General features: G+C 70.4%; 54 protein-coding genes and 2 riboswitches (2 of these 56 only partly in view). Of the genes, 25 read left to right on the forward strand and 29 right to left on the reverse strand.

All coding sequences use genetic code 11. From position 1 onward, the window contains the following. On the forward strand, positions 1–959 hold the 3' portion of the coding sequence (locus EBE87_RS11935) for an Nramp family divalent metal transporter (protein ID WP_120640283.1). It extends 400 nt beyond the left edge of the window; 959 of the gene's 1359 nt are visible here — the last part of the coding sequence; its start codon lies off the left edge, out of view; the stop codon is at positions 957–959. 71 nt (positions 960–1030) lie between these two features. Here EBE87_RS11935 and EBE87_RS11940 read toward each other — a convergent pair whose 3' ends face one another. Further along, a complete protein-coding gene (locus tag EBE87_RS11940) occupies positions 1031–1270 on the reverse strand; it encodes a DUF2171 domain-containing protein (protein WP_120640275.1) in 240 nt (79 codons plus the stop codon). Between the two features lie 137 nt (positions 1271–1407). Between EBE87_RS11940 and EBE87_RS11945 the strand changes: the two genes are divergently transcribed. From EBE87_RS11945 to EBE87_RS12000, 11 genes are all read left to right on the forward strand, one after another. After that, positions 1408–3063 carry a peptide ABC transporter substrate-binding protein gene (locus EBE87_RS11945; protein WP_120640276.1) on the forward strand — a complete coding sequence of 552 codons (1656 nt, stop codon included), beginning with the start codon at positions 1408–1410 and terminating at the stop codon, positions 3061–3063. Beyond that, positions 3060–3992 (forward strand): ABC transporter permease, encoded by a 933-nt coding sequence (locus EBE87_RS11950; RefSeq protein ID WP_120640277.1) that lies wholly within the window; start codon positions 3060–3062, stop codon positions 3990–3992. Before EBE87_RS11945 ends, EBE87_RS11950 begins: the two co-directional genes overlap by 4 nt. Then, the gene (locus EBE87_RS11955) at positions 3989–4816 is read left to right on the forward strand and encodes an ABC transporter permease (RefSeq protein ID WP_120640278.1); all 828 of its coding nucleotides are present in this window, start codon (positions 3989–3991) and stop codon (positions 4814–4816) included. The genes EBE87_RS11950 and EBE87_RS11955 overlap by 4 nt, the downstream gene beginning before the upstream one ends. A 43-nt stretch (positions 4817–4859) precedes the next feature. Next, entirely contained in the window at positions 4860–5333 is a 474-nt protein-coding gene (gene ybaK / locus EBE87_RS11960; RefSeq protein ID WP_120640279.1) for a Cys-tRNA(Pro) deacylase, read from the forward strand. Positions 5334–5382: 49 nt separating this feature from the next. Next, on the forward strand, positions 5383–5748 hold the full coding sequence (locus tag EBE87_RS11965) for a hypothetical protein (RefSeq protein WP_120640280.1): 366 nt from the start codon (positions 5383–5385) through the stop codon (positions 5746–5748). 136 nt (positions 5749–5884) lie between these two features. Then, a complete protein-coding gene (locus tag EBE87_RS11970; RefSeq protein WP_233553390.1) occupies positions 5885–6661 on the forward strand; it encodes an EAL domain-containing protein in 777 nt (258 codons plus the stop codon). 77 nt (positions 6662–6738) lie between these two features. Next, on the forward strand, positions 6739–8268 hold the full coding sequence (gene gpmI / locus EBE87_RS11975; protein ID WP_120640282.1) for a 2,3-bisphosphoglycerate-independent phosphoglycerate mutase: 1530 nt from the start codon (positions 6739–6741) through the stop codon (positions 8266–8268). Further along, a complete protein-coding gene (locus tag EBE87_RS30305; RefSeq protein WP_158611646.1) occupies positions 8268–9608 on the forward strand; it encodes a murein hydrolase activator EnvC family protein in 1341 nt (446 codons plus the stop codon). The genes gpmI and EBE87_RS30305 overlap by 1 nt, the downstream gene beginning before the upstream one ends. Positions 9609–9746: 138 nt before the next feature. After that, positions 9747–11132, forward strand: a complete 1386-nt coding sequence (locus EBE87_RS11990) for a S41 family peptidase (protein ID WP_233553553.1) — start codon at positions 9747–9749, stop codon at positions 11130–11132. A gap of 8 nt (positions 11133–11140) precedes the next feature. Beyond that, positions 11141–12154 carry a divergent polysaccharide deacetylase family protein gene (locus tag EBE87_RS11995; protein ID WP_147465030.1) on the forward strand — a complete coding sequence of 338 codons (1014 nt, stop codon included), beginning with the start codon at positions 11141–11143 and terminating at the stop codon, positions 12152–12154. A gap of 9 nt (positions 12155–12163) precedes the next feature. Next, positions 12164–12649 (forward strand): RNA pyrophosphohydrolase, encoded by a 486-nt coding sequence (locus tag EBE87_RS12000; RefSeq protein ID WP_120641105.1) that lies wholly within the window; start codon positions 12164–12166, stop codon positions 12647–12649. Here the strand turns inward: EBE87_RS12000 and EBE87_RS12005 are convergent. The 3 genes from EBE87_RS12005 to EBE87_RS12015 form a co-directional block, all read right to left on the reverse strand. Further along, positions 12646–14040 (reverse strand): malonyl-CoA decarboxylase, encoded by a 1395-nt coding sequence (locus EBE87_RS12005; protein WP_120641106.1) that lies wholly within the window; start codon positions 14038–14040, stop codon positions 12646–12648. The two genes, EBE87_RS12000 and EBE87_RS12005, sit on opposite strands and share 4 nt — an antisense overlap. A 165-nt stretch (positions 14041–14205) precedes the next feature. Further along, positions 14206–14583, reverse strand: coding sequence for a hypothetical protein (locus tag EBE87_RS12010; RefSeq protein ID WP_120641107.1), 378 nt, complete (start codon positions 14581–14583; stop codon positions 14206–14208). A gap of 70 nt (positions 14584–14653) precedes the next feature. Next, the gene (locus tag EBE87_RS12015; RefSeq protein WP_122140009.1) at positions 14654–16105 is read right to left on the reverse strand and encodes an NAD(P)H-hydrate dehydratase; all 1452 of its coding nucleotides are present in this window, start codon (positions 16103–16105) and stop codon (positions 14654–14656) included. 224 nt (positions 16106–16329) lie between these two features. Here EBE87_RS12015 and EBE87_RS12020 point away from each other — a divergent pair, with 224 nt between their 5' ends. From EBE87_RS12020 to EBE87_RS12035, 4 genes are all read left to right on the forward strand, one after another. After that, complete coding sequence (locus EBE87_RS12020) at positions 16330–17145, forward strand: ABC transporter ATP-binding protein (protein ID WP_120639923.1); 816 nt, start codon at positions 16330–16332, stop codon at positions 17143–17145. After that, positions 17135–18016, forward strand: a complete 882-nt coding sequence (locus tag EBE87_RS12025) for an ABC transporter permease (RefSeq protein ID WP_120639924.1) — start codon at positions 17135–17137, stop codon at positions 18014–18016. Before EBE87_RS12020 ends, EBE87_RS12025 begins: the two co-directional genes overlap by 11 nt. A 274-nt stretch (positions 18017–18290) precedes the next feature. Continuing rightward, positions 18291–19997, forward strand: coding sequence for a DUF4214 domain-containing protein (locus tag EBE87_RS12030; protein WP_147426150.1), 1707 nt, complete (start codon positions 18291–18293; stop codon positions 19995–19997). Positions 19998–20594: 597 nt separating this feature from the next. After that, positions 20595–21374 (forward strand): alpha/beta fold hydrolase, encoded by a 780-nt coding sequence (locus EBE87_RS12035; RefSeq protein ID WP_158600982.1) that lies wholly within the window; start codon positions 20595–20597, stop codon positions 21372–21374. A gap of 62 nt (positions 21375–21436) precedes the next feature. Here the strand turns inward: EBE87_RS12035 and EBE87_RS12040 are convergent, their stop codons facing one another. From EBE87_RS12040 to EBE87_RS12060, 5 genes are all read right to left on the reverse strand, one after another. Continuing rightward, positions 21437–21943 carry a F0F1 ATP synthase subunit B family protein gene (locus tag EBE87_RS12040; RefSeq protein ID WP_120639927.1) on the reverse strand — a complete coding sequence of 169 codons (507 nt, stop codon included), beginning with the start codon at positions 21941–21943 and terminating at the stop codon, positions 21437–21439. 12 nt (positions 21944–21955) lie between these two features. After that, on the reverse strand, positions 21956–22585 hold the full coding sequence (locus EBE87_RS12045; protein WP_233553359.1) for a F0F1 ATP synthase subunit B family protein: 630 nt from the start codon (positions 22583–22585) through the stop codon (positions 21956–21958). Between the two features lie 65 nt (positions 22586–22650). Further along, entirely contained in the window at positions 22651–22878 is a 228-nt protein-coding gene (locus EBE87_RS12050) for an ATP synthase subunit C family protein (RefSeq protein ID WP_076959667.1), read from the reverse strand. 93 nt (positions 22879–22971) lie between these two features. Further along, complete coding sequence (locus tag EBE87_RS12055; protein WP_120639929.1) at positions 22972–23727, reverse strand: F0F1 ATP synthase subunit A; 756 nt, start codon at positions 23725–23727, stop codon at positions 22972–22974. A 39-nt stretch (positions 23728–23766) separates the two neighbouring features. Next, positions 23767–24063 (reverse strand): AtpZ/AtpI family protein, encoded by a 297-nt coding sequence (locus EBE87_RS12060; RefSeq protein ID WP_120639930.1) that lies wholly within the window; start codon positions 24061–24063, stop codon positions 23767–23769. 279 nt (positions 24064–24342) lie between these two features. Between EBE87_RS12060 and EBE87_RS29675 the strand changes: the two genes are divergently transcribed. Further along, entirely contained in the window at positions 24343–24972 is a 630-nt protein-coding gene (locus EBE87_RS29675; protein ID WP_158600983.1) for a PEP-CTERM sorting domain-containing protein, read from the forward strand. Between the two features lie 111 nt (positions 24973–25083). Here the strand turns inward: EBE87_RS29675 and EBE87_RS12070 are convergent, their stop codons facing one another. The 4 genes from EBE87_RS12070 to EBE87_RS12090 form a co-directional block, all read right to left on the reverse strand. Next, positions 25084–27501, reverse strand: a complete 2418-nt coding sequence (locus EBE87_RS12070) for a putative bifunctional diguanylate cyclase/phosphodiesterase (protein ID WP_158600984.1) — start codon at positions 27499–27501, stop codon at positions 25084–25086. Between the two features lie 294 nt (positions 27502–27795). Continuing rightward, entirely contained in the window at positions 27796–31953 is a 4158-nt protein-coding gene (locus tag EBE87_RS12080; protein WP_233560089.1) for a chromosome segregation SMC family protein, read from the reverse strand. After that, on the reverse strand, positions 31950–32588 hold the full coding sequence (locus EBE87_RS12085) for a DsbA family protein (RefSeq protein WP_120640639.1): 639 nt from the start codon (positions 32586–32588) through the stop codon (positions 31950–31952). Before EBE87_RS12085 ends, EBE87_RS12080 begins: the two co-directional genes overlap by 4 nt. A 92-nt stretch (positions 32589–32680) precedes the next feature. Next, positions 32681–33142 carry a DUF721 domain-containing protein gene (locus tag EBE87_RS12090; protein ID WP_233553441.1) on the reverse strand — a complete coding sequence of 154 codons (462 nt, stop codon included), beginning with the start codon at positions 33140–33142 and terminating at the stop codon, positions 32681–32683. Between the two features lie 71 nt (positions 33143–33213). Between EBE87_RS12090 and EBE87_RS12095 the strand changes: the two genes are divergently transcribed. Next, entirely contained in the window at positions 33214–34272 is a 1059-nt protein-coding gene (locus EBE87_RS12095; RefSeq protein ID WP_120640641.1) for an A/G-specific adenine glycosylase, read from the forward strand. On the opposite strand, the gene EBE87_RS12100 is transcribed toward EBE87_RS12095, so the two are convergent. Further along, positions 34273–34806: a hypothetical protein gene (locus EBE87_RS12100; protein WP_120640642.1), complete on the reverse strand. Its 534-nt coding sequence runs from the start codon at positions 34804–34806 to the stop codon at positions 34273–34275. It lies immediately after the preceding gene. A gap of 9 nt (positions 34807–34815) precedes the next feature. Further along, positions 34816–35991: a zinc-dependent alcohol dehydrogenase gene (locus EBE87_RS12105; RefSeq protein WP_120640643.1), complete on the reverse strand. Its 1176-nt coding sequence runs from the start codon at positions 35989–35991 to the stop codon at positions 34816–34818. Positions 35992–36310: 319 nt separating this feature from the next. Here EBE87_RS12105 and EBE87_RS12110 point away from each other — a divergent pair, with 319 nt between their 5' ends. Continuing rightward, positions 36311–36562 (forward strand): DUF3072 domain-containing protein, encoded by a 252-nt coding sequence (locus EBE87_RS12110; RefSeq protein WP_120640644.1) that lies wholly within the window; start codon positions 36311–36313, stop codon positions 36560–36562. A gap of 38 nt (positions 36563–36600) precedes the next feature. Here the strand turns inward: EBE87_RS12110 and EBE87_RS12115 are convergent, their stop codons facing one another. The 5 genes from EBE87_RS12115 to EBE87_RS12130 form a co-directional block, all read right to left on the reverse strand. Then, positions 36601–37611, reverse strand: a complete 1011-nt coding sequence (locus tag EBE87_RS12115; protein ID WP_120640645.1) for a Bug family tripartite tricarboxylate transporter substrate binding protein — start codon at positions 37609–37611, stop codon at positions 36601–36603. A gap of 106 nt (positions 37612–37717) precedes the next feature. Beyond that, positions 37718–38806, reverse strand: a complete 1089-nt coding sequence (locus EBE87_RS29375) for a site-specific DNA-methyltransferase (protein WP_302466817.1) — start codon at positions 38804–38806, stop codon at positions 37718–37720. Between the two features lie 57 nt (positions 38807–38863). Next, entirely contained in the window at positions 38864–39490 is a 627-nt protein-coding gene (locus EBE87_RS29380; protein ID WP_199726497.1) for a ribonuclease HII, read from the reverse strand. Next, the gene (locus EBE87_RS12125; protein ID WP_233553232.1) at positions 39490–40443 is read right to left on the reverse strand and encodes an alpha/beta hydrolase family protein; all 954 of its coding nucleotides are present in this window, start codon (positions 40441–40443) and stop codon (positions 39490–39492) included. Before EBE87_RS12125 ends, EBE87_RS29380 begins: the two co-directional genes overlap by 1 nt. Positions 40444–40478: 35 nt before the next feature. Next, entirely contained in the window at positions 40479–40931 is a 453-nt protein-coding gene (locus EBE87_RS12130; protein WP_120638575.1) for a GNAT family N-acetyltransferase, read from the reverse strand. An 87-nt stretch (positions 40932–41018) separates the two neighbouring features. Here EBE87_RS12130 and EBE87_RS12135 point away from each other — a divergent pair, with 87 nt between their 5' ends. The 5 genes from EBE87_RS12135 (at position 41019) to EBE87_RS12155 (ending at position 46542) form a co-directional block, all read left to right on the forward strand. Beyond that, on the forward strand, positions 41019–42137 hold the full coding sequence (locus EBE87_RS12135) for a DNA topoisomerase IB (RefSeq protein WP_120638576.1): 1119 nt from the start codon (positions 41019–41021) through the stop codon (positions 42135–42137). A 250-nt stretch (positions 42138–42387) separates the two neighbouring features. Then, positions 42388–43830 (forward strand): NAD(P)-binding domain-containing protein, encoded by a 1443-nt coding sequence (locus tag EBE87_RS12140; protein WP_120638577.1) that lies wholly within the window; start codon positions 42388–42390, stop codon positions 43828–43830. A gap of 29 nt (positions 43831–43859) precedes the next feature. Continuing rightward, positions 43860–45458, forward strand: a complete 1599-nt coding sequence (locus EBE87_RS12145; RefSeq protein ID WP_120638578.1) for an ABC transporter substrate-binding protein — start codon at positions 43860–43862, stop codon at positions 45456–45458. 5 nt (positions 45459–45463) lie between these two features. Continuing rightward, on the forward strand, positions 45464–45973 hold the full coding sequence (locus EBE87_RS12150; protein WP_120638579.1) for a CMD domain-containing protein: 510 nt from the start codon (positions 45464–45466) through the stop codon (positions 45971–45973). Then, positions 45970–46542: a peroxidase-related enzyme gene (locus EBE87_RS12155; protein WP_120638580.1), complete on the forward strand. Its 573-nt coding sequence runs from the start codon at positions 45970–45972 to the stop codon at positions 46540–46542. The genes EBE87_RS12150 and EBE87_RS12155 overlap by 4 nt, the downstream gene beginning before the upstream one ends. Here the strand turns inward: EBE87_RS12155 and EBE87_RS12160 are convergent. From EBE87_RS12160 to EBE87_RS12200, 9 genes are all read right to left on the reverse strand, one after another. Then, positions 46539–47303, reverse strand: a complete 765-nt coding sequence (locus EBE87_RS12160) for a meso-2,3-butanediol dehydrogenase (RefSeq protein ID WP_120638581.1) — start codon at positions 47301–47303, stop codon at positions 46539–46541. The two genes, EBE87_RS12155 and EBE87_RS12160, sit on opposite strands and share 4 nt — an antisense overlap. A gap of 170 nt (positions 47304–47473) precedes the next feature. Further along, the gene (locus tag EBE87_RS12165) at positions 47474–47701 is read right to left on the reverse strand and encodes a hypothetical protein (RefSeq protein WP_120638582.1); all 228 of its coding nucleotides are present in this window, start codon (positions 47699–47701) and stop codon (positions 47474–47476) included. A 165-nt stretch (positions 47702–47866) separates the two neighbouring features. Further along, positions 47867–49195, reverse strand: coding sequence for a hypothetical protein (locus tag EBE87_RS12170; RefSeq protein ID WP_147426066.1), 1329 nt, complete (start codon positions 49193–49195; stop codon positions 47867–47869). A 70-nt stretch (positions 49196–49265) separates the two neighbouring features. Beyond that, a complete protein-coding gene (locus tag EBE87_RS29680; protein ID WP_233553233.1) occupies positions 49266–49598 on the reverse strand; it encodes an NUDIX hydrolase in 333 nt (110 codons plus the stop codon). A 326-nt stretch (positions 49599–49924) separates the two neighbouring features. After that, positions 49925–52813 (reverse strand): aminomethyl-transferring glycine dehydrogenase, encoded by a 2889-nt coding sequence (gene gcvP / locus EBE87_RS12180; protein ID WP_120638584.1) that lies wholly within the window; start codon positions 52811–52813, stop codon positions 49925–49927. Then, entirely contained in the window at positions 52813–53187 is a 375-nt protein-coding gene (gene gcvH / locus EBE87_RS12185) for a glycine cleavage system protein GcvH (protein ID WP_120638585.1), read from the reverse strand. Before gcvH ends, gcvP begins: the two co-directional genes overlap by 1 nt. 12 nt (positions 53188–53199) lie before the next feature. After that, entirely contained in the window at positions 53200–54306 is a 1107-nt protein-coding gene (gene gcvT, locus EBE87_RS12190; protein ID WP_120638586.1) for a glycine cleavage system aminomethyltransferase GcvT, read from the reverse strand. Between the two features lie 50 nt (positions 54307–54356). Next, positions 54357–54437, reverse strand: a riboswitch (glycine riboswitch). A 4-nt stretch (positions 54438–54441) separates the two neighbouring features. Beyond that, positions 54442–54543, reverse strand: a riboswitch (glycine riboswitch). Between the two features lie 56 nt (positions 54544–54599). After that, on the reverse strand, positions 54600–55160 hold the full coding sequence (locus EBE87_RS12195) for a histidine phosphatase family protein (RefSeq protein WP_233553234.1): 561 nt from the start codon (positions 55158–55160) through the stop codon (positions 54600–54602). A gap of 4 nt (positions 55161–55164) precedes the next feature. Then, positions 55165–55722: a hypothetical protein gene (locus EBE87_RS12200; RefSeq protein ID WP_120638587.1), complete on the reverse strand. Its 558-nt coding sequence runs from the start codon at positions 55720–55722 to the stop codon at positions 55165–55167. Between the two features lie 111 nt (positions 55723–55833). Here EBE87_RS12200 and ispH point away from each other — a divergent pair, with 111 nt between their 5' ends. Continuing rightward, positions 55834–56123: the 5' portion of a 4-hydroxy-3-methylbut-2-enyl diphosphate reductase gene (gene ispH, locus EBE87_RS12205; RefSeq protein ID WP_120638588.1), read on the forward strand. The gene runs 685 nt beyond the window's last position; only the first 290 of its 975 coding nucleotides appear in the window; its start codon is at positions 55834–55836; the stop codon falls past the right edge of the window.

Genomic DNA, 56123 nt, shown 5'->3' on the forward strand with positions numbered 1-56123 from the left:
CCATCTGCGCCACCGACCTCGCGGAGGTCATCGGCACCGCCATCGCGCTGCAACTGCTGTTCGGCCTGCCGCTGCTGGAAGGTGTGCTGCTGACGGTGCTGGATACGCTGCTGATCCTCTGGCTGCAGCACAAGGGCGTCCGCTGGCTGGAGTCCTTCGTCATCGGGCTGATTGCGCTGATCGCCTTCTGCTTCATCGCCCAGCTTGCCATGGCGGACCCGGTCTGGGGCGATGTGCTGCGCGGCTACCTGCCCTCGGCCTCCATCGTCACCAACAGCTCGCAGCTCTACCTGGCGCTGGGCATCCTGGGCGCCACGGTGATGCCGCATAACCTCTACCTGCACACCGCCATCGTGCAGTCCCGCGACACCGGGCGGGACGAATCAGGCAAGCGGGAGGCCATCCGCTTCGCCAGCATCGACAGCACGGTGGCGCTGGTCATCGCCCTGCTGATCAATTCCGCCATCCTGATCCTGGCGGCCGCTGCCTTCCATACGCGGGGCCATACCGAGGTGGCCGAGATCGGCGATGCCCATACCCTGCTGGCGCCGCTGCTGGGCACGGCGGCGCCGTTTCTCTTCGCCATCGCGCTGCTGGCCTGCGGGCTGAATTCCACCGTCACCGCCACCATCGCCGGGCAGGTGGTGATGGAAGGCTTCCTGCGCATCCGCCTGCGCCCGGCGCTGCGGCGGCTGGTGACGCGCATCATCGCCATTGTGCCGGCGGTGGTGGTCACCTGGATCTATGGCGAAAGCGGCACGGCGCAGCTTTTGGTGCTGTCTCAGGTCGTGCTCTCGCTGCAGCTGCCCTTCGCGGTGATCCCGCTGATGCTCTTCGCTGGCGACCGCAGGCGGCTCGGCACGCTGGTCACGCCCATGTGGCAGATGGCATTGGGCTGGGGCTCGGCGGCGCTGATCGTGGTGCTGAACGTGGTGCTGCTGAAGAACGCCTTCTTCTGACCGGCGGACGCGAAAAGGCCCCGGGGGCACACTCCCCGGGGCCTTCGCGCATCTGCCGCGATGCTGGTGCGTCAGCCGACGCTTTTCACGCCCCATTCGTCCTTCGCCTGGGCGGCGGTGCGGTTCAGCACGATCTTGCCGTCGCGCACGGCCTGGACGAGATCGAGATGCAGGTAGTGATGCTCACCACCGGCAGCCCGATCGGTCCGGGTCAGCTTGATGCGCTGGCCGTCAACATGATCGACCGTGCCGACATGCCCGCCGTCGGAACCAACGACTTCCATATGCGCGGCAATGGCGGAAGGATCCATGCCGTACTCCTTATCTGGTCTCCGGCGAAGGAAACCAGCCAGCCGGGGCGAGGTTGCGGTGCCCCATGCGAAGGAGAGTTCATCCCTGGCGTCTTTCGGCTCTACCGCGCCGCGGCATCAGCCTCCATCATCGGCCCATGCGCCATGCCCTTCTCGCCGCCCTCGCCCTTGCCGCCACCCCGGCGGCCGCCCAGCAGGCCCGCGACAGCCTGACCATCGGCATCACGCAGTACCCGGCCAACTTCCACCCGAATATCGAGGCCATGGCCGCCAAGGCCTATATCCTCGGCTTCGCGCTGCGGCCGGTGACGGCCTATGGCGAGGACTGGAAACTCGCCTGCATGAGCTGCGACACCCTGCCCTCGATCGAGAACGGGCAGGCGAAGCTGGAGCAGACGCCGGATGGCAAGCCCGGCATCCGCATCACCTGGCGGCTGAAGGAGGGCGAGAAGTGGGGCGACGGCACGCCCGTGACAGCCGAGGACATGCGCTTCGCCTGGGAAGCCGGCCGCGCCTTCGAGACCGGCTTCGGCCCGGCCGAGACCTATCGCTCGGCCTATGAATTCATTGTCGAGGATGCGCGCTCCTTCACCGTGCGCTTCGACAAGGTGACCTTCGACTTCGCCGGGCTGGGCCAGTTCCAGCCCCTGCCCGCCCGCATCGAGCGGCCGATCTGGGAGGCCGACAAGGCGGGCTACCGCACCCGCAGCGCCTATGAGACGGCCACCACCAACCCGGCGCTCTACGACGGCCCCTACCGCATCGCCGCCGTGCAGCCCGGCGCCGGCGTGACGCTGGAGCGCAATGCCCATTGGGCCGGTCCCGCCCCCGCCTTCAACCGCATCAACATCCGCACGGTGGAGAACACCGCCGCCATGGAGGCGCAGTTGCTGGCCGGGCAGGTGGACATGGTGGCCGGCGAGCTGGGCCTGCCGCTGGAACAGGCCGCGGCGCTGGAGAAGCGCAGCGGCGACCGCTTCCGGTTCTTCTATCGCCCCGGCCTGACCTACGAGCATATCGACCTGCGGCTGGACAACCCGGTGCTGGCCGACCGCCGGGTGCGGCAGGCGCTGCTGCTGGCCGCCGACCGGGCACAGATCGTCGCGCGGCTCTACGACGGAAGGCAGCCCGTGGCGCTGGGCAGCGTCCACCCCGACGACGTGATGTACGACAAGGACGCTCCCGCCTGGCCCTACGACCCCGCCCGTGCCAAGGCGCTGTTGGAGGAAGCCGGATGGCGCCCCGGCCCCGGCGGCATCCGGCGCAACGCGGCGGGCGAGACGCTCTCCTTCGACCTGATGACCACCGCCGGCAACCGGGCGCGGGAGCAGGTGCAGCAGATCCTGGCGGGCCAGTGGCGCGCGGTGGGCGTGGAGGCGCGTATCCGCAACGAACCGCCCCGCGTCTTCTTTGGTGAGACGGTGAGCCAGCGGAAGTTCACCGGCATGGCCATGTTCGCCTGGGTCAGCAGCCCGGAGAACGTGCCCCGCACCATCTTCCATTCGGATGAGATCCCCACCGCCGCCCGCAACTGGTCCGGCCAGAACTATGCGGGCTTCTCCAACCCCGAGGCCGACCGGCTGATCGAGGCCCTGCCGCTGGAACTGGACCCGGCCAGGCGCCGCCCGCTCTGGTCGCAGTTGCAGCGGCTGATCGCGACGGAACTGCCTTCCTTGCCGCTCTGGCACCGGGCCGATGCTCATGTCTGGCCGCGCTGGCTGGACGGCGTGCGCCCCACCGGCCATCAGAACTACTCCTCCCTCTGGGTCACGGAGTGGCGGGTGAAGCCTTGAGGCTGGCGCTGCTCCGCCTGCCGCAGATCGCGCTGACCCTGGCGCTGCTGTCGCTGGCAGCCTGGCTGGCGATCGGACTGATGCCGGGCGACCCGGCCTCCCTGGCGCTGATGTCCGACCCGCGCCTGACGCCAGAGGATGTCGCCCGCCTGCGCGCTCTGCACGGGCTCGACCGCCCCTTGATGGAGCGTTACCTCGCCTGGGCAATGGGCCTGCTGCGGGGGGAATTCGGCTATTCCCGCCTCTTCGCGCAGCCGGTGGTGGCGGTGCTCTGGCCGGCGCTGCGCTCCACCCTGGTGCTGGTGGGGCTGGCGGTGGCGGTGGCCGCTGTAGCAGGGGTAGCGCTGGGCGCGCTGGCGGCGCTGCGGCCGCGCGCGGGGGGCTTCGTGGATGCGCTGGCGCTGCTGGCGCAGGCCGTGCCCTCCTTCTGGCTCGGCATCCTGCTGATCATCCTCTTTGCCGTCACACTGGGCTGGCTGCCGGCGGGCGGCTTGCCCGGCGAGGGCCAGCCGGCCTGGGCCTTTCTGGTGCTGCCGGTGGCCACCATCGGCTTCGGCCAGATGGCTGCCTATGCCCGCCATTCCGCCGCCGCGCTGGGCGAGGCGCTGCGCCAGCCCTGGGCGCGGTCCGCCCGCGCGCGCGGCGCTTCCGACCAGCGGGTGCTGTGGCGCCACGCCCTGCCCAATGCCGGCGTGCCGCTGCTGACCCTGCTGGCGCTGGATGCCGGCAGCCTCGTCTCCGGCGCGCTGGTGACGGAAACGGTGTTTGCCCGCCCCGGCATGGGCAAGCTGCTCTACGACGCCGTGATGGGCAATGACTACAACCTCGCCCTGCTGGCGCTGCTGCTGGTGGCGCTGGTGACCATGCTGGCGACGCTCGCCGCCGATATCGCCCAGCGCTGGCTGGACCCGCGGCTGGAGGAGGCATGACCCGCCTGCGCCTCGGCCTGCTGATCCTGGCCCTGCTGGCCCTGGCCGCCCTGGGCGCGCCGCTGCTGCAAGGCTGGCTGGGGGCCGACCCGTTCCAGCCCGACCTCTTCGCCCGCTACGAGCCCGCCTCCGCCGCCCACCCCCTGGGCGCGGATGAACTGGGGCGCGACATCCTGCTGCGGCTGTTCTACGGCACCCGCGTTTCGCTGGCGGTGGGGCTGGCGGCGGCGCTGGCGGCCAGCGCGCTGGGCACCGCGCTGGGCCTGCTGGCCGCCTGGCGCGGCGGCTGGGTGGATGCACTGCTGATGCGCCTGGCCGATGGGCTGCTGGCCCTGCCCGCCCTGCCCCTGCTGGTGTTGCTGGCGGCGGTGGATCCGGCCCGCCTCGGCCTACCGCGCGGGGAAGCCTGGACGGATATGCTGCGCATCACCGTGATCCTGGTGATCTTCGGCTGGGTGGGCGTGGCGCGGCTGGCGCGGGCGGCGGCGCTCTCCGTGCTGGCCACCGACTATGTGCGCGCGGCGCGGGCCCTGGGCGTGACCGAGGCGCGGCTGCTGCGGCGCCATGTGCTGCCGGGCATCGCGGCGCCGGTGGCGGTTGCCACCTCGCTTGCCGTGGCAGGCGCCATCCTGGCGGAAAGCGTGCTGAGCTTCCTCGGCCTCGGCATCCAGCCGCCGGCGCCCTCCTGGGGCAATATGCTGGCCAATGCGCAGGAAGCGGTCTTCGCCGCGCCCATGGCGGCGGTCTGGCCGGGGCTGGCCATCCTGCTGGCCGTGGCGGGCTGCGGGCTGGTGGCCGATGGGGTGGCCAGGCGCGGCAGTTGACGCCGCCGCGCTGCCGTCCTCTGCTGCGCGCCGGAGTTTCGCCATGTCCAAGACCACCCGCGCCACGCAGGCGCTGCAGAAGGCGGGCATCGCCTTCACGCTGCACCCCTACGACTATGACCCGGCGGCCGAGAGCATCGGCCTGGCCGCCGCCACCGCGCTGGGCATCGAGCCGCGCGTGATGCTGAAGACCCTGATGGCCGAGGCCGATGGCAAGCCGGTCTGCGTCGTGCTGCCGGCGGACCGCGAGGTCAGCATGAAGCGGCTCGCCGCCCTCTTCGGCGCCAAGTCGGCGCAGATGATGAAGCCCGAGGCCGCCGAGCGCCTGACCGGCTACCATGTCGGCGGCATCAGCCCCTTCGGCCAGAAGCGCGCCGTGCCCACCGCCATCGAGGAAGCGGCGATGGCGGAGGAGAAGGTCTTCATCAATGCCGGCCAGCGCGGCCTGCTGCTGGCAGTGCGCCCACAGGATGCGCGGGATCTGCTACGCGCACGCATCGGGCCAGTGGTAGCATGAACGGCCGAGTCTCCGATTCGGCCACCACAGTGAGCAAGAGACCGCCTGCATGAAGGGCCTGCTGCAAGTCCTGGCCGTGATGATCGGCTTCCTGGTGGCCAGCGGAGAGATCGCGCGCCGCTGGGGGGATGCACATTTCATCCCGCTGGCGCTGGATGACCTTTGCGTCTCCGCCGCGCTGTTCTGGGCCGCCTGGCGCGCCCGCGATCATGGCCCGGCGCCGCTGGTGGCTGGCTGGGGGCTCTACAGCGGCCTGATGCTGATGCTGCTGATGGTGAATGCCAACTACCTGATCAACGACATGCCCAAGGCGGGCCGGGTCTTCTACAGCATCATCCTGGCCGCCATGCTGGGGCTGGGGCTCTGGGCCACCTGGCGCGCCCTCCGACTGACGGAGGAAGAAACGCGGCGCTAGGCCCAGGCTTCGAGCTTAAGCGTGTCGTTTTGGTAACAGTGAGGCAAAGTTCACGCAAAGAATATGCAAGAGGCGCAGCCTTTCTACTCCAGGTGCATTGGGTTTGTATAAGATGCGCCTGATCAGGAGAGCCGTTATGCCTCACGCTGAGACGATGCAGCCCTCCTGCGCCCGCTGCCGCAATACGGACGATTTCGACATTCCGATCTCGATGGCCTTTCAGCCCATCCTGCGTGCGCCGGTTCCAGGAACCCCCAGCCTCTTCGCCTATGAGGCTCTGGTGCGGGGGAAGGACGGCGCTGGCGCCGCCAGCGTGCTGGCGCGGGTAAACAGCAGCAACCGCTATGCCTTCGACCAGGCCTGCCGCGTGAAGGCCATCGAAATGGCGACCAAGCTGGACCTGCCCGCCACCGGCGCGCTGCTGTCCATCAATTTCCTGCCCAATGCGGTCTATGAGCCGCGCAATTGCATCCGCGCCACCCTGGCCGCCGCCCAGCGCACCGGCTTTCCGCTCTCCGCGCTGATGTTCGAGGTGACGGAACAGGAGCAGGTGGAGGACCCGGAGCACCTGCTGCATATCTTGAACACCTACCGGCAGATCGGCTTCCGCACCGCCATCGACGATTTCGGCGCCGGCTATTCCGGCCTCAGCCTGCTGGCGCGGTTCCAGCCGGATGTGGTGAAGCTGGACATGGGGCTGGTGCGCGGCGCGGACGCGGACCCCGCGCGTGTCATCATCCTGCGCCACACCGCCGCCATGTGCCGCGAGCTGGGCGTCACCCTGGTGGCCGAGGGCGTGGAAACCGCCGCCGAACTGGCCATGCTGCGCCGGCTCGGGATCGACATCTTCCAGGGCTACTACTTCGCGCGGCCGGGCTTCGAACACCTGCCGATGCCGCATCTGCCCTGCTGAACATCGTCGCTCCCCTGGCAAACCCGCCCTTCACGGTTTAATCCCTGGGCCGGACGCAGAACCCAGGAGAGACCCCGATGCCGCATCCCAGGCCTGTCATGCTCGTCGTCCTCGATGGCTGGGGCTGGCGGGAGGAAGCGGCCGACAATGCCGTGCGGCAGGCCAGAACCCCCTGCTTCGACGCGCTCTGGGCCGCCGGGCCACGCGCCTTCCTGCATACCAGCGGCCCGGATGTCGGCCTGCCGGAAGGCCAGATGGGCAATTCCGAGGTCGGGCACCTCAACCTCGGTGCCGGCCGCATCGTGATGCAGGACCTGCCGCGCATCGACCGCGCGGTGGCCGATGGCTCCCTGGCCCAGAACCCGGCCATCCAGGACCTGATCAGCAAGCTGAAGGCCAGCGGCGGCACGCTGCACCTGATGGGCCTGCTCTCCCCCGGCGGCGTCCACAGCCACCAGGACCACGCTCTGGCCCTGGCGAGGATCTTTGCCGGTGCCGGCATCCCCGTCGCCATCCATGCCTGGACCGACGGGCGCGACACGCCGCCCAAGGCCAGCCCCGACTTCCTGGCCCGCTTCGAGCCGCAACTGCCCGCCGGCGCCCGCATCGCCACGGTCTGCGGCCGCTACTTCGCCATGGACCGTGACAACCGCTGGGAACGCGTGAAGCAGGCCTGGGACGCCATGGTGCTCGGCCAGGGCGAGAAGGCCCCCACCGCCGCGGCCGCCATCGCCGCCGCCCATGCCGCAGGCAAGACCGACGAGTTCATCCCCGCCGCCAGCATCGGCGGCTATGCCGGCATGAAGGACGGCGACGCGCTGCTCTGCTTCAACTTCCGCGCCGACCGCGTGCGGCAGACCATGGCGGCGCTGCTCGACCCGGCCTTCACCGGCTTCCCGCGCCCCTTCATGCCGAAGCTGGTGGGCGCCGCCATGATGACCCACTATTCGGACCCGTTGACCGCGCTGATGGCCACGATCTTCCCGCCGCAGTCGATGCAGGAGATCCTGGGCGCCGTGGTCTCGGCCGCCGGCAAGACGCAGATGCGCATGGCGGAGACCGAGAAGTACCCGCACGTCACCTATTTCTTCAACGGCGGCGAGGAAACGCCCTTCCCGGGCGAGGAACGCACCATGGTCGCCTCCCCCAAGGTGGCCACCTACGACCTGCAGCCGGAGATGTCGGCACCCGAGCTGGCGGACAAGGCGGTGCAGGCCATCAACTCGGCCAAGTACGACCTGATCATCCTGAACTTCGCCAATGCCGACATGGTGGGCCATACCGGCAGCCTGGAAGCCGCCATCAAGGCCTGCGAGGCGGTGGATGCCGGCCTTTCCCGCATCGTCCAGGCGGTGCGCGCCCAGGGCGGCGCCCTGCTGGTGACGGCCGACCACGGCAATGCCGAGCTGATGCGCGACCCCAATACCGGCGGCCCCCACACCGCCCATACCACCAACCTGGTGCCGGTGGTGCTGGTGGGCGGCCCGGCGGGCGCGGTGCTGCATGAAGGCCGGCTGGCCGATGTGGCGCCGACCCTGCTGGCGCTGATGGGCCTGGCCCAGCCGGCCGCCATGACCGGGCGCAGCCTGATCGGAACCGGCGGATAGTGCGGCACCGGGGAAGCCTCTCGCGCCTGCTGCCAGCCGCCCTGCTGGGTGGGTTGGTCCTGGGCGCCGGCATTCCCCCGCTGGCCGCCCAGCAGCCCACCCAGCGCAGCCTGCGCGACGCCGAGCGCGTGGCGCGGGAAGCGCGTGAGGCCGCCGAGGCCGCGCGCAAGGCGGCCGAAGCCGCCCAGGCAGCCGAATTGGTGCTGGCCGAGCAGCGCGCCGCCGCCGGCCGCCGCGCCGTGGCCGCCGACGCGGCGCTGGATGCCGCCAGCGCCCGCGCCCGCGCCGCCGCCGCCGACCGGGACGCCGCCATCGAGGAGCTGAACCGCCAGACCGCCGCCATCGCGCCGCTGCTGCCGCTGATGACGCGCCTGGGCCTCTGGCCCGCCGAGACGCTGCTGGCCGTGCCCACCGACCCGGAAACCGCCCTGCGCGGCACGCTGGTGCTGCGCGGGCTGGCGCGGCAGGTGGCCGCGGAGGCCGCCGCCCTGCGCGCCGCGCAGCAGAAGGCCGCGACCGCCAGCGGCAAGGCCGAGCAGGAAGGCCGCGCTCTGGCCGAGGCGCGCGACGAGGCGCGTGCCGCCGCCGCCGAGGTGGAGGCCGCCCTGGCCGTGGCCCGCACCCACCGCACCGCCGCCCAGGCCGAGGCCGCAGCAGCCGCCAAGGAAGCCGCCGCCGCCGCCGCCCGCACCGCCGATATCCGCGGCGTACTGGAAAAGCTGGAGGAGGAGCGGAAGCGCGCCGAGGCCGAGGCCCGCGCCAGGGCCGCGCGGGAGCAGGCCGCCGCCGAGCGTGCCGCGCAGCGGGAAGCCGAGGCCCTGGCCGCCCGCCAGCGCGCCGCCCGCGACGCCGAGGCCCGCGCCGCCATCGAACGGGAGCGCGAGGCCCTGGCGACGCGCGAGACCGCCCGGCAGGAGGCCGCCGCCCGCGCCCCCACGCCGCCGCCGGAAACCCGGGGTGGCCGCGCCGTGCCGGTGGCCGGGCGCCTGACGCGCGATTTCGGCGATGCCGCCGCCGGCGGCCCGGCGCGTGGCCTGACCTATGCCGCCCCGCCCGGCGCCCGCGTGGTCAGCCCCTGCGGCGGCCGCGCCGTGTTCTCCGGCCCCTTCCGCTCCTATGGCCTGCTGCTGATCGTCGATTGCGGCAATGGCTACCACTTCGTGCTGGCCGGATTGGAGCGGCTCGATGCCGAAGCGGGGTCACGCCTTCTGGCGGGAGAGCCTGTGGGGGTTCTCGGCGGCGGTGATTCAGGCGAAGGTGGCAGGGCGTCGCTTTATGTGGAATTGCGGCGGAATGGCCAGGCGGTGGACCCCAAGGGTTGGTTCCGTGCCAGGAGCTGAGCCGGGAGGTGGCCGGATGCGGCCAGGCCTCACGTCTCGTATTGTAAAATCACGCGGCGCGGAGCCGGGAGTTGCTCTAAGCTTTTGTGTCTCCCGGTGGTGACGATAAGGATCGCGGACCGAATGAAGGGTCAGAGCATGAAGCCTGGTTTGCGTATGGCAGGTGTGGTGGTGGCGGCCTTCGCCGCAGGGGCCACGCTGGGGCCATGGGTGGCATCGCCCATCATGTCCGCCGTCGCGCAGGAGCGTGGCAGCAGCCGGGACGAAACCTACCGCCTGCTGAACCTCTTCGGTGAGGTCTTCGAGCGTGTGAAGGCCGATTACGTCACCCCCGTGGACGACCGCGAGGTGATCGAATCCGCCATCAACGGCATGCTGCAGGGCCTGGACCCGCATAGCAGCTACATGAATGCCCGCGCCTGGCGCGACATGCAGGTCTCGACGCGCGGCGAGTTCGGCGGCCTCGGCATCGAGGTCAGCCAGGAAGGCGGCTACGTCAAGGTCATCTCGCCCATCGACGACACCCCCGCCGCCCGCGCCGGCGTGAAGCCGGGCGACCTGATCACGCATCTCAACGGTGAATCCGTGCAGGGCCTGACGCTGCAGGAAGCCGTGGACAAGATGCGTGGCGAGCGTGGCAGCGCCATCAAGATCACCATCCGCCGCCCCGGCGCCGAAAGCCCGCTCGAGCTGTCCCTGACCCGCGAGGTGATCCGCCCGCAGGTGGCGCGCTTCCGGCTGGAGGGCAGCGACATCGGCTATGTCCGCCTCTCCTCCTTCAACGAGCAGACGGATGTGGCGCTGCGCAACGCCATCTCCACCATGCGCAAGCAGACCGGGGACAAGCTGCGCGGCATCATCCTCGACCTGCGCAGCAATCCGGGCGGCCTGCTGGACCAGGCGGTGCAGGTTTCCGACGACTTCCTGGAAAGGGGCGAGATCGTCTCCACCCGCGCACGCCGGCAGCAGGATTCGCAGCGCTGGAACGCCAAGCCGGGCGACATCACCGACAACCTGCATGTGGTGGTGCTGATCAACGGCGGCTCCGCCTCCGCCAGCGAGATCGTGGCCGGCGCGCTGCAGGACCATCGCCGCGCGGTGGTGATGGGCGCCAAGTCCTTCGGCAAGGGCAGCGTGCAGACCGTGATGCCCATCCCCGGCAACGGCGCCATCCGGCTGACCACGGCGCGCTACTACACGCCCTCCGGCCGCTCCATCCAGGGCCTGGGCATCACGCCGGATATCGAGGTTCTGGCTTCCAAGGAGGAATCCAACGCCCCGCTGCGTGACCGCGAGGCCGACCTCCGTAAGTCGCTCCGCAATGACAACGACACGCATGTGGTGCCGCCCCTGCCGCCGCTGAACCTGCCGGCCGGGCTGGTGGATCGGGTGCAGAAGCTGCCGCCCGAAGGCGCGCCGGCCTTCGACCCCACCAAGCCCGAAACCGACTTCCAGCTGCAGCAGGCCACCAGCTTCCTGCGCGCCTGGACGGCGGCCGAGCCACAGCGCCGCGCCGCGCGCTGACAAAAGGCATGATGCGGCCAGCGGTCCGCCCAGGCCGGAACCTGTGGCGAGCCCTGGCGGCCTTCTGGATCCTGGTGGCGCTGGGGGCCGGAACCACGGTGGCGGTTCTGGCCTGGCTCGGCGCCCCGCCGGTTCTGGCACCGCGCGCGCTGGTGTTACCCTCCGAGCCGGTCACGCAGCCCGCCCCGCCTGCCCCTGCCGCCACCGAAGCGGCGCCAGCCACCCCGGACCAGGCGGAGGCCCAGCCGCCCGCCGTGGCGGCAGCCCCCGCCTCGCCCCCCGCGCCGCTGGCGCTGCCTGAGGCACCGGAACCGCCGCCCCTGCCCAGTGACGAGGCCGAGGCGGCCAGCCTGCTCCCCATTCCGCCGCCGGACCCGGCGCTGCTGGAACCCGGTCCCCATGGCCTCCTGCCGCGCATCGGTGCCGATGGCCGGCAACCACGCCTGGCCTATGCCCGGCATTTCGATCGCACCGACACCCGCCCCCGCGTGGCCCTGGTGATCCCCGGCGCCTCCGAGGCCGCGCTGCCCCGCCTACCCGCTGCCGTGGCCCTGGCGCTGCCGCAGGCCTCCGCGGCCTTGCTCGATGCCGCCCGTGCGCGCGGGGTGGAGACCGTGTTGCTGCTGCCTCCCAACCTGGAGGCGCCCGAGGCCGTGCTGGGCCGCTTCGCCGGCTATGTCGGCGTGATGGGCGCGGTGGAACCCGATCTGCAAAGCGCCTTCGCCGAGCGCGGCCTGCTGGTGCTGGACCCGCGCCCCGGTGCCCCGGCGCCCAGTCGTGCCTGGGGCCGCGCCGCCGACCTGCTGCTGGAGAATGCGCCCACGCGGGGTGAGATCGACCGCCAACTGGCGCAGCTGGAACGGCTGGCGCGGGACCGGGGCTCCGCCCTGGGCCTGCTGCCGGACGCGCAGCCGCTGATGGTGGCGCGCATCGCCGCCTGGGCGGCAGACCTGCCGCAACGGGGGCTTGTGCTGGCGCCCGTCAGCGCCATGATCCGCCGTCCCAGCAGCGCCGAAAGGTAAGCCCGCCCCATGTCCGACCTGCCGTACCGCCGCAATGTCGGCGCCGCGCTGTTCAACCGCGCCGGGAAGGTATTGATCGCCCGCCGCGCGGATCTCGGAAAGGGTGCCACCGCCGCCTGGCAGCTCCCGCAGGGCGGGCTGGACGAGGGCGAGGACCCCCGCGCCGCCGTGCTGCGCGAATTGTTCGAGGAGATCGGCACCGCCAAGGCCGAGATCATGGGCGAGGTGGCGGACTGGCTGCACTACGACCTGCCGGCCGAACTGATCGGCCATGCCCTGGGCGGCCGCTATCGCGGCCAGACCCAGAAGTGGTTCGCCCTGCGCTTCACGGGCGAGGACAGCGAGATCCGCCTGGACCTGGACCCGCACCCGGAATTCGACGCCTGGCGCTGGGCGGACCTGTCCGAGCTGCCCGCCATCGCCGTCTCCTTCCGCCGGGAGATCTACAACCGGCTGACGCGGGAATTCGCCCGCTTCGCGGTGCCGGCGGCCTAGCGGCTGCCGCGCGCCAGCCGCCGCAAGGCCGTGGTGGCGGGGCGGCTGCCCTCGCCCACATAGCCCTCGTGGTATTCCTCGATCTTCGCCGGGTCGTAGAGATAGTTCACCATGAAGCCGAGGCTTTCCTTCAGCCCCTTCTCCGACGTGTCGCCGCGCCAGTTCACCCGCTCGACCCGCGCGCCGTTGGAGAGGTGGAAATGCCCCACCGGGTCGCGCGCCCGGCGGCCATCCTTGCCGGTCTCCAGCACCAGGTAGCGGGCGCAGAGGCGGGTCAGCACCGGCTCCGCCTTGCCGATCCAGGGCAGCGCCAGCGGGCGGCGCGCCGCCAGCACCAGCGCGATGGCGGCATTGCCGTCCGGCGTGCCGGCGGCCTCGGTCAGGGACTTGGCTTCCTCCTCCGTCAACAGGTCCGGCGCGTCCTTCTGCTCCTCCAGCCAGCGGCGGAAGCCGGGGATGGGCGAGAGGGTGGAGAAGGTCTTGAGGCCGCGCAGTTCCTCCGCCAGCAACGTCACCACGCGCTTGATCAGCGAATTGCCGAAGGAGATGCCATCCAGCCCGCGCTGGCAGTTGTTGATGGAATAGAAGATGGCGGTATCCGCCATGCGCGGGTCCAGCACCGGCGCCTTTTCGTCCAGCAGCTTCTGCACGGAGCCTGAAAGCCCCTGCACCAGCGCCACTTCCACGAAGATCAGCGGCTCCTCCGGCATGCGGGGATGGAAGAAGGCGTAGCAGCGGCGGTCGGAATCCAGCCGGTTCTTCAGGTCGCGCCAGGTGCGGATCTTATGGACGGCCTCATAGCCCACCAGCTTCTCCAGCAGCGCGGCGGGGGAGGACCAGTCGATCCGCCGCAGTTCCAGGAAGCCGAGGTCGAACCAGTTGGCCAGCAGCCCCCGCATGTCGCGTTCCAGCGCCTGCAGCATGGGGTCATGGCCCATCAGCAGCATCAGGTCGGCGCGCATGTCCACCAGGAACTTCATGCCGTCCGGGATGGTGGTGAACTGGGTCAGCAGCTTCAGGCGCGGCGGCTCCAGCGCCTGCCGCAGCTTCGCCTTGGCGGCGGCGCGGCTGGCGGTGTCCTGCGCCGCGCTGACGGCACCCATCGCGGCTTCCACCGCCTTGAAGTCGGAGTCGAAGCCGGCCAGGGCCTGGAAGAAGGCCAGCTTGTCCACGGCTTCCGGCGCGGTCTGGTAGGACTGCGCCAGCCCGGCGGCGCGGGCGCGGGCCGAGACCTCGCCGCCGCGCGCTTCCAGGCAGGCGCGCATCCGCCCCTCCCAGGAGGCATCGGCGGTGGGCGACCCGACCGAGGCCGCCATGTCCCGCCACAGCAGGGATACGCGCTTCCAGGCCCGATCGAATAACCCGACTTCAGCGACAGCGACGTCTGACATCTGAACCCCCTTCGGCACCGGGCGTCCCGCCACGGCGCTGAAACCTGGAGAAACATCTAGTGAGCATCCTGCCGGAAGCCAGGTTCTTCCGGAAGGGGTCACGTGCTCCAGCGTGACAAATCTCCCGGTGCAGGAACCGTCCTGCCGCCGAAGATGTCCGCCGCGTTACTTCTGCGCGACGTGTTGCAGGCCAGGGCCGGGCTTTCGCGCGGCGGAATTCAGGGCCGTGGGCGGCAGGCGCAGCGTGACGAACTGGCCGAAGCCTGGCATGGCATACCAACTCTCGATGCCGAGGCCGGCGGTCGGCAGTTGGTCCACCACCCCTTCCCGCAGCAATGTCTCAGCGATCTGCTCGTGTGTCGCCGCCTCTCCCGCCGGCAGGAAGAGGCTGACCAGCACACTGCCGTCGCTCCGCGCGAGGGCAGGCGCCTCGGCCCGTGCCGGCAGGGTCAGCACCAGCAAGAGGGCCAGCACCAGGTGCCGCAGTTCCGGCAGCCGTCGGGGCGGCTGGCGGAAGATCGGCCGGGTTCGACGCCGCAGCATGGGTCTCCTCCTCCGCCATCCACGATGATCGTGAAACGACAGCAGGCGGGCGGCCGTTGCGCGCGATTGTTCAGCGCGTGGCGGCGATCCAGGCGGCGCGCAGCTGCGGCAGCAGATCCTCGGCCACCAGCGGCGTGCCGGGGGCGGCACCGGCCAGGGCCAGGGTGGCGGCCTGCCCGTGCAGCCAGGCGGCGGCGCAGGCGGCCTCGAAAGGCGGCAGGCGCTGCGCCAGCAGGCCGCCGGCCAGCCCGGCCAGCACGTCGCCGCTGCCGGCGGTGGCCAGGGCGGGCGGGGCATTGTGGTTGATGGCGGCCCGCCCGTCCGGCGCGGCGATGATGCTGTCCGAGCCCTTCAGCACCACCACCGCCCCGGTCACGGCGGCGGCCATGCGCGCGGCGGCCAGCCGGTCCCGCCGCAGGGCACCGAAGACCTTGGCGAACTCGCCGGCATGCGGGGTCAGGATCGCGGCACCCTGCAGGGTATGCGGTTGGCCGGCGGCGGCGGTCAGCGCGCCGCCATCGGCCACCACGCCGCGCCCGGCCTCCACCGCGCGGCGCAGCAATGCCAGGGTTTCCGGCCGGGGCGGCAGGCCGGGGCCGAGCACCCAGACATTGCGGCGCTCATCGGCCAGCAGGTCCTCGGGCGGTGGGGCGGCCACCAGCAGGCCGGGCTCGCCCTGGCGGAACAGGGTGGCGGTGGCCGCGTCCTCGGCCGCCAGGGTGACAAGGCCGGCGCCGATGCGGCGCGCCGCCATGGCCGCCAGCCGCGCCGCGCCCGGCATGGCGGCGCCCCCGGGAATGGTGACATGGCCATGGCTGAACTTGTGGTCCTGCGCGCCACGTTCCGGCAGGCGCCACAGGCCCGGCGCGTTGCGGAAGGCGCGGGCTTCGATGCTGTTCAGGGCGGCTTCCGGCAGGCCGATATCCGCCAGCACCACCTCCCCGCACAATGCGCGCCCGGGCAGCAGCAGGTGGCCGGGCTTCAGCCGGCCGAAGGTGACCGTCAGCGCCGCCTGGGGGGCGAAGCCGCGCGGCTGGCCGGTGGCGCCATCCAGGCCGGACGGCACGTCCACCGCCACCAGCGGCACCCGCACCGCCTGCAATGCCGCGGCGGCGGACCCATCCAGGTCCCGCGACAGGCCGGCGCCGAAGAGCGCATCTACCACCAGTTGCGCCCGTGCCAGGGTTTCCGGCGTGAAGGGCAGCACCGGCCCGCGCCATTCGGCGGCGGCCAGGGCGGCATCGCTGCCGGGGCGCGGCGGCGCCAGCGCGGCGACGGACACCGGCCAGCCTTCCCGCTCCAGCAGCCGCGCCACCACGTAGCCGTCGCCGCCATTGTTGCCGGGGCCGGCCAGCACCAGCAGGCGGCAGGGCCGGAAGCGCCGGCGCAGCACCCGCGCCACGGCGGCGCCGGCCGCGTGCATCAGCGCCAGGCCGGAAGCGCCGCCGGCGATGGCGGCACGGTCCACCCGAGCCATCTCATCCGGCGTGAGGAGGGAGAGCGTCGGAGGCGGCGGCGTCATGCCGCAAGGCTAGCGTATCGGCGCCGTTTGGCCAGCAAACAGCTTGGCGAGACAAGGCAATGCCGAAGGAGAAGGCATCCCGCCCTCCCGGCAGGCAAAGGCGCGGCTCACGTGGCGCAACAAGCGCCATTTCCTGGTTCCAGGGCCTGCCTTGCCGCTTGCCTGCCGGCCGCCGCAGCCGCCAGTTTGCCGCATCGGCACCCAGGGCGGGCAGAGGGGTTGGCATGGCGGCGGAGCGGCCTTTCGTCGAGATCGACGAAGTCTCGATGCGTTACGGCGGCGCGGACGGGACACTGGCGTTGCAGGACGCCACCCTCTCCGTCGCGCGGGGCGAGTTCGTCGCGGTGGTGGGCCCTTCTGGCTGCGGCAAATCAACGCTGATGCGGCTGGTGACGGGTCTCTGGCCTTCCTCCGCCGGCAGCGTGATCGTGGCGGGGCGGGAGGTGGACAGGCCGCTCTCCATCGCCGGCATGGCCTTCCAGAACCCCACGCTGCTGCCCTGGCGCACCATCCTGGACAACGTGATGCTGCCGCTGGAGGTGGTGGAGCCGCACCGCCGCCAGCTTCGCGCCCAGCGCGCCATGTATGAGGAAAAGGCGCGCAAGCTGCTGGCCATGGTCGGGCTGGCGGGTTTCGAGAAGAAGTTCGCCTACCAGCTTTCCGGCGGCATGCAGCAGCGCGCCAGCCTTTGCCGCGCGCTGATCCATGACCCGCAATTGCTGATGCTGGACGAGCCCTTCGGCGCCTTGGACATCTTCACGCGCGAGGACCTGTGGGAACAGTTGCAGAATGTCTGCGAGACCTTGAAGCCCACCGTCATCCTGGTCACGCATGACCTGAAGGAAGCCGTTTATCTGGCGGACCGGGTGCTGGTCATGTCCTCCCGTCCCGGGCGCATCCTGGCGGAGCGGCGCATCCCCTTCCCGCGCCCCCGCCTGTTGAACGACACCTACAGGCCCGAGTTCCAGGCCATGGTGCATGAGCTGCGCGACCATATCAGCGCCGCCCGCCGGGGTGAGGAGATCCTCGATGCCGTCTGACACCGCCCTGCCCGCGCCCGCCACGCTGCGCAAGGGCGAGGCCAATGCCCGCCGGGTGGAGGCGCTGGTTCTCGCCGCCCGCCGCCGGCGCCGGCTGCAGAAGCTGCTGCCCTGGCTGATCATCCTGGCCAGCTTCCTGGTCTGGGAAGTCCTTGTGCGCGCGATGCAGGTGCCTGCCTTCGTGCTGCCCGCGCCCTCCGCCATCGGCGCGAGCATGGTGAAGTGGTGGTGGCCGCTGCTGGACAATGCCTGGCAGACGCTGCTGACCACGCTGGTGGGCTTCGCCCTGGCCATTGTCTTCGGGCTGGCGCTGGGGGTGGCGATCGGCTCCTCCACCCTGCTCTACCACGGGCTCTATCCGCTGCTGATCGGCTTCAACTCGGTGCCCAAGGTGGCGGTGGTGCCGATCCTGGTCATCTGGTTTGGCATCGGCACGGTGCCCGCCATCATCACCGCCTTCCTGATCTCCTTCTTCCCCATCGTGGTGAATGTCGCGACCGGCATCGCCACGGTGGAGCCGGAACTGCGGGACGTGCTGCGCGCCCTCGGCGCCCGGCCCAGCGACATCATCCGCAAGGTCGGGCTGCCGCGCGCCATGCCCTATTTCTTCGCCTCGCTGAAGATCGCCATCACGGTAGCCTTCGTCGGCTCCATCATGGCGGAAACGGTGGCCGCCAATAAGGGCATCGGCCACCTGATGATCCTGGCTTCCTCCCGCTTCGACGTGCCGCTGGTCTTCGCCGGCCTCATCGTCACCGGCGTCATGGGCGTGCTGATGTATGCCTTGGCCGTGGCTATTGAGGAGCGAACCACAGGCTGGGCCATGCGCGGGCAGGTAGAGCAGAACGTCACGCCGCTCACCGGAGGTTGACCCGGAATCAGGCCGAATCTAGCGTCGGTAAGCCATCTCGGCATCGATATGTGTTGCGGGGGCCTGTCCGCCGGGCCATTCCAGACCAGCGCCGGGCAGAAGACCCGGGCACCGCTTCCCTGGCCGGGAAGCGCCCGCCTTGCCTCATTCGTCGGGCCATGGTCCCGCACCGGTTGCCGCGGGACCAGCGCGGCACCCGCCCCTCGGGGAAGCAAGGCGCCATCTGGAACCAGGCGCCGGAACAGCGGCGCCGCACGGCACGGATAAAAAGCCTTTGGCCCTTTCCTCGACTGCCAGGACCCTGATTTTCAGTGACAGCTACACCTGGAACGGCGGTTCGCATCAGCCCAGCCTTGTCACCTACAGCTTTGCCAATGCCGCTACTGGCCCGAACGGCACGACCGCCCCATCCACCCCATGGGCACCGTTCAACGACGCACAGCAGGCGGCGGCACGGCAGGCGGTGGAAACCTGGGGCAGCGTCTCCGGCATCCAGTTCGTCGAGGTGCCGGATACCGTCCAGGGCGCCGGCATCGACCTGCGCTTCCAGATGACCCGGCTGGAGCCGGGATATGCGGGCATGACCTATTACCCGCAGCTTGGCGATGTCAGCCTCAACATCGACCTCTACAGCAATGACGCCCTGGCGCGCGGCAGCTACGGCTATCTCGTGCTGCTGCACGAGATCGGGCATGGGCTGGGCCTGAAGCACCCCTTCGACAACAGCCCCACGCTGCCCGATGCGCAGGACAATTTCGACACCACGGTGATGTCCTACCCCAAGCAGGGCTTCGGCACGCCGGACAGCCTGCGCGCCGCCGATGTCGAGGCGATCCAGTACCTCTACGGCACGCAGCAGGACGGTGATAACTTCTCCATCCACTGGAGTTGGGACGCGGCGCTGGGCGGCATCCGTCACCAGGGCAATGACAGCGCGCAGACCATCGAGGGCACGGCGCTGCGCGATGTCATCTTCGGCCTCGGCGGCGATGACACCCTGCTGGGCCATGGGGGCAATGACGTTCTCTACGGCGGCGCCGGCACCAACCGGGTGAACGGCGGCAGCGGCATCGACACCATGGGCACCGACCTCTTCCGCCAGCAGGTGACCCTGACCTACGGAAGCTGGTCCTATCAGTCGGACCTCGACCACAAGAGCATCAGCGCCATCCTGGCCGGCGGAAACGAGAGAACCACCGGCAATGATATCGAGGTCATGGCCTTCTTCGATGGCCGGCTGGTCTTCGACGGCAATGACCCGGCGGCACAGGTGATGCGGCTCTACCAGGCCGCACTGGGGCGCCTGCCCGACCCGGTCGGGCGCGATTCCTGGACCGACAGCCTGGCGCAGGGCGCCGCGCTGACCTCCCTGGCCCAGGGCTTCCTGGACAGCCAGGAATTCCAGAGCCGCTACGGCGCGCTGGACAATGCCGGCTTCGTGGCGCGCACCTACCAGCTCGCGCTGGGCCGCGACCCGGACGCACAGGGCATGTCCTCCTGGCTGGCGAGGCTGGATGGCGGCATGAGTCGGGCCGAGTTGCTGCAGGGCTTCAGCGAAAGCGTCGAGAATCGTGGCCGCACCGATGGCGTGCTCTCCCAGGGCCTTTGGGACGCCGACCGTCAGGTGGCGGATATCGCCCGGCTTTACCAGGCGGCGTTGGGCCGTGCTCCGGATGCGGACGGGCTCCGCTTCTGGGACGGCAAGGCCGATGCCGGTGAGAGCTTGGCGCAGATCGCCGACCAGATCACCCAGAGCAATGAATTCAGCCTGCGCTTCCCCAATGTCTCGGACGCCGATTTCGTGCGGCTGGTCTACCAGAACACCCTCGGCCGCCCCGCCGATGCGATGGGCGAGGCCTTCTGGCTGGACCACATGGCGCATGACATGACGCGCAGCCAAGTGGTGACAAACTTCGCCAGCAGCACCGAGTTCCTGCAGGTCAGCCACAGCCTGACGGAGAACGGCATCACCTTCGCCTAGCAATAATGCGGCATTCGCTTCTCGTGGAAGCTTTCCACAAAAATGAGAAGCGACCGATGATGCCCTTACTGCCTCCCTGCTCGCTGGCCCCGCCTTCACCTGAAAGGGCGGGGCGGGTACCCCGGTGCTCCTCGGCTTCTCTTTCGCACAGGATGGGTTGAACGCCGGCACGTGCATGCTGCACTAGGCTGCCTGGGCCGCCTTCCCCCAGTCCAGATGGCTGGAACACGCTAAGCTTTGGCAGCTTAGAGCGAAAACAAAGGTCACCGCTTCCCCGAGGCAGCGGACACTTTGGGTGCTGCCGGCATCGATCTGCGCTTCCTGCTGGATATGCTGAAGCTCTGGTACAGCAACGGATGCGCCAACCTGCCGCCCGAGAGCGGCATCGCCCTTCACCTGCAGATCTTCGGCGGCGATGGCCTAGCCGTCGGATGGCATGAAGGGGACGCCCATCCCACGATCCTGGCCTTCTGCGCATCTGTGCGGTGCCGCAAGAACATTGTTGTGCTCAAGCCCCGCAGACAGGGCGCGGACATCGTGCCACATCATCGCATGGTAGAGCGGCGCCCGTGCCGCCGGACGAAACGGAATCCTCGGATGTTCATCGACTTGGCGGATATGCTCGTCCACTGCGTGGTGGAAGGGCCGGACACGGCGCCCCCCTTGCTGCTGCTGCATTCCATCGGAACCACACAGAATATCTGGGACGCGCAGGCCCAAGCCCTGGCCGGCCGCTTCCGCGTTATTCGCCCGGACCTGCGAGGCCATGGGCTGAGCAGCGTCACACCCGGCGATTACACCATGCGGCAACTGGCCGGGGATGCGCTGGCGCTGCTGGATGCCCTGGGCATCGAGAAGGCGCATGTGGCCGGCACCTCCATTGGCGGTCGCATCGCGCAGCAGGTGGCGGTGGAGGCGCCGGAGCGGGTGCTCTCCCTCTGCCTGCTGAACACCGCGCTGGAATTTCCCTCCCCCGCCATCTGGCAGGTGCGGATCGACGAGGTGCGGCGGGACGGCACGCAGGTGCTGGCCGATGCGGTGATGCCGCGCTGGGTGGTGGATACCGCCCTGCCCTCCTCCCGCGGCCTGCGCTGGATGCTGCTGCGCACCGACAAGACCGGCTATGCCGGCGCCGCCTGCGCCCTGCGCGATGCCACCGCCGCCGATGTCGCGGGGCGCATCCAGCCCCCCTGCACCGTCATTGCCGGGGAACGCGACCCGGCAGCCCCGGCCGAGGCCGTGGCGGCACTCCAGGCCGCCATCCCGGGCGCGGAACTGGTGGTGCTGCCCGGCGCCGGCCACATCACCACCTATGAATTCGCCGATGCCGTGACAGCGCAGATGCTGGCGCATTTCGACCGCCTCGGCATCGGCTGAGGCACAAAAAAAGCGGGGGTCCCGAAGGGCCCCCGCTCCCGTCTTCTACAAACCCGGCCTGATCAGGCGGCGCGCAGCGCACGCGGCAGGTCGGCCACGGCCTTGTCGATCAGCGCGGCATCAGCCTTCGCATCCAGCTTCTCCCGGATCACGCTCCGGGCAGCGGCAGCGGCGATATCGGCGGCGGCATTGCGGACCTCGGCCAGGGCGCCGGCCTCGGCGGCATGGATGCGGTCCATCGCCATCCGCTCGCGGCGCTTGGCGGAGGCTTCGGCCTCGGCGGCCGTGGCAGCCGCCACGCGCTCGGCCTCGACCTTGGCCTGGGCCACGGTCTGCTCAGCCTCAAGCAAGGCAGCCTTACGGTCGGCCTCGGCCTGGCGCAGCATGGCCTCGGCCTCGGTGCGCAGGCGGGCGGCCTCGTCCAGGTCGCTGCGGATCTGGGCGCCGCGGGCGTCCAGCATGGCCGAGAGCTTCTTCCACATCGTGCGGCCCAGCAGGGCCACGAAGATGACGAAGGAGACAGCGACCCAGAAGGTCGGGTTCAGCCAGAAATGTTCGTAATGGTGCATCGTGGCCTCCCCTTACGCCCGGCCCTGCGCGGCCAGCTCGCGGCCCACGGCAGCCTGCACGGCGGCGGGCTCGTTCAGGCCGGTCAGGCGCTGCACCAGCGCATCGGTGGTATCGGTCGCGACCTCACGCAGCGCGCCCATGGCGGCGTCGCGGGCGGCGTTGATGCGCGCCTCGGCGGCGGCGATCTGCTCGTTCAGCTTGGCGTTCAGCGCGGCGGTCTTGCCGGCGGCATCGGCCTGCGCAGAGGCCAGGGCCTCGGCGATCGCGGCCTGCGCCTCGGTGCGGGACCGGGCGGTGGCAACGCGGTGTGCTTCCAGCGCGGCATCGGCATCGGCCTTGGCGGCGCGGGCGGCTTCCAGGTCGCCCTGGATACGGGCACGGCGGTTCTCCAGCACGCTGTCGAAGCGCGGCAGGACCACATGCGCCAGCACGTAGTAGAGGACGCCGAAGATGATCAGCAGCCAGACCACCTGCGCCAGCATCAGCGGATTGCTGAAATCCAGCTGCGGCATGCCACCCGAGGCTTCGGCGGCTGCAGTGGAGCGGGCCTCCAGGGCGCCGTCGGTGATCGGCTGCGCAAAGGCGCCGACATTGACCAGCAAGGCGGCCATCATCCCGGCGAGGGTAACCGGCTTCATCATCTGCATCCCTGTTATTCTACGGCCTGAAGGCATCGGGCGCGGTGTCGCCACCGCGCCCGACAGGATCAGGTGAACAGGATCAGGAAGGCGATCAGCAGGGCGAACAGCGCGACCGCTTCCGTCAGGGCGAAGCCCAGGATGCCGATGGGGAACACGGTGTCGCGCGAGGCCGGGTTGCGGGCAACGGACGCGATCAGCGTGGAGAAGATGTTGCCGAGCGCGAGGCCGACGCCGAACAGGGCCAGCACGGCGATGCCGGCGCCGATTGCCTTAGCAGCGAGAACGATTTCCATCAGAAGTATCCCTTCGAAAGACCTGAAGTGGTCGGTGTGTCCGCGACGCGCGGGTCTGTAAAGCCGTGGCCCCTTTGTGAGGACTGACCCCGATCAGTGCAGGTGGACCGCGTCGTGCAGGTAGATGCTGGCCAGGATGGCGAAGACGTAGGCCTGCAGGAAGGCCACGAGCAGCTCAAACCCGATCAGAAGGACATTCACGCCAAGGGGCAGCACCGCGACCAGCGGACCCACCGCGCCCAGGCCACCCAGCAGCACCACGAAGGTGGCGAAGACCTTCAGCAGCACGTGGCCGGCGACCATGTTGGCGAAAAGACGGACGGAAAGGCTGATCGGGCGCGAGAGGTAGGAGACCACCTCGACCGGCACGATGATCGGCGCCAGCCAGAGCGGCGCGCCTTCCGGGAAGAAATAGCCGAAGAACTTCTTGCCGTGCAGCACCAGGGCCACGACGGTCGTGACCACGAACACGATGGCGGCCAGCGTGAAGGTGACGGCGATGTGGCTGGTATAGGTGAAGGCGTAGGGCAGCAGGCCGATCACGTTGCCGAACAGCACGAACATGAACAGCGTGAACACGAAGGGGAAGTACCGCTTGCCCTCGTGGCCCACCTGGCCTGTCACCAGGTTCTCCAGGAACTCGTAGAACATCTCGGCCATGGACTGCAGGCGGCCGGGCACCACGGCGCGCGGGGCGATGCCCCAGGCCATGATGCCGATGATCACCACCGCAGCCGCCAGCATGTGGGCGTTCGACTGAGTGAAGTTCACCGCGGCACCAATCGGCCCGAAGGCGTGGTGGAGCTCGAACTGGCTCAGCGCGTCGATCGTCTTGCCTTCGGCGGCCACGGCGGCTCTCCCGTTATTCCGGTATCTGCGGGCGGAGTGTCAGCGGGCGCCGCTGCGGGGGTTGAACAGCCGATAGACGTTCAGCACCCCTGCGGCACCGCCCACCACGAAGAAGACCAGGAAGAGCCAGGGAAAGCTGCCAAGCCACCAGTCGAGCAACCAGCCCAGACCGGCACCCGCGATCAGGGCCGAGACAACCTCGACCCCGGCCCGAAGCCCGATCCGCCAGGGACCGCCCGGAAGGCCGCCGCTGGCTGCTGTGTTTGGCGCCTTCTCCAGTCCCTGCTTCTGCCGGGCCTGGCGCAACCGCCGCTCGAAATCGTTCTGCTCGCTCACCCTTGCTCCCGCGGAATCCCCCGCCGGCAGGCACGGCGGCTCGTAGGGCTGGGTTAAATTCATGTCAAGTGTGCGTGGCAGCCCCGCGCCCGTCGTCGCGCCGCCAAGGCAACTGCGAGGGCCTCGCCACGTTCCCGTGAGCTTGTCCTTCAGTCAGTAATGTTTCTGTATCGGAATCAAATTTTATATTCGAATAAGGCAGCGATGCCGCTGGCCCTCCGGCGGCATGTCGCTGTGCAGAACAGCTGACGGAGAGAAACATCCATGAGAGCCCTTGGCATGGCGGCGATCCTCGCCGCTTTTTTCTTGGCGGGCGGCTCAGCCCGCGCGACGCTGATAGACTTCGATTCGCAGGGCCTGACAGGACCCAGCATCTTCGCGGCGGCCTCGCCCTCCTCAGGGCCGCTGGCCGTGGCGACTGGTGACGGAACGGTCACCTTCTCGGGCGGCGTGGTCCTCGAGAACACCACCTTCCTCCCCGCCAACCAGACCGCCCTTTACGGCACCGCGCATTTCGGCACGGGGCTGAGCAACCAGCTCGTCATCGCCTTCGCCGCACCCGTCACCAACTTTCTGGTGGACGTGGTGAACGGCCTGTCGACAGCCGCCACCTACCGGGTGTCGGACAATCTGGGCAACTCTTCCGACTTCACGCTGGCATCCAATGGCGATAGCGGTGTCACCAGGGTCGGCTTCGCCACCGCCGGCAGCACGATCACCATCACCAGCCTGACTACCCCGCTGAGCATCTTCGACTTCTTTATCGATAACGTCGCCTTCAACCTGCCGATTGCCTGCGATCCAAGCAGCTGCGCCGGCGGCGCCATCCCGGTACCGGAACCCGGCTCCCTCGCATTGCTGATGAGCGGGCTGGTCGGTCTCGGCTTGGTCCGCCGCCGGGCGCGCTGAGCGCGAACGACGGCAAGAGGCCCGTTCCCTCACGGGGCGGGCCGTGCTGGATACCGGGCACCAAGCATCCAGCGGCATTCCACAAGCTCACCCGCACTTCGTCAGCCCCTCTCATGCGACATGACGGCCACCCTCCGGCGCGGCGAAGAACAGGGTGGCCAGTTGCTCCGGCGGCATCGGGCGCCCCAGCAGGAAGCCCTGCACGGCGTCGCAGCCCAGTTCCGTCAGCAGTGCCAGTTGCTCCGGCCGCTCCACCCCCTCGGCCACCACCTCGGCCCCCAGGCCATGCGCCAGGCGGACAATGGCATCCACGATCCGCGCGCTGCTGCCATCGGGCGAGAGATCCTGAATGAAGGCGCGGTCCACCTTCACCACGTCGAAGGGCAGTTGCTGCAGATAGGCCAGCGAGGAATAGCCGGTGCCGAAGTCATCCAGCGCCACCCGCACCCCCCGCGCCCGCAGCGCGGCCAGGGCATCACGGGCGGCGGCGGCGTTGCGGATCAGCACCCCCTCCGTCACCTCCACCTCCAGCAGCGCCGCCGGCACGCCGGAGGCCGCCAGGGCTTCCTCCACCAGCGCCACCGCCTGATCGCTGGCGAAATGCAGGGCGGAGAGGTTCACCGCCACCGGCAGCACCAGCCCCTGTGCCTGCCAGGCGCGGATCTGTTCGCAGGCCCGGTGCAGCACGAAACGGGACAGGCTGGCGGCCATGCCCGCCTCCTCCGCCAGCGGCACGAAGTTGGCGGGGGAAACGGCACCACGCCGGGGGTCGTCCCATCGCAGCAGCGCCTCGCAGCCGAAGGGCAGGCTGGCGCCGGGGCGGAACTTGGGTTGGAAGACGAGGCGGAGCGCCGTCTCCTCCTCCAGCGCCTGCCGCAGGTCGGCTTCCAGGGCGCGGCGCTCGGCCAGCGCGGCTTCCATCTCGGGGGAGAAGGCCAGGGCCCGCCCCTTCCCCTCCTGCTTGGCGTGATGCAGCGCGATCTCCGCCCGCTGTTGCAGCGCCTCCGCCGTGAAGCCCTGGGCCGGCGCCAGCACGCTGCCGATGCTGCCGCCGCAATGGACGGTGCAGCCGTCAATGACAAAGGGGCGCGCCAGCATGGCCACCAGCCGGCCCGAAAGCCGCGCCGCATCCGCCGGGCCGCCGATATCGGCCTGGATCACCGCGAATTCGTCGCCACCCAGCCTAGCCAGGGTGTCGCCAAGGCGCAGGCAGGCCCGCATCCGCTCGGCCGCCGCCAGCAGCAGCCGGTCGCCGCCATGGTGGCCGAGGCTGTCATTCACATCCTTGAAGCGGTCCAGGTTGATGCAATGCAGCGCGAAGCCACGCTCCCCTTGCCGCTGCCGCACCGCTGCCAGGGCCTGCCGTAGCCGGGTGCCGAAGAGCAGGCGGTTGGGCAGGCCGGTCAGCACGTCGTGCTCGGCCAGGTGGCGCACGCGGTCCTCGGCCGCCTTGCGGCTGGTGATGTCCAGCGCGACATGCACCACCCGCCCGGGGCCGCCCTGGCCATCATCCACCGGGGCGGCGGTGGCCAGCAGGATGCGCTGCTGTCCTTCCTGGTCGGTGGCCAGATATTCGGCGAAGGGTTCGGCGGCATGGCCGTGCAGGACGCGCTGCAGCCCGGCATCCATGGTCACCCGCAACGCCGCCGGCTCCCGCCCGATCACCGTCGCCTCTGCCCCCAGCCCGTGGAAGCGGGCATAAGCCTCGTTGAAGAAAAGGTAGCGGCCCTGCCTGTCATAGGCGCTGACCATAGCGGGCAGGCTATCGATCAGCACGCGCAGCGTCCGCTCGGCCTCCCGCTGCCGCAGGGCGGCGGCATGGGCGCCCAGCAGGTGCCGCCGCGCCCGGCGCGACTCCAGCGCCAGCAGCGCCGTCAGCAACCCGGCCGAGACCAGCAGCCCCAGCATGCAGGTCAGCAGCGTCCAGTGCAGGCTGTGCAAACCGCCCACCACATCGCCCGCCGCCGCCTTCCGCTCCAGCTGCGATTGCTGGTTGGCGCGCAGCAGAAGCTGCTCCGCCCGGCCGAGCGCCGCGACGATCTCGGCCTGCACCCCGGCCTCCCCAGCCAGCAGGCGGGCCAGCAGCGGCCCCGCCGGCGCCATCGCCGCCGCGATCTCGGGCAGCTGGTCCAGCTCGGCATGTTCGCCGGGGCGGTCGCCGCTGCTCAGCAGGTCGATCCGGCTCAGCAGGATCTCGAATTGCAGCGACACCGCGGCGGCATCGGCCTTGCCGGCCAGGAAGCGATCCAGCAGCGCCAGGGTGCGGATGATCTCGATCTGCGCCTGGCTGGCCATCCAGAGGCCGCTGCGCTGCACCCGTGCCTCCATCCTGTACTGGGAGGAGACATTGAGCAGCGACACGCCCAGCGACACCACGAAGAGCAGGCTGGCGACGCCGAGGCTGAACTGGAAGACCCGCCGCCGCGCCGCCGGGCCGGCGAGGAACTGCCTCGGCCAGTTCCCCCTGACCCAGGCCCCGCGCCGCCGGCGGCCGAGCCGGGACAGCACCCCGGTGCTGTCGGACATCATCAGCGCCTATCCCAGTGACAGGCGGCGGAGCTGCCAGCCGGCGCGCTGACGCACCCGCCGCCACCCGTAGCAGGACAGGACGGGCCGGAGCGGCCTGCGCGGCAGGTTGCCATCGGCGGCCAAAATGGCTGAAGCAGCGGGCTGTGCCACCGCTGACCGACCGGTCAGCAAAGCGGCGGCAGGGAGAACGAGGCGGCGGCGGCGCATCGGGCAGGCTTCCTGAAGCAGCGCGCCTGGTGGCGCGGTGACCCCAGACTGCGCCTCCCAGGTAAACAGGGCGTGAAGTCGGGGGCTTCAGCCCGCCCCCTGCCCTTCCACCATCTCCACCGCCGCACCGAGATCCACCGAGAGCAGCCGGCTCACCCCGCGCTCCTGCATCGTCACACCATAAAGGCGGTGCATCCGCGCCATGGTCAGCGGGTGGTGCGTCACCACCAGGAAGCGGGTGCCGGCCTCGCTGGCCATGATCTCCAGCAATCCGCAGAGCCGCTCCACATTCGCGTCATCCAGCGGCGCATCCACCTCGTCCAGCACGCAGACAGGCGCGGGCTGGCAGCGGAAGACGGCGAAGATCAGGGAGAGCGCCGTCAGCGCCTGCTCCCCGCCCGAGAGCAGGGACAGCGCCGAGAGCTTCTTGCCCGGCGGCTCGGCATAGATCTCCAGCCCGGCTTCCAGCGGGTCGTCGCTGCCCACCAGCGCCAGATGCGCCCGCCCGCCGCCGAACAGCTTGGTGAAGAGCGCCCGGAACTCGGAATCGACGCGGTCGAAGACGGCGCGCAGCCGCTCCCGCCCCTCCCGGTTCAGATGCCCGACGGAGCCGCGCAGCTTGGCGATGGCACTGGCGATCTCGTCGCGCTCGCGGTCGATGCCGCCGATGCGCTGCTCGATCTCCGCCATCTCCTGCTCGGCGCGCAGGTTCACCGGGCCCATGTCCTCCCGCTCCTTGGCCAGCCGCTCGGCCTTGCGGCGGGCGCGTTCCTCAGCGGCGTCGGACAGGTCCTCCGGCGCCGGGGGCAGCGGGGTGGCCTCGCCCAGGCGCTCGGCCATGCGGGCGGCCAGGGCCTCGGCGGCGGCCTCGGCCTGCCGCACCTCGGCCTCCGCCCGCACTTGCGCCTCGCGCGCGGCCGCAAAGGCGGCATCGGCGTTGCGGCGGTTCTCGGCGGCGCCGCGTTCCTCGGCCTCGGCCTCCCGCAGCGCCTTGGCCAGGGCGGCATGGGCGGCCTCGGCTTCCGCCAGCACGCGGCCGGCGGCGGCGCGGCGGGCAGTGGCTTCCTCCGGCGCGGCCAGGGCAGCCTCGCGCGCCGCCCCGGCCTCGGCCGCGCGGGCGGCGATGCGCTCGCGCTGCGCCGTCGCCTCGGTGGCGCGCTGGGACCACAGGGCGCGCTCCTCGCCAATGTCGGCCAGCCGCGTTCCGGCCCGCTCCGCCTCGGCGGAGAGCGCGGCGGCGGCATCGCGGGCGGCGGCGGCGCGGGCACGCAGGGCGGCCAGCTCGGCGCGGGCCTTCTCCACCCCGGCGCGCAGTTTCTCGAGGTCCGGCTGAGCGGCCTCGGCCTTGCGCGCCTCGGCCAGCAGGCGCTCGGCCTCGGTGGCCTCTTCAGCCATCCGGGCCAGTTGCGGCGCCAGGGCGGCCAGGCGGCTCTCCACCTGCGTGGCACGCTGGGCCAGCCGTGCCTCCTCCCCGCGCGCCGCTTCCAGCGCGGCTTCGGCACGGCGGCGGGCTTCGCGGGCCGCTGCCTCGGCCGATTGGGCCTCGGCTTCCTGCCGCGCGGCGGCATCGCGGGCGGCACGGCTGGCGGCGGGGTCGTCGAGGCTGGCCAGGGTGGCGGCCGCGGCGTCCCGCGCTGCCTCGGCGGCGGCAAGATCGGCGGCCAGCCGCTCAAGCTGCGGCCCCAGGGCGGCGATACGGCTATCGGCCTGCGCTGCGCGGGCATTCAGGCGCTGCGCCTCGTCCCGCGCGCGGCTCAGCGCCGTTTCGGCGGCGCCGCGCGCGCCGCGGGCCGTGGCTTCGGCGGCGGCGGTTTCCGCCTCGGCCCGGCGGGCGGCTTCCACCGCCGCGCGAGCCTCGGTGGCCTCGGTCTCGGCGGTGGCCAGTGCGGCTTCGGCGGCCCGCAGGCGGTTGCGCTGCGTCAGGCGCACGGCGCCGGGGCTGGGCGCACCGGCCTTCACGCCATGCCCGTCCCAGCGCCAGAGCGCGCCATCCCGCGACACCAGCGATTGCCCGGCGGAAAGCCCGGCCTGCAAACCGGCGCCATCCGCGCCTTCCGGCAACAGGAAGATCTGCGCCAGGGCGCGGGCGAGTTCCGCCGGCGCCTCGATCAGCTCCGCCAGCGGCGTGGTGCCGGCCGGCGCGGCCACGGCGCCCAGGGGTGGCAGCAGGCGCCAGTGGCGCGGCGCGGCCGGGTCGGCGGGGCTTTCCAGCCCCTCGCCCAGCGCGGCGCCCAGCGCGGCTTCCAGCCCCGGCGGCACCGTGATGGCATCCAGGATCGGCGCGCTGGCCGCCGGCTCGCGGGAGCGCAGCAGGTCCATCAGGCCCTGGCGCTCGGCGGCGGCGCGGGCACGGGCGGCGTCCTTGGCACCCGCGGCGGCACGCGCCTCAGAATGCGCCGAGGCGGCGGCGGCCCGCGCGGCCTCGGCACCGGAGAGCGCCTCGCGCGCCTGCGCCAGCGCGGCCTCAGCGCTGGCGGTCGAGGCACGGGCGGCCTCCAGCTTCTCGGCGGCGGGGCGCTCGGCGGCGGCGGCGTCGCGCTCGGCGGTGAGGCGGGAAAGCTGCGCGGCCACGGAACGGGCACGCCCATCGGCGCTGTCCCGGTCCTGGATGGCGCGGGCGCGGGCGGTCTCGGCCTCCGTCACGGCGCGGCGGGCGGTGGCATGCGCCTCCTGCGCGCGGGCACGGGCGGCTTCCGCTTCCTCCAGCGCGGCGCGGGCGGCGGCCAGGGCGGCTTCGGCCTGCTCGCGCGCGGCCTGGGCGGCGGGGATGGCCTCCGGCGGCAGGCGCTGCGCCTCGGCAGCCGCATGCTCGGCGGCCAGGGCCTCGTGCTGCTTGCGCAGGCGCTCGGCGCGCTGGGTGGCGGAAGCCAGCTCGGCGCCGATGCGCGCGGCCTCGGCGGCGGCGGCGGCGGCGGCCTCGGCGGCGCGGTCGGCGGCGCGCTCGGCCTCGGTGGCGGCTTCGCTGGCCTCGGCCTGCTCGGCCTGGGCGGCTTGCAGGCGCGCGGGCAGCGCGGCGCGCACGGCTTCCAGCGCGGCGGCCTCGGTGGCCAGGCGGCCCTCGGCCTCGGTGGCGTCGCGTTCCTGGCGCGTGGCGTGCTCAAGGTCGCCGGCCAGTTGCTTCAGGCGCGCCTCGGCCTCGTCCAGGGCGGCGCGGGCGCGGCTTTCCTCGGCCTGGAGGTTCTCGGCCTCGACGCGGCGCCGCTCCAGGGCGGTGCGGGCGGCAGCCTCGGCCTCACGCGGGGCCGGAAGGGCGCGTTCGGCGGCGAAGGCGCGGGTGGCGCCGGCCGTGGCGGCTTCCTCGGCGGCCTTGGTGGCGGCCTGGGCCTGGGCATAGGCGCGCTGGGCGCCGGTCAGCGCCGCCTCGGTGCGGGCCAGCAGCAGCGCGAACCACTCGGCCTCCGCCTGCCGCGTCAGGCCGGAGAGGTTGCGGTAGCGGGCGGCCTGCCGCGCCTGCCGTTGCAGCGACTGCCGCTGCACGTCCAACTGGCCCTTCAGGTCCTCGGCGCGGGTCAGGTTCTGCTCGGCCTGCCGCAGCTTCAGCTCGGCTTCGTGCTTGCGGGCACGCAGGCCGGCGATGCCGGCGGCTTCCTCCAGCACCTGCCGCCGTTCCTCGGGCTTGGCGGCGATCAGCGAGGCGACGCGCCCCTGGCTGACCATGGCGGAGGACCGTGCGCCGGAGCCGATATCGGCAAACAGCGTCTGCACATCGCGGCCGCGGGCCTCGCGCCCGTTGATGCGGAAGCCGGTGCCCTCCCCGCGCACGATGCGGCGGGTGATCTCCAGCTCGGCCACCTGCTGGTTGGGCGGGGGCGCGAGCCCGGCCGCATCCTCCAGCAGCAGCGTCACCTCGGCCTGGTTGCGGCCGGCGCGGGTGGTGGTGCCGGCGAAGATGACATCGTCCATCTCGCCGCCGCGCATGGCGCGGGCATTGGTCTCGCCCATGGCCCAGCGCAGGGCTTCCACCACATTGGACTTGCCGCAACCATTAGGCCCGACCACGCCGGTCAGGCCGGGCAGCACTTCCAGCGTGGTGGGCTCGGCGAAGCTCTTGAAGCCGGCGATGCGCAGCCGGACCAGGGTGGCGCGCAGCGCGGCGGCGCGGGCGGCGGCCTCGGTCGCGGCATCGCGCGCGGGCGCGGCCTCCGCCTCGTCGGTGGTGGGTGCCTGGGTCTCGCCCGGGCCAGCAAGCTGGTCCGGGGTATCGTCCTGCGGGGCGGCCATGGCCGCCTGATCAGCCTCGCTCAAGCGCCAGCGGCTTCGCCGGCCAGCTGCGCGAAGCGGTCATAGCCGATCGCGCCGGGCTGCGGCTTCTTGCCGAAGACAAAGGTCGGCGTGGAGCTGACGTTGAACTCCTGCTGCCCCTTGGCGCGCGCCTCCAGGATGCCGCGCGCCAGGTTCTGGTCGGCCACGGCCTTGTCCACCTGCTCCCGCGTCATGCCGGCCAGGGCGGCGATCTTGGCGATCTCGGCGATCGGGTCGCCGCCGCGCGTGAAGGCCCAGCGCTCCTGGCTGGCGAAAAGGGCGCTGATGAAGCCTTCGTAGCGCTCGGCCGGCAGGCTGCGGGCCACCTGGGCTGCGGCCAGGGCGAGCTGGTCCAGCGGGAAGTCGCGCCAGACCATGCGCACGGTGCCGTTGGCCACCAGCTTCTCCTTCACCTGCGGCCAGGTTTCCTTGTGGAAGGCGGCGCAGTGCGAGCAGGTCAGGGAGAAATATTCGATCACCGTGGCCTTGGCATCGGCTTGGCCGGCGGTGCGGTCTTCCAGGCGTGGGTCGCCGTTCACCGGGGTCGTGCCCTGGGCATGGGCGGCACCAGCGGACAACAACGGCAGAGGCGCCAGCACGGCGGGCGCCAGCAGCAGCGAACGGCGGGAGATGGTCATCCAAGGCCTCCTGTCGGGGCAAAGATTCACGGGCACGGGCGGCGCCCGCATGCCCCGACAGATAGGGGCGGGACAGGCCCGCCGCCAGCGCCTCAGCCGGGGCTTCGCCGCCCCCGATAGACCCCCTGCGCCAATCTTGCCAGAGCCTCCCGCAATTGCGGGTCCTCCACGCTCTGCAAGGCAGTGGACACCGTTTCGGGAAGCGCCACCGGCTTGGGCGGCGGCGCGCGGCGGGCGGGCGGCGGCACCACGCCCTGCACGAAGCGCAGCCTTTGCACCAGCGCATGGCCCATGGCGGAATTGACCTTGCCGATCAGCTGCGGCGCCAGGTGCTGCAATTCCATGGCCACGGGGCCGGAGCAGGCGATGGTCAGCGTGCCGCCCGTCAGCCCGCGCGGGATGGTCTGCGCCGCCAGCACCGGCCCGACCACGGAAGGCCATTCCGCGATCAGCTGCGCCGCCGCCGGCGAGCGCTTCTTGAAGGCTGGGCGGGTGACCTGCGGTATCACCGCGCCCAGCAGGCGGGGGCCACGGTCGGTGCGCCAGCCCGGCAAAGATGCTTCTGGGGTGGATTTCTGACGGGCGGGGCTTGATCCGCGGCCGCCTTGGCCCTCTTCCTTCATCCGTGTTGCCCGCCGCTTCCCTGCTGCTCGAATGGTATGACCGTCACCGCCGCGCCCTGCCCTGGCGCGAAGGATCGGGCGATCCTTACCGTATATGGTTATCCGAGGTCATGTTGCAGCAGACCACGGTGGCCGCCGTCGGGCCGCGCTGGCGACGTTTTCTCGCGCGTTTCCCGAGTGTTGAGGCCCTGGCCGCCGCGCCCTGGGCCGATGTGGCGGAGGAATGGGCGGGCCTCGGCTATTACGCCCGCGCCCGCAACCTGCATGCCTGCGCCCAGGCCGTGGTGGCACGCGGCGGCTTTCCGGACACGGTGGAAGGGCTGCGCGCCCTGCCGGGCATCGGCGCCTATACCGCCGCCGCCGTAGGCGCCATCGCCTTCGGGCGGGAGGTGGTGCCGCTGGATGGCAATGTGGAGCGCGTGACCTCCCGCCTCGCCGCCGTGGAGGCGCCGCTGCCCGGCGCCCGCCCGGCGCTGGCCGCCCTGGCGCAGCAATGGATGGAACAGCCGGCGGCGCGGGAACGGCCCGGCGATTTCGTGCAGGCGATCTTCGACCTCGGCGCCACCATCTGCACCCCGCGCAACCCGGCCTGCGCCCTCTGCCCCTGGCGCCAGGGCTGCGAGGGCTTCCGCACCGGGCTGGCCCCCAGCCTGCCGCGCAAGGCGGCGAAGAAGGCGCGGCCGCTGAAGCGCGGCGTGCATTTCCTGCTGCTGGACGGCACCGGCCGGCTGCTGCTGCGCCGCCGCCCGCCCAAGGGCCTGCTGGGCGGCATGCTGGAACTGCCCGGCACCCCCTGGCGGGAAGTGCCCTGGACGGAACCGGAGATCACCCCCTTCGCCCCCGTGCCCGGCCTGTCCTGGCAGGTGCTGGAGGGCGAGGCGAAGCACGGCTTCACGCATTTTGAGCTGCACATGGCGCTGCGCGCCGCCACCGCCCCGCCCGGCGCCCACCTGGACGGCGACTGGATGACGGTGGAGGCCGCCCGCGCCGCCCTGCCCGGCACCATGCAGAAGCTGCTGGACCTGGCGCGGGCGGAAGGCGCGCTGCCGGGCGGCGCCTGATCAGCCGCCGGCCGGAGCATCCCGCGACAGGCGCTGCGCCGCCGCGACGCCCTGCGGGAAGCCGGAGCGGTTGCTGTAGTCGCGCCCCGGGCCGGAGGGCCGGCCATGCCGCGCCGTCAACTGGCTGGTGCAGAGCACGTCCAGCACGGTGACGCCGATCACCGCCAGCAAGGCCAGCTGCACATTCTCCCGCTTCGGGTTGTTGGGCAGCGCGGCCATCAAGGTGGCGATATCCACGGCATCGCCGGCGATGCGGCTGGCCACGCCCGGCACCGGGTTCACCGAAAGGCAGGCCATGCCGGAGGCGATCTCCCGCACGCCATAGCCGCGGATCAACCCTTCTGCCCCCTGCATGCCCAGGGATCGCGCCAGACTTCTGGCGGCAAAGAGTTCCATCAGGCCGAGGCCGATGCTGAACCAGCCCAGCCCGCGCGCCATCTGGTCTGGCGCCGCGAGCGAGCTTGGCCCGGTGGAGAGCACCTTCGGGTCGCCGGGGGAGCGGGTGATATCGGCGGCTCTGGTCAGTATGTTCATGTCAGCACCTCAGGGCTTGAGGACGACCTTGATGCAGCTGTCCTGCTTGTCGCGAAAAACCTTGTACATTTCCGGCCCGTCTTCGAGCTTGGCGGTATGCGTAATGACGAAGGAGGGGTCGATCTGCCCTTCCTCGATCCGCCGGACCAGGTCATCGGCCCAGCGGTTCACATGCGTCTGGCCCATGCGGAAGGTCAGGCCCTTGTTCATGGCCATGCCCATCGGGATCTTGTCCACCAGCCCGGCATAGACGCCGCAGATAGAGATGATGCCGCCAGGGCGGCAGACATACATCATCTCCCGCAGCACATGCGGCCGGTCGCTTTCCAGCATCATGGCCTGCTTCGCGCGGTCCATCAGCGTATCCGGCTGGCTGGGCGTCACATGCGCCTCAAGCCCCACGGCATCGATGCATTTCTGCGGGCCCTTGCCGCCCGTCAGCTCGTTCAACCGCTCGACGACGCTTTCCGTCTCGAAGTTGATGGTGATGGCGCCGCCGGCGGCGGCCATGGAAAGCCGCTCGGGGATATAGTCGATCGCCACCACCTGCTTGGCGCCGAGCAGCACGGCGCTGCGGATCGCCATCTGCCCCACCGGGCCGCAACCCCAGATCGCCACGGTATCCTCGGGCTCGATGTCGCAATGCACCGCCGCCTGCCAGCCGGTGGGCAAAATATCGCCGAGGAAGAGCGCCTGCTCATCCGTCATGCTGTCCGGCACCTTGATATGCGTGGCATCCGCAAAGGGGACGCGGAGATATTCCGCCTGCCCGCCCGGATAGCCGCCGGTCAGATGCGTGTAGCCGAAGAGGCCGGCGGTGGTGTGGCCGAAGACCTTGTCGGCCAGGTCCTTCTTACGGTTCGACCTTTCGCAGACGGAGAAGTTGCCCCGTTTGCACTGGTCGCACTGCCCGCAGATGATGGTGAAGGGCACGACGATGCGGTCGCCCTTCTTCAGCTTGCTCTTCGCATCCGCGCCGACCTCGACAACCTCGCCCATCATCTCATGGCCCATGATGTCGCCTGGCATCATGGCGGGGATGAAGTTGTGGAAGAGATGCAGGTCCGAGCCGCAGATGGCGCAGCTCGTGACCTTGATGATGGCGTCGCGGGAATCCTCGATCTCGGGGTCGGTGACATTGTCGCAGCGGATATCCTGCTTACCGTGCCAGACCAGCGCTTTCATCGCAGGCTCTCCATCCAAGGGTGCAGACGTGCGATCACTCCGCGCGGAACCACGGCGAGGAAGCGGGCGTGCTCAACAGGCCACGCTCCAACGAGGACGTTCCAGGCTTGCTGCTTCCGCAAGAGCAATCCGGTGCTGAATGGAACATGAGCCGCCCCGTCAAGTTTCCGGGGCACAGCGTTGTCGTCACAGCCTGCCAGGCCGGCGGAACCTGTGAAAAGCCGAGGTCACGCATGATGCATGCATCCGTGCGGGACGTGCCGGCAACTCCCCACACCATGCCTCGTTATACGAACAGAACACGAACGAGGACAGCCCGATGGCCCGTCAGAACAACGACGACCACAGCACCGCCCCGAAGGTGCCGCAGGACGATACGCCCAGCAACACGGTCAAGGACCCGGATAACTGGACCACCGGCGGGGAAACCATGACCGGCGCCCAGGCCAGCTACCTCAAGACGCTCTGCGAGGAAGCCGGCGAGGAATTCGACGAATCGCTGAGCAAGGCCGATGCCAGCAAGAAGATCGACGAATTGCAGGCCCGCACCGGTCGCGGGCGGGACCACTGATGGCGAAAGGGCCGGGTACTGCCCCGGCCCAGTCAGCTTCAGTCATCCACCGTGATGTTGCTGGCCTTCACGACCTGACCCCAGCGGGCGTGGTCGCGCTTCACCATGGCATCGTAATCGGCCGCGCCACCGCCGCCGGGCTCATCGCCCTGGCCGGTGATCTTCTCCCGCACCGCCGGATCCTGCAGCGCCTTGTTCAGCGCCGCATTCACCTTCTGCACGATGGCATCCGGCGTGCCCTTGGGCGCGGAAAGTCCGACCCATGCGGAGAAGGTGAAGTCCTGCAACCCCTGCTCGGCCGCCGTCGGCACTTCCGGAAAGGCGGGGGAACGCTGCGCGCCGGTAGCCAGGATGGCACGCAGTTGCTCGGATTTCATGAAGGGTGCCACCACGGAAGCACCGTCGAACATCAGCGGGAAACGGTTGGCGATGAAGTCCTGCAAGGCCGGGCCGCTGCCACGATAGGGGATGCTCTGCATCTCCGGATTGCCGATGCGGGCGCGCAGCAGCTCCATGGCGCAATGCGACAGGCTGCCGGCGCTCGCGGCGCCGTAATCCACTCCGCCCTTCTGCGCCCTGATCCAGTCCGCCAACTCCGTGACGTTCTTGGCGGGCACCGAGGGATGCACGCAAAGGATCATCGAGGATTGCAGCGCCAGCCCGATCGAAACCAGTTCCAGCGGATTGGCCGTCATGTTGGGGAAGGTATGCGGATTGATGGCCATCGGGCTGCTGTTGCCGGCCAGCAGCGTGTAGCCATCGGGGCGGGCGCGCAGCACCATCTCGGTGCCCAGATTGCCGCCGGCCCCGGCACGATTGTCGATCACCACCGTCTGCCCCAGCGCGGCGGAAAGCCCCGGCTGGATGATGCGCGCGGCGAAGTCCGTCTGTCCGCCCGGCGGGAAGCCTACCACCAGAGTAATTGCGCGGCTGGGCCAGTTGTCCTGCGCCCGCGCCAGGCGTGGCATCGCCAGGGTAGAGGCAGCACCCAGGCCAGCCAGCAACGCGGCGCGGCGCCGCAACGGCAGCACGCCCTTATCCTTTAGCATTCGCTTCAATCTCCCGGCACCCGGCGCGTCCGATTCGACGGCCGGGCGTGGCCAGGAGGCTGGCCGGTGTTTTCGTTGCCGTCAAACAACAGTCCAGCGAGGCGCCTCAGGCGAGGCTGGCGGCGATCTCGGCGCGTAATTCGTCCAGCAGGCGGAGCGAGCCGTCACGCCGCTCCACATGCCAGAAGAGCCAGCCGTTGCAGGACGGCGCTTCCTGCACCGCCGCGCCGACCTGATGAATGGAGCCCTGCGCGGTGCCGCAGCGGAGCGAGCCATCGGCGCCGACCATCGCCACGAATCGCCGGTGGCGATCCACCAGCCGGCTGCCGGGCGGCACCATGCCGCGTTCCACCAGCGCGCCGAAGGGCACGCGCGGCTGTTCCCGCCGCGTCGGCGTCACCAGCATGGCGGATTCCGACAGCGGCTCGATCGCGTTGATGCGCGTGCGCGCGGCGGCGGCATAGGTCGCGTCGCGCTCGATGCCGATGTAGCGGCGGCCCAGGCGCTTCGCCACGGCGGCGGTGGTGCCGGAGCCGAGGAAAGGGTCCAGCACCACATCGCCGGGCGAGGTGCAGGACAGGATGACCCGGTGCAGCAGCGCCTCGGGCTTCTGGGTCGGGTGGACCTTCTGGCCCTTCTCGTCCCGCAGCCGCTCCCCGCCCGTGCAGAGCGGGATGAACCAGTCGCTGCGCATCTGCGTGTCGTCGTTCAGCGACTTCATGGCGGTGTAGTTGAACTTGTAGCGGCTCTCCTGCCCGCGCGAGGCCCAGATCATGGTCTCATGCGCATTGGTGAAGCGCCGGCCACGGAAGTTCGGCATCGGGTTGGCCTTGCGCCAGATGACGTCGTTCAGGATCCAGAAGTCGAGGTCCTGCAGCGCGGCGCCGAGGCGGAAGACATTGTGGTAGGAGCCGATGACCCAGATGGTGCCGTCCTTGCGCAGCACCCGCCGCGCCTCGGTCAGCCAGGCGCGGGTGAAGGCGTCATAGGCCGCGAGGGTCGAGAAGCGGTCCCAGTCGTCATCGACGCCATCGACCACGCTTTCATCCGGACGGCGCAACTCGCCCTTCAACTGAAGGTTGTACGGCGGGTCCGCGAAGATGGTGTGCACGGAAGCCGGGGGCAGCGCCCGCAGCATCTCGATGCAATCCCCTTCCAGGATGCAGTCCAACGGCAGATCCAAACCCGTACCCACGCCGTCGAAACTCCCTGCGACTCGGAGGCCGAGAATGCGTCGGCGGGAGTCAACACGTCAAGTGAGGGAGAGAAGCATCTGATCCACGGGCGCGAATCCCCGGCGGTGGTGCGGGCATGGGCCGAGCCGCGCCAGGGCCTCCCGGTGCAGCGCCGTGGGGTAGCCGGCATGGCGCGCGAAGCCATAGCCGGGCCAGCGCGGGTCCAGCCGCGCCATGGCGCGGTCCCGCACCACCTTGGCCAGGATGGAGGCGGCGGCGATGGACAAGCTGATGCCATCCCCCTTCACCACGCATCGCACGGCGCAGGACAGGCCGCGCGGCGGCTGGTTGCCGTCCACCAGCACCAGGTCCGGCGGCAGGCGCAGCCTGGCCACGGCGCGGGTCATGGCGAGGTGCGTGGCGCGCAGGATGTTCAGCCGGCCGATCTCGGCGGCGCTGGCGGCGGCGACGGCGCCATCCAGCACCCCTTCGGCCTGGGCGGCGCGCAGGGCGGCGAAGGCGGCCTCGCGCTTCGCGGCGTCCAGCTTTTTTGAATCATCCAGCAGGGCTGCCAGGCTTTCGGGCGGCGGGGCATGGAACAGCACGGCGGCGGCCACCACCGGCCCGGCCAGCGGGCCGCGCCCGGCCTCGTCCACGCCGGCCACGCGGCCGCCGGCGGCGATTTCCAGCAGATAGTCCGGCATCAGGGGGCGAGGCCTTTGCTCTCGATCATGTCGCCGGGTTCCAGCACTTCGGGGGCGCCTTCGGCCAGCAGGTGGCGGGCGGGCGCATCGCCCAGCCATAGGCTGCGCAGGAAGGCCACCGCAAGCGCCGCGGTGCGGGCGTGGTAGGCACTGTCCTCCCAGCGTGCGCCGGTGCCGGGCTCGTCGGCGAAGCTGCCATGGGCGGCGCCGGCGAAAATGGCCAGCACCTGCCCCGGGGCCTGGATGTTGTCATAGGGGATGCGGCGGCTCAGCGCGCTGTTGCCGCCCATGAAGTCGCGGTCCTCGGTGCCGGTCACATGCAGCATAGGCGCGCGCACGCGGTCCATGGCCAGCCGTGCCGGCAGGCCCTGCGGCGGAATGGGGGACAGCGCGATACCGGCGCCCAGGCGCGGCTCCGGCAGCGCCAGCCCGCGGTCGCCGCCCGGCACCCGCTGGCCCAGCATGGTCTGCACCAGCCAGGCGCCATAGGAATGCCCGGCGATGGCGATGCGCGAAAGATCCAGCCGCCCCGCCAGCTCCGGCCGGCGCGGCAGCGTGTCCAGCACGAAGACCACGTCGAGGATACGGTCCAGCGCCCGGCTGGCATCGGTGACGGCGGCGGCCAGGGCCAGCCGGGTGTCGCCGCCACTGCGCCAGAGGCTGTCGTCGGTGCCGGGGTGTTGCAGGTGCAGCACCGCGAAGCCCGCCTGCGCCAGCGCCCGGCCCAGATAGCCAAGCCCTTCCCGCGAGCCGCCCAGCCCGTGCGAGAGCAGCACCAGCGGCGCCGCCCCGCCGCTGTCCGGCAGGCGCAGCAGCATGGGCAAGTCGCGGTTGCGGGCGGCATCCCGCCAGCTTTGCCGGCTCTCGGTCACGGCCAGGGCTGGGGTGGTGGCCAGGGCGGCAGGCAGGGACAGGGCGGTGCGGCGGGACATCATGTCCCGCCAGATGGGCATGGCGGGCGGCGCGGCAAAGCCCGCCCGCCCCACGCTCAAAGCTTGATGTCGTAGGTGCGCCACGGGGTCAGCGTCGCCACGCGGTCATAGACGCCACGGCCACGGTAGTTGTTGTCGGCGGTGATCCAGCGGATCAGGCCCCAGCCCCGCTTGCGGCCTTCCTCGGCCACGGCGCCGATCAGCGCATCCGCCACCCGCTGGCCGCGCGCGGAAGGGTCCACGAAAAGGTCATCCAGGAAACCGCCGACACCGGCATAAAGCGGGCGCCAGTAGGGCCGGTAATGCGTGATGCCGACCGGCTTGCCATCCAGCAGGGCCACGAAGCCCTTCACGTCATGCGCCGGGTCCATCAGCCAGCCCCAGACGGTGGCGCGCATCCCGGCGGTCTGCTCCACGCGGTAGAAGGCGGCGTAGCCGGCGTAAAGCCGCTCCCAGTCCTCGCGGTGGCCCGCCTCGAGGGGCAGGATTTGGAGCGTATCGTCAGCCATATGGAATCCCTTCGGCGGTGCGGCGGAACCTGGGCCACCCGCCATGCGTTGCATCGGCTCCCGCCCCATCGCGGAAGCCCGAGAACCATGCTGACTGAAGCCGCTGCCACGGTCGAGCCTCGCCCTGTCCGCCCCCGCCCCAATGAGGAGGAGGTGGAAGCCGCCGCCGCCGCCGGCCTGCGCTATGTCTCGGACGAGGAACCCGGCATCACGCGCCGGCGCAGCGGCAGCGGCTTTTCCTACCGAGACGCCAAGGGCGCGGTGCTGCGCGACAAGGCGGTGCTGGAGCGCATCCGCAAGCTGGCCATTCCGCCGGCCTATACCGATGTCTGGATCTGCGCGCGCGCCAATGGCCATATCCAGGCCACCGGGCGCGACGCCAAGGGCCGCAAGCAATACCGCTACCACCCTGAATGGCGGGCGGCGCGGGATGCCACGAAATACGAGCACATCATGGAATTCGCCCATGGCCTGCCGGCGCTGCGCGCCCGCGTGGACGAGGACATGGCGAAGCGCGGGCTGGGACGGGAGAAGGTTCTGGCCACCGTGGTGCACCTGCTGGACACCACGCTGATCCGCGTCGGCAACGAGGATTACGCCCAGGCCAACAAGAGCTATGGCCTCACCACGCTGCGCACCCGGCATGTGGCGGTGGAGGGCAGCGCCCTGCGCTTCCAGTTCAAGGGCAAGAGCGGCAAGATGTGGAACCTGCAGCTGCGCGACCGCCGCGTCGCCAGGGTGGTGCGCGCCTGCCAGGAACTGCCAGGCCAGGAACTGTTCCAGTACATCGACGAGGATGGCGAGCGGCAGAGCGTCACCTCCGCCGATGTGAACGCCTATCTGCGCGAGGCCAGCGGGCGCGACATCACCGCCAAGGACTTCCGCACCTGGGCCGGCACCGTGCTGGCCGCCATGGCGCTCAGCGAATTCGAGAAGTTCGATACCGCCACCGCCGCCAAGCGCAACATCAAGGAAGCGATCGAGCGCACGGCGGCAAAGCTGGGCAATACGCCCACCATCTGCCGCAAATGCTATGTCCACCCGGAAGTGCTGGACAGCTACATGCAGGGCGGGCTGCTGGTGCAGATCCAGAAGGAAGTGGAGGCCGAGCTGAAGGAGGACCTCCCCAGCCTGAAGCCCGAGGAAGCCGCCGTGCTGGCCTTCCTGCGGGAGCGGATTTCGCGCGCGGTGGAAAAGGCTTCCTAGCGCGGCGCGAAACAGCCGCCGCGCCACTTGCCCGCCGGCAGTTCCCTGCCAGACACTTGCGTCCGCGCACGGGCATCTGCTGCCTGCATGGCGGGCCGCCAGATGCCGGGGTGGCGCATCCGCGCCGCCCTGGCCATCATGGCCCGGAACGGACGGCGATCCGCGCCGGCACCGCCACCATCCCCCGATGGTTCAACCAGAGCACCCGCCGCAGGCCCCGGCCCGGCTGAATACCCGAGGAACTTGCCTGATGCAGGACCCGACCCCGAACGGCCTCGCCGCGCTCGAAGCCCGGTTGCGGCAGGACCTGGAATGGCTGGAACTGCCCGGCAAGCCCTGGGTGCCGCGCCGCGAGGCCGAGGGCGCGCCGGTGACGGATGTGGTGATCGTCGGCGGCGGCATGTGCGGGCTGGCGGCGCATGCGGCGCTGCGGCTGATGGGCATCGACAATACCCGCGTGCTGGACCGCGCGCCTAAAGGCCAGGAAGGCCCCTGGGTGACCTATGCGCGGATGGAAACGCTGCGCTCCCCCAAGGCCCTGGCCGGCCCGGCGCTGGGCCTGCCAGCGCTGACCTTCCGCGCCTGGTTCACCGCCCAGTTCGGCGCGGAGGCCTGGGAGCGGCTGGGCAAGATCCCGCGCGGGCAGTGGATGGAATACCTTGGCTGGTATCGCCGCGTCATGGCGGTGCCGGTGGAGAATGGCGTTGCCGCCACGCTGCTGCGCCCGCGCGCGGACGGGCTGCTGGCGGTGGAGACCGATGCTGCCGGCACCATCCTGGCCCGCCGCGTGGTGCTGGCCAGCGGGCGCGACGGGCTGGGCGGCCGCTACGTGCCGGAGATGGCGGAAGGCATCGACCGCCGCTTCTGGGCGCATTCGCGCGATGCCATCGACTTCGCGGCACTGCGCGGCAAGCGGGTGGCGGTGGTGGGCGCGGGCGCCTCCGCCATGGACAACGCGGCCACGGCGCTGGAGGCCGGCTGCGCCCGGCTGGACCTGCTGGTTCGCCGCGCCAAGTTGCCCGCCATCAACAAGTTCACCGGCATCGGCAGCCAGGGCGTGGTGCATGGCTTCGCCGCCCTGCCCGACGAATGGAAATGGCGCTTCCTGCACCACGCCCTTTCTGAACAGACGCCGCCGCCGCGCGACAGCACGCTGCGCGTCTCGCGCCATCCGCACGCGCATCTGCATCTCTCCTGCCCCGTGCTGGGGCTGGAGGAAGCCGATGGCGCCCTGCGCGTCTCGACGCCCGAGGGCGTGCTGGAAGTGGATTTCATCATCTTCGGCACCGGCTTCCGCGTCAGCCTGGCGGATCGGCCGGAACTGGCCCTGGTGGCGGACCAGATCCGCTTCTGGAGCGACCGCTTCACGCCGCCGGATGGGCTGGCGCAGCCGGAACTGGAAAGCTCGCCCGACCTCGCGCCGGACTTCGCCTTCCAGGAGAAGGTACCCGGCGCCTGCCCGGCGCTGGCGCTGATCCATTGCTTCAACTATCCCTCGACGCTCAGCCACGGCAAGCTGACCGGCGACATCCCCGCCGTCAGCGCCGGCGCGCAGCGGCTGGCGCGGGCCATCACCCGGCATTTCTTCGTGGAAGACCGGGAAGCGCACTTCGCGCGGCTGCAGGATTATGCGACGCCTGAACTGCTGGGCGACGAATGGCCGGCGGCCCAGATGGCGGGCGCACTGGCTTGAGTGGCCCGCAACAGAAAGGAACCCTTCCGATGCAGCGTCGCAGCCTGCTCTCCGGCCTCGGCGGCCTGGCCATCGCGCTTCCGGCCCTTTCCGGTGCGCGGGCCCAGCCGCCGGCGGCCCAGCCGCAGAAGCGCCTGACCATCGCCTTCGGCGACCCGGTCTCGTCGCTGGACCCCCAGCTCAACAACTTCGCCGGCGACCGTTCGGTGGACCTGCATTTCTTCGACCTGCTGGTGGAGAACCGCGACGGCGGCCTGCAGCCCGGCCTCGCCACATCCTGGCGGGCAATGGATGACAGGACCTGGGAATTCAAGCTGCGCTCCGGCGTCACCTGGTCCGATGGCGAGCCTTTCACGGCCGATGACGTCGTCTTCTCCTACAAGCGGGCACCGGATGTGCCGGGCAGCACCGCCAGCTTCGCCGGCTACCTGCGCACGGTGGAAGCGGTGGAGGTGGTGGACCCGCTGACGCTGCGCATCCGCACCAAGGAGCCCAACCCGCTGCTGCCGCTGAACCTCGCCTCGGTGCATATTGTCGCGCGGCAGACCACGGAGGGCGCCACCAGCAACGACTTCAACACCGGCAAGGCGCTGAACGGCACCGGCCCCTATCTCCTCACCTCCTACACGCCCGGCGACCGCATCATCATGCGGCGCAATCCGGAATACTGGCGGGAGCCGCCGGCCTGGGAGGAAGTGGACTACCGCTATGTCGCCAATGCCGCCTCCCGCACTGCGGCGCTGCTGGCGGGCGATGTGGACGTGATCGACAAGGTCTCGGTCTCCGACTTGGCGCAGCTGCGCTCGCGGCAGGATGTGAAGGTCTTCGCTTATCCCGGCCTGCGGATGTTGCTGTTGCAGCCGAGCTTTTCCGAGAAGCCCGGCCCGCATCTGAAAGCCGCCGACGGCAAGCCGCTGGACAAGAACCCGCTGCTGGACGTGCGGGTGCGCCGCGCGCTGAGCATGGCCGTCAACCGCGACGCGCTGTGCGAGCGGCTGATGCAGGGCACTGCCACCCCCACCGGGCAATGGATGCCGGAAGGCAGCTTCGGCTACGACCCCGCCACCAAGCCGCCCGCCTTCGAGCCCGACCGCGCCAAGGCGCTGCTGGCCGAGGCCGGCTATCCCGATGGCTTCCAGATCGCCATGCACCTGCCCAATGACCGCTACGTGCTGGGCCCGCAGGCGGCGCAGGCCATCGCGCAGATGTGGGCGCGCATCGGCGTGAAGACGGCGGTGGAGGCGGTGCCCTGGTCCGTCTATTCGGCAGGCGTGAAGACCGGCGAATACGCCATGACGACTCTGGCCTGGGGCAATGGCACCGGCGAGGGCAGCTACGCGCTGATCAACGTGCTGGGCAGCGTCGATCCCAAGCAGGGGCGCGGCGTCTCCAACTGGGGCCGCTACAACAATCCCAAGGTGGACCAGGCGCTGGAAGACGCCATGCGCGAATTCGACGACAAGAAGCGCGAGGCCATCCTGCAGCAATCCGCCCGCGTGGTGGCGGAGGATGCCGGCATCATCCCGCTCTTCCACTACCAGAATCTCTGGGCGGCCAAGCGCGGGCTGAAGGTCACGCCGCTGACCTCCGACCGCACCACCGCCACCATGGTCACGCCGGAAGCCTGAAGCGCATGAACCCCACCGAAATCCCCGACCTCGCCGAGCACCTGCTCGGCATCGACGCCGCCTCCCCGCTCGGCCAGTTGCGCCGGCAGCGCGCCGATATCCTTCAGCACGAGGAAGGCGCCTATCGGGAGCTGGTGCTGCCCCCCTCCCCCGGCGGCGTCTCCCTGGCGGAGCGCGCGGCGCTGGCGCTGCGCGGCGCGTTGGTGGAGGGCGATACCGCGCTGGCGGCACATTACCGCGCCCTGCTGCGGGCCAGCGGCGATGCCACGCTGATCACCGCCGCAGAGGTCTTCCCGGCACCGCAGGGCGAGGGCCGCCTGGCCGTGCTGTTCCGCTACGCCGATACCGTCGCCAGCCGGCCGGAGCAGGTCGGCCAGGCCGATATCGACCGCCTGGGCGAGTTCGGCCTCTCGCCGCAGGATATCGTGGCGGTGACGCAGTTGGTCTCCTTTATCCCCTATCAGGTGCGGCTGCTCTCCGGCCTGCGCCAGTTGCAGCAGGAATCCGCCGCATGAGCCGCTTCACCATGGAGACCGTCGGCTGGGAACCGCGCGTGCCGCCGGTGGAGATGGAGAGCGCGACGCCGGAGCAGCTCGCCGCCCTGGAAGCCTGCCCGCCGGCGCAGCGGACTTCTGTTTACTTCCGCACGCTGGTGAACGACCCGGGCTCGCTGGGCGAACGCGGCGCGCTGTTCACCAAGGTGATGTACGCGCCCCGTGGCCTGCCGCGCGCGGAGCGGGAGCTGGCGACGGCGGTGGTCTCCATCGTCAATGGCTGCATCTACTGCACCTCCGTCCACGCCCGCCGCTATGTGGAGCTGAAGGGGCCGGAAGCGGCCATGCGGGCACTGCTGGAGGAAGGTGTCGGCGCCAGCGGGCTGGATGCGCGGCAGCAGGCCATCGTGGATTACGCGGCCAGGATGACGGAAACGCCGCAGGCTATGGGCGCCGCCGACCTCGCGCCGCTGCGCGCCGCCGGCATGAGCGACCTGGAGATCCTGGACCTGATCCACGCCATCGCCATGTTCGCCAATGCCAACCGGCTGATGCAGTCCCTCGGCCGCTCGGTGCCGCCCGAGGCCTAGGCCTGCCGCGGCTGGCCGTTGGAGGCCGAGAGCCCGCCATCCACCGGCAGGTTCACGCCGGTGACGAAGCGGGCATCCTCACTGGCCAGGAAGGCGATCACATCGGCCACGTCCTCGGGCTGGCCGATGCGGCCGAGCGGGATGCGTTCCAGGAACTTTCCGATCAGTTCCTGGTCCTCCAGCATGTCCTCGGTCATGCCGGTGGCGGTGAAGCTGGGGTTCACCGCATTCACCCGCACCCCATGCTCGCCCAGTTCCATGGCCAGCGAACGCGTCAGGTTGGTGACGGCGCCCTTGGCGGCGTTATAGGCCGCCATGTTCCAGTCGCCACCGGTGCCGGAGACGGAGGAGGTGTTGACGATGCAGCCCCTGCTCTTCAGCAGTTCCGGCAGCGCGGCGCGGGTGCAGAAGAAGACGCCGTCGAGGTCGGTCTCCATCACCTTCCGCCAGTCGGCGGTGGTCAGTTGCAGCAGCGGCCCGGTAGTGGCGACGCCGGCATTGTTGACCAGCACGTCGATGCGGCCGAAGCGGGCAATTACGGTTTCCACCATCGCCCGCACCTCCACTTCGTTGGCCACATCGGCGGAATGCGACAGGCTCTGGCCGCCGCCCAGGCTGGCGCGGATGGCATTCACCTTCTCCTGCTCGCGGTCCACCAGCGCCACCAAAGCGCCTTCCCGCGCAAAGCGCCGCGCCGTCGCCGCGCCGATGCCGGAGCCCGCGCCGGTGACGATCACCACCTTGCCGTCGAAACGTGCCATGCCTGCCGTCCTTTCATGCCCGCTGCGGGAACGCGGCCAGGGCGCCAGAGTTTGGCCCGCCGGGGGGCGGCAGCGGCGGCGCCAGCCAGGCTCAGGGCGCCGGCGGCCTCGCCTTCAGGCGCTCATGGATCGGGTGGGGGCCGTCGTGCCGGATGCCTCTGTGCGGATGGTCATGTCTCAGCCTCTTCCTCCGCAGGCTCGTTGATCATGGCCCACAGCACGACGCGCTCACCCGTTTCCCTGTTGACCAGGCACTCCGCATGGACCAGCCTGCCGCCGATGTCGTTCAGGCCGTCAGTGGGCGGGCGGTAGGTGATGATCTCCACCGGAGCGGCATCGGGGATGTCCTCCAGGGCCTTCCGCAGTTGCCCCACGGTCAGTTGCTGGTTCTGGATCACGTCTTCTGCTCCACATGGCCACAGCCGTGGCACTCAAAACGCAGACCCTGGTGGGCGTGCGGCGCGCCCCAGGTCATCCGACCCCGGCGTCTCGGGCAGTTCATTCCGTGCCACTCCACTTCCGTTTCGTTGCGGGCCATCCGCGCCTTTCCGGCGTGCGAGCCCCTAGAGCCGGGGTCCGCCCGGACGTGCCGGGGCGGCAACAGGGCCGACCGCACGGGCCGACCGCACCTCGATCCCGAGCAGCACCGACCGGAGGTTCCCTGTCCCGGCCTCCTGCATCCGCGCGTTGATCTGCACGGCCGGGCTGTTCGGGATGGCCGGGTCGGGGCCCTGCCAGGTCAGGAAGGTGCCACCCTCCTGCACCAGCGAGGGCGGCCCGTATTTCTCCTCCAGCGCCGCGCGCACCTCGTCCCGTGTCGCGGTATCCAGCCGCTGGCCGGAGACGATGCGGGCCAGCTTCGCGTCATCCATCTGCAAAGCCAGACAGGCGGCGGAGCGGTCCGGCACGCTGAAGAAAACAGGGCTGCCATCAGCGCGCTGCACAGGGCTCCCCCTGTCGCGCTCCACGCCGCAGAGCGGCTCGGCGCCCTGGGCCAGCCCTTCGAAATAGGCCGTCGCGCCATCCGCTTGCCGCTTTCCGCCATCGGGATAGGCGGCGGCGGCGAGTGCCTCGGCCTCCGCGCGGGCCATGCCGAGCCGCAGCCCCTGCACATCCGCGGCTTTCAGCGGCCTCTCGACCAGCCGGCTGGAGGCGCTGGCCGGCGGGGCGACGGAGAAGGCATGGATGACCCGTGCGTCACGCCCATTATTGGTCATCACCCGGGCGGCCACCGCATCGGCGCGGATCAGCAGCGGGTTGCCGCTGTTCTGCTCCGCGCTGCCCGTCTCGGCGAGGCGGATGACGGCTTCCAGCACAATGGAACTCGCGATGTCGGACTGCATGTTCAGGTTGTTGCGCTGCGCGAAATCCCGGGCATTCGCCACATCGGGAATCGAGATGAAGTTCAGCGCATCGACATTGCGGATCTGCACACCCAACTGGCGGCCGGTCGTGTTGTCGTAGAAGGTGACGTAGGAGGCTTCGTTGAAGGGGATAGCATAGCCCCGCCGCGCGAGGTCGTATTGGTTGAGCGTCGTCGAGACCCGGACCAGGTAGTCGCGCGAAAGGTCGAAGGCGCGGAACTGCGCTTCCAGGCGGCTGCGCTCACGGGCGCGCACCTGATCCCGGTCAAAGGCCGTGGCGGAGCGATAGGCCTGCGAGGTCTCCGCTTGCCGGTTGAAATCGGGCGTGGAACCATTCAGCCGGTGGAAGGCGATGGTGGCCATGGTGGCGTCCAGCTGCGGGGCCCGGAAGCCTGCCGTGTCGGCGGGGGCGGCCTGCCGGGCGGCGGGGCGGCCCTGGACCAGGTTCTGCGCCACCGATGGGCCAGTGCCCGCCAGCAATGCCAGGCAGGCCATCAGCCCCATGCGAGGCCAATACGTTTCCTTCATGGATCGTTCCCCCCTCGCAATATATGCCAGAGGGGATGTGCGGATGGAAGGGCCAGCTCTCCCGCCGCGCCTATGGCCGCAGCGACAGCTCCAGCCTGCCCGCCGCCGAGAGCGCCAGCAGCAGCGCCGCGACATTCATGGCCTGCGCCAGCAATCCTGCATTCAACCCGGCCACCACGGCGGCGAGCGGCATGGTTTCCACCACGATATCCTCGCCCGCCTCATGCGCCATCTCGGCGCTGGGCATGACGTCCAGCGCCAGCACGGTGTGGCAGAGGTTGCGATGGGTGGCGGTATTGGGGTGCAGTGAGCAGACATGCTGCAGGCTGCTGGCGACGAAGCCGGTCTCCTCCCGCAACTCCCGCGCCGCCGTTTCCAGCGGGCTGAGCTCGGTGGCATCCATGGCGCCGCTGGGCAGTTCCGCGTGCGGGCCCGGGCGCCGTGGCGATACTGCCGCACCAACACGATGCGGTTATCGCAGGTGAGCGCCACCACCTGCACCCAGTCGGGGTAGGAGAAGGTGTAGAAAGGGTCGAGGATATTGCCCCGGGCGTCGCGGCAGGCATCGGCGGTAACGTCGATCCACCGGTCCCGCAGCGCGGTGCGGGAGGAGAGCACGTCCCAGGGGGCAAAATCCGTCACGCGGCCTCATTCCTTGATACGAGGCCGCATGGTGGCAAGAGGCCGCACGGACCGCCAGGGGGCACGAGGCCCCCTCGCGGAGATGTCTTATTCCGCCGCGATCTGATTTGCGTTGGCGTAGTCTTCCAGCGGCGCGCAGGTGCAGATCAGGTTGCGGTCGCCATAGACATTGTCCACCCGCTTCACCGGCGGCCAGTACTTGCGCGCGGCGACGTAAGGCAGCGGGAAGGCGGCTTCCTGCCGGCTGTAGGGATGCGCCCATTCCACCGCCATGACTTCCTCGGCGGTATGGGGGGCGTTCTTCAGCGGGTTGTCGGCCTTGTCCATGCGGCCCTGCTCCACCGCGCGGATCTCGGCGCGGATGGCGATCATGGCATCGCAGAAGCGGTCCAACTCGGCCTGGGTCTCGCTCTCGGTGGGCTCCACCATCAGCGTGCCGGCCACCGGCCAGGACATGGTCGGCGCGTGGAAGCCGTAGTCCTGCAGGCGCTTGGCGATATCCTCGACCAGCACGCCGCCGCCCTGCTGGAAGCCGCGGCAGTCCAGGATGCATTCATGCGCCACCATGCCGCGCGCGCCCTTGTAGAGCACCGGGAAGTGCCCATCGAGCCGCTTGGCGATGTAGTTGGCGTTGAGGATGGCGACCTGGGTGGCACGGGTCAGCGCCTCCGCGCCCATCATGCGGATATAGGCGTAGGAGATGGGCAGGATGGACGCGCTGCCGAAGGGCGCGGCCGAGACCGGGCCATAGCCGGTGGCCGGACCGGCCTCGTGCAGCAGCGGGTGGTTCGGCAGGTGCGGCGCCAGGTGCTTGGCCACGCCGATCGGGCCGACGCCCGGGCCGCCGCCGCCATGCGGGATGCAGAAGGTCTTGTGCAGGTTCAGGTGGCAGACATCGGCGCCGATGCGGCCGGGGGCGGTCAGGCCCACCTGCGCGTTCATGTTGGCGCCGTCCATGTAGACCTGCCCGCCGGCTTGATGGACGAGGTCGCAGATGCGGATGATCTGTTCCTCGAACACGCCATGCGTCGAGGGATAGGTGATCATCAGCGCTGACAGCTTTTCGCTGTGCTGCGCGATCTTGGCCTCGAGGTCTTCCAGGTCCACGTTGCCGTCGCGGTCGCAGCCGACCACCACCACCCGCATGCCGGCCATCGCGGCCGAGGCCGGGTTGGTGCCATGGGCGGAGGATGGGATCAGGCAGATATCGCGCACGTGCTGCCCATTGGCCTTGTGGAAGGCGCGGATGGCCAGCAACCCGGCATATTCGCCCTGGCTGCCCGCATTGGGCTGCAGGGATACGGCGGCGAAGCCGGTGATGGTCGCCAGCCAGTCCTCAAGCTGCCGGATCATGGCGAGGTAGCCCTGCGCCTGGTCGGCCGGCGCGAAGGGGTGGATCTCGCCGAAGCCGGGGAAGGTCACGGGGATCATCTCCGCCGTGGCATTCAGCTTCATGGTGCAGGAACCGAGCGGGATCATGCTGCGGTTCAGCGCCACGTCCTTGTCTTCCAGGGACTTCAGGTAGCGCAGCATCGCGTGCTCGGCATGGTGGGTATGGAACACCGCCGCCGTCAGGATCTCGGACTGCCGCTCCAGCGCCTGCGGGATGCCGCCCGCCGGCTCGTCCACCGCGCCACCCAGAACGCCGGCCAGGGTCATCAGCTCGGCGCGCGTCACGGTCTCGTCCAGCGCGATGGACAAGGCGCCGCCTTCCAGCTTGCGCAGGTTGAAGCCGCGCTCATAGGCCGCGTGGTAGATCGCCTCGGCCTTGTCGCCGGCTTCCACCGTGATGGTGTCGAAGAAGGCGTCGTGGCGCAGCTTGAGGCCGGCGGCCTCGGCGGCGCCGGCCAGCAGCCGGGCCTGCAGCGCCACGCGCTTGGCGATGCGGCGCAGGCCCTCGGGGCCGTGCCAGACGGCATACATGCCGGCCATGACCGCCAGCAGCACCTGCGCGGTGCAGATGTTGGAGGTCGCCTTCTCGCGCCGGATATGCTGCTCGCGCGTCTGGAGCGCCAGGCGCATGGCGGGCTTGCCGGCGGCATCGACGGAGACGCCGACGAGGCGGCCCGGCATCAGGCGCTTATAGGCATCCTTCACCGCCATGAAGGCGGCATGCGGGCCGCCATAGCCCATCGGCACGCCGAAGCGCTGGGAGGAACCGATGACCACATCGGCGCCCATCTCGCCCGGCGCCTTCAAAAGCACCAGGGACAGCGGGTCCGCCGCCACGATGGCGAGGCCACCGGCGGCCTGCACGGCGGCGATCTCCGGCGCGATGTCGCGCACCTCGCCGGTGGTGCCGGGATATTGCAGCAGCAGCGCGAAGGGCTTTTTCGAGCCACAGGCTTCCGCGATGGCGGCGGGCGCCACCACTTCGACCGTCAGGTTCAGCGGCTCCGCGCGTGTCCGCACCACCGCGATGGTCTGCGGATGCACATCGGCGGCGACCAGGATGGTGCGGGACTTGGCCTTGGTGGCGGCCAGGGCGATGGCCATCGCCTCGGCGGCCGCCGTCGCCTCATCCAGCAGGGAGGCATTGGCCACCGGCAGGCCGGTCAGGTCCGTCACCATGGTCTGGAAATTGACCAGGGCTTCCAGGCGGCCCTGGGCGATCTCGGCCTGATAGGGCGTATAGGCCGTGTACCAGCCCGGGTTCTCCAGCACGTTGCGCAGGATCACCGGCGGCACATGGGTGCCGTGATAGCCCATGCCGATCAGCGACTTCTTCAGCACGTTCTTTTCAGACAGCGCGCGAAGCTCGGCGATGGCCTCGGCCTCGGTGGCCGGGGGCGGCAGGGTGGCGAAATCCTGGCCGCGGATATCGGCGGGGACGGTGCGGTCGGCCAGGGCTTCCAGGCTGTCCGCGCCCACCACCTTCAGCATCGCCGCGATCTCGGCCCCCGACGGGCCGATATGCCGTTCGGCGAAGGCGCCGTGGTCTTCCAGCGCCAGCAGCGCGTCGAGGGCCTTGCTCATCAGAGGCTGTCCACGAAGGAGGCGTAGTCGGATTCGCTCATCAGCGCGTTGATGGCGGCCGGGTCGGCGGGCTCGATCTTGAAGAACCAGCCCTCGGCGGTCGGCGCGGAATTGGCCAGCGAGGGGTCGTCCACCAGCGCCTGGTTGGCTTCCACCACCTTGCCGGCGATGGGGGCATAGACGTCGGAAGCGGCCTTCACGCTTTCCACCACCGCGATGGCTTCCTCGGCGGCCACTTCACGGCCGGCCTCGGGCAGCTCGACGAACACCACGTCGCCAAGCGCGTTCTGCGCGTGCTCGGTGATGCCGATGGTGGCCACGCCACCTTCCAGCTTCACCCATTCATGGTCCTTGGTGAACTTGATCTCGGCCATCGGGGCAGGTCCTTATCGGGCGTAGCGGTGAGGGAAGAAGGGGGTCGGCGCGACACGGGCGGGCGATGCCTTGCCGCGCACCATCAGGTCGAGCGCCGTGCCGTCGGCGGCGTGTTCACGCGCCACGTAGCCCATGGCGCAGGGGCCGTTCAGGGAGGGGCCGAAGCCGCCGCTGGTGACCTCGCCCACCACTTCGCCACCCACCTGGATGGGCGTGTGGCCACGGGCGGGCTGGCGGCCTTCGGGCAGGATGCCGACGCGCAGGCGCTTGGGGCCGTTGTCCAGCTCCTCCCGCACCCGCTCGGCGCCGGGGAAGTTCCATTCGGTGCGGCGGCGCTTGCCGATGGTCCAGACGAGGTTGGCCTCCACCGGGCTGGTCGTCTCGTCGATGTCGTTGCCGTAGAGGCAGAGCCCGGCTTCGAGCCGCAGCGAATCGCGGGCGCCCAGGCCCGCCGGCACCGCGCCGGGCAGCGCCAGCAGGGCGCGGGCGAGCTCCTCGGCTTCCTCGGCGGAGACGGAGATTTCCACGCCATCCTCGCCGGTATAGCCGCTGCGGCTGACCAGCGTCGTGATACCGGCGATCTCCACCGCCAGCACATCCATGAAGCGCATGGCGGAAACGTCAGGGGCGATGGTGGCCAGCGCCGCCACGGCACCCGGCCCCTGGAAGGCCACCAGCGCGCGGTCCGGCAGGCGGTTGAGCCTCACGCCGGCGGGCAGCACGGCCTCGATGGCGGCGCAGTCCACGTCCTTGCGGCTGGCATTCAGCACCAGGAACAGCCGGTCGCCGAGATTGGCGACCATGAAATCGTCCAGGACGCCGCCGGATTCGGTGGTCAGCAACCCGTATTTCTGCCGGCCGGGCTTCAGGATCTTCACATCGGCCGGGGTCAGGCGCTCCAGCGCCTCCGCCGCCCCCTCACCCACCAGCTCCGCCTGCCCCATGTGGGAGACATCGAAGAGCCCGGCGCCCGAGCGGGTCGCCAGATGCTCGGCCATGATGCCGGCGGGGTACTGCACAGGCATGGCATAGCCCGCGAAGGGCACCATGCGCGCGCCCAGCTCCCGGTGCAGGGATGCCAGGGGGGTTTCGAGAAGCGTCTCGGTCGAATCGGCCACGCAGCCTCCATCGCCGCAACGGGTGCGGCGCGTCAGGGTTCGTGGCCCCCCTCTGTCCGATGACCTGAGAGATTCAGCGCGCCTCGCGCCTTACTCCGTCGGTGCCGGTTTTGAGGCCGGGCTTTCCAGAGTCCCCTTCCCCACGCGGCCCTTCTGCCTGAGCGTTTCCGGGGGCCGGTTGCGCCTTCGGCGACAGCACCCCGGACCCGGGGCGCCATTCTCTCCCGCGTGGGATCAGCGGGTGGCCCCTCTGTGCCCCAGGGGCGCGCCGGGCGCAACACGATCTTGCGCGTTCAGGCAGCCGGAAGTGGCATCCATGACCCCGGCGGCTGCCCCGGCTGCACGATAAAGCGGCAACCCGCCCCAGGCTGGTCCCAGCAGCGGGCAATCGGCGCACCGGCCAGATGCGCCCGCAGCAGCGCGCCCACGCCGCCATGGGCCACGACGGCCACCGGCCCGTCCGGCGATTCCTCCCGGACCTTGGCTACGGCCGCGACGATGCGGGCCTGGGCATCCACCGCCCGCTCCCAGCCACGCACGCTCTCCTCCGGTCGGGCAAAGAACTGGTCGGCCACTGCCTGGAATTCCGTCTCGGGCAGGTAGCCCGTGGCGCTGCGGTCATTCTCGCCCAGCGCCTCCAGCACCCGCACCGGCAGGCCGAAGCGGGCGGCCAGGATGCCCGCCCCCTCAATGGCCTTGCATTCCGTGCTGGCCCAGACGGCGCGCAGCCCCGCCATCTCCGGCAGCGCCGCCAGGGCCCGCATGCGGGCGATGCCGGTGGGCGCCAGCGGCCAGCGCGGCACCGGCACCGCCGGGTCGATCATCACCTCCGGATGGGTGATGAAATGCAGCACCGCCTCAGCGCGGGCCGCGGCGGCGGTTGGTGGCCAGTTCCTCCGGGCTCAGCACGAAGCCTACCAGCACGCGGCGCCGGGCGGCCGCGTCCACGCCGCCGGTCAGGGTGATGCTCAGTTCCTCGCCGGTGCTCTTCACCTTGGCGACATTGGGCGGGAAGCTGACCCGCAGGGAATATTCGGCGCGGGAGACCACGCGGTCGTTATCATCCACCACGGCCACCATATAGGGGATGTCGATCGAGGGTCCGGCCGCCGCCGGGCCGCGCTCGGCCGAGAAATCGGGGACCAGCGTCACCACCAGCCCATCCCGCCGGGACGTGTAGTCGCATTTGGCCTGGAAGCCGGAGACCTGCGCATTGACCACCAGCGCCGTCAGATCCGACCCGCCGCCCGCGCGGAAGCGCGTCAGGTCGGCGGCATCGGAAATCACCCCCACCTGCGGGCAGGGCGCCTGCGCGTTTTCCAGCAGGTTGACGGGCGCGCGCTCCCCGCAACCGGCCAGCAGAAGCGCCAGGCCGCCTGCGATGCATCCGTTCAGAAGGTTCCGCGCCTTGACCATGCTGCCACTCTTCCCCTTAGTGCGGCCAATCGGACGGGATGCACCCTCGCCCCCCGCCGCGCCGCGACCGATCTTTCCCGCAACCACCACGCCTCCGGCCCAGACGCAAGCATGACCGCCCCGCTGACCACCCCCGCCGACCCTAAGCCGTCCCTTCACGTGCTGCTGGCGGGCCCACGCGGCTTCTGCGCCGGCGTCGACCGTGCCATCAAGATCGTCGAGCAGGCGATCGGGAAGTTCGGCGCACCTGTCTATGTGCGGCACGAAATCGTGCACAATAAATTCGTGGTGCAGAACCTGGAGGCCCAGGGCGCCATCTTCGTCGAGGAGCTGGAGGAGGTGCCGGAGGACGCGCCGGTGGTCTTCTCCGCCCATGGCGTGCCGAAGTCGGTGCCCGCCGA

Source organism: Teichococcus wenyumeiae, assembly GCF_003696345.1.
GTDB classification, from domain to species: Bacteria; Pseudomonadota; Alphaproteobacteria; order Acetobacterales; family Acetobacteraceae; genus Pseudoroseomonas; species Pseudoroseomonas wenyumeiae.

Coding starts and splice junctions, on each gene's coding strand:
- EBE87_RS11940 (WP_120640275.1), bottom strand. CDS start 1,270: ATGGATCCTTCCGCCATTGCCGCGCATATGGAAGTCGTTGGTTCCGAC.
- EBE87_RS11945 (WP_120640276.1), top strand. CDS start 1,408: ATGCGCCATGCCCTTCTCGCCGCCCTCGCCCTTGCCGCCACCCCGGCG.
- EBE87_RS11955 (WP_120640278.1), top strand. CDS start 3,989: ATGACCCGCCTGCGCCTCGGCCTGCTGATCCTGGCCCTGCTGGCCCTG.
- ybaK (WP_120640279.1), top strand. CDS start 4,860: ATGTCCAAGACCACCCGCGCCACGCAGGCGCTGCAGAAGGCGGGCATC.
- EBE87_RS11965 (WP_120640280.1), top strand. CDS start 5,383: ATGAAGGGCCTGCTGCAAGTCCTGGCCGTGATGATCGGCTTCCTGGTG.
- EBE87_RS11970 (WP_233553390.1), top strand. CDS start 5,885: ATGCCTCACGCTGAGACGATGCAGCCCTCCTGCGCCCGCTGCCGCAAT.
- gpmI (WP_120640282.1), top strand. CDS start 6,739: ATGCCGCATCCCAGGCCTGTCATGCTCGTCGTCCTCGATGGCTGGGGC.
- EBE87_RS11990 (WP_233553553.1), top strand. CDS start 9,747: ATGAAGCCTGGTTTGCGTATGGCAGGTGTGGTGGTGGCGGCCTTCGCC.
- EBE87_RS11995 (WP_147465030.1), top strand. CDS start 11,141: ATGATGCGGCCAGCGGTCCGCCCAGGCCGGAACCTGTGGCGAGCCCTG.
- EBE87_RS12000 (WP_120641105.1), top strand. CDS start 12,164: ATGTCCGACCTGCCGTACCGCCGCAATGTCGGCGCCGCGCTGTTCAAC.
- EBE87_RS12005 (WP_120641106.1), bottom strand. CDS start 14,040: ATGTCAGACGTCGCTGTCGCTGAAGTCGGGTTATTCGATCGGGCCTGG.
- EBE87_RS12010 (WP_120641107.1), bottom strand. CDS start 14,583: ATGCTGCGGCGTCGAACCCGGCCGATCTTCCGCCAGCCGCCCCGACGG.
- EBE87_RS12015 (WP_122140009.1), bottom strand. CDS start 16,105: ATGACGCCGCCGCCTCCGACGCTCTCCCTCCTCACGCCGGATGAGATG.
- EBE87_RS12020 (WP_120639923.1), top strand. CDS start 16,330: ATGGCGGCGGAGCGGCCTTTCGTCGAGATCGACGAAGTCTCGATGCGT.
- EBE87_RS12025 (WP_120639924.1), top strand. CDS start 17,135: ATGCCGTCTGACACCGCCCTGCCCGCGCCCGCCACGCTGCGCAAGGGC.
- EBE87_RS12035 (WP_158600982.1), top strand. CDS start 20,595: ATGTTCATCGACTTGGCGGATATGCTCGTCCACTGCGTGGTGGAAGGG.
- EBE87_RS12040 (WP_120639927.1), bottom strand. CDS start 21,943: ATGCACCATTACGAACATTTCTGGCTGAACCCGACCTTCTGGGTCGCT.
- EBE87_RS12045 (WP_233553359.1), bottom strand. CDS start 22,585: ATGATGAAGCCGGTTACCCTCGCCGGGATGATGGCCGCCTTGCTGGTC.
- EBE87_RS12050 (WP_076959667.1), bottom strand. CDS start 22,878: ATGGAAATCGTTCTCGCTGCTAAGGCAATCGGCGCCGGCATCGCCGTG.
- EBE87_RS29675 (WP_158600983.1), top strand. CDS start 24,343: ATGGCGGCGATCCTCGCCGCTTTTTTCTTGGCGGGCGGCTCAGCCCGC.
- EBE87_RS12070 (WP_158600984.1), bottom strand. CDS start 27,501: ATGATGTCCGACAGCACCGGGGTGCTGTCCCGGCTCGGCCGCCGGCGG.
- EBE87_RS12085 (WP_120640639.1), bottom strand. CDS start 32,588: ATGACCATCTCCCGCCGTTCGCTGCTGCTGGCGCCCGCCGTGCTGGCG.
- EBE87_RS12100 (WP_120640642.1), bottom strand. CDS start 34,806: ATGAACATACTGACCAGAGCCGCCGATATCACCCGCTCCCCCGGCGAC.
- EBE87_RS12105 (WP_120640643.1), bottom strand. CDS start 35,991: ATGAAAGCGCTGGTCTGGCACGGTAAGCAGGATATCCGCTGCGACAAT.
- EBE87_RS12110 (WP_120640644.1), top strand. CDS start 36,311: ATGGCCCGTCAGAACAACGACGACCACAGCACCGCCCCGAAGGTGCCG.
- EBE87_RS12115 (WP_120640645.1), bottom strand. CDS start 37,611: ATGCTAAAGGATAAGGGCGTGCTGCCGTTGCGGCGCCGCGCCGCGTTG.
- EBE87_RS29380 (WP_199726497.1), bottom strand. CDS start 39,490: ATGCCGGACTATCTGCTGGAAATCGCCGCCGGCGGCCGCGTGGCCGGC.
- EBE87_RS12125 (WP_233553232.1), bottom strand. CDS start 40,443: ATGCCCATCTGGCGGGACATGATGTCCCGCCGCACCGCCCTGTCCCTG.
- EBE87_RS12130 (WP_120638575.1), bottom strand. CDS start 40,931: ATGGCTGACGATACGCTCCAAATCCTGCCCCTCGAGGCGGGCCACCGC.
- EBE87_RS12135 (WP_120638576.1), top strand. CDS start 41,019: ATGCTGACTGAAGCCGCTGCCACGGTCGAGCCTCGCCCTGTCCGCCCC.
- EBE87_RS12140 (WP_120638577.1), top strand. CDS start 42,388: ATGCAGGACCCGACCCCGAACGGCCTCGCCGCGCTCGAAGCCCGGTTG.
- EBE87_RS12145 (WP_120638578.1), top strand. CDS start 43,860: ATGCAGCGTCGCAGCCTGCTCTCCGGCCTCGGCGGCCTGGCCATCGCG.
- EBE87_RS12150 (WP_120638579.1), top strand. CDS start 45,464: ATGAACCCCACCGAAATCCCCGACCTCGCCGAGCACCTGCTCGGCATC.
- EBE87_RS12155 (WP_120638580.1), top strand. CDS start 45,970: ATGAGCCGCTTCACCATGGAGACCGTCGGCTGGGAACCGCGCGTGCCG.
- EBE87_RS12160 (WP_120638581.1), bottom strand. CDS start 47,303: ATGGCACGTTTCGACGGCAAGGTGGTGATCGTCACCGGCGCGGGCTCC.
- EBE87_RS12170 (WP_147426066.1), bottom strand. CDS start 49,195: ATGAAGGAAACGTATTGGCCTCGCATGGGGCTGATGGCCTGCCTGGCA.
- EBE87_RS29680 (WP_233553233.1), bottom strand. CDS start 49,598: ATGGATGCCACCGAGCTCAGCCCGCTGGAAACGGCGGCGCGGGAGTTG.
- gcvP (WP_120638584.1), bottom strand. CDS start 52,813: ATGAGCAAGGCCCTCGACGCGCTGCTGGCGCTGGAAGACCACGGCGCC.
- gcvH (WP_120638585.1), bottom strand. CDS start 53,187: ATGGCCGAGATCAAGTTCACCAAGGACCATGAATGGGTGAAGCTGGAA.
- EBE87_RS12200 (WP_120638587.1), bottom strand. CDS start 55,722: ATGGTCAAGGCGCGGAACCTTCTGAACGGATGCATCGCAGGCGGCCTG.